Origin of the sequence: Campylobacter sp. CNRCH_2013_0855, from assembly GCF_025773025.1 — a bacterium.
GTDB classification, from domain to species: Bacteria; Campylobacterota; Campylobacteria; order Campylobacterales; family Campylobacteraceae; genus Campylobacter_D; species Campylobacter_D jejuni_C.
Genome location: NZ_JAKMTE010000001.1, coordinates 115,344 through 173,014, shown reverse-complemented (window position 1 = coordinate 173,014; position 57,671 = coordinate 115,344). Strand labels below are relative to the sequence as shown.

Sequence of the window (57,671 nt, the reverse complement as noted above, 5' to 3'; positions counted from 1 at the left end):
AATGGGCTTTGCTTTTGACGGAGATGGGGATCGTTTAGTAGTAGCAAGTAAAGACTATGTATTTAAGGGCGATGAGCTTTGCTATTTATTTGCTAAAAATATAAAAAATCCTAGAGTTTTAGGTGAGGTAAAATGCTCTAAAAACCTTTTTGATGAGGTAGCTAAATTCGGTTTTATCATGATGGGTAAGACTGGACATTCTAATATTAAAAAAATGATGAAAGAGCAAAATATCGACATAGCAGCAGAGCTTAGTGGGCATATTTTCTTTAAAGATAGATATTTTGGTTATGATGATGGAATTTATGCATTTTTAAGAACTTTAGAGCTTTTAGTAAATGGTTTTGATATAGAAAAATTAGTTAAAGAATTACCAAAACTTTATGCAAGCGAAGAGATTAAGCTTAAGGTTAGTGAAGAAAATAAATTTCAAATCATAGAAAAATTTAAAGAAAAAGTAAAAGCAAATGCTTTTGAAAATGTGCTTGATTGTAATGAAATTGACGGAGTTAGAATTACCTTTAAAGAAGGCTGGGCGCTTTTGCGTGCTTCTAATACAAGTCCATATCTTATCATGCGTGCTGAAGCTACAAGTGCTGAATTTAAAGACTTTTTAGAAACAAGAGTAAAAGAACTTTTTGAAGAAATCATAAAAGAGCTTGCATAAGCTCTTTTACATCAATATTTTTTGTGTATAAATATGCTCTTAAGAGTTTAGGGATTTTTGCTTTTCTATAAATTTCTTTAAATTCTTTTGACATTTTCTCACAACTTACAAAAGGAAAAATCAAAACTTTTTCTTGTATGTAAACAATGCCTATTTTATGCGAAATTACTCCATCGCCTTTTAAAGCTTCTTGTCTTTGTTTAGCACTTAAAAGTACTCCAAGTTTTTTAAAACATTTTGCGATTAAACTTTCATCTTTATGAGTAATGTAAATATTTTTAAATTCATAAATATTTTCTTCTTTTAAGTCTTTTTCTAGGTATTTAAAGCTCTTTCTTACTCCATTTGGATAAAGCTTTAAAAACTCATTGGCAAAATTTTTGCGTATGAAATTTCTAAAATATTTTTCATCATCATTACTCTCATCATGAAAATAAGTGATATTGTTTTCTTTTAAGTAATTTGAAATTTCTTCTTTAGGAATTTCAAGCAAGGGTCTTATGATAGTAAAATATTTTCTTTTTTCAATATCTTTAAAACCAAGTAATTCTCTAAGCCCTGCACCTTTAGAAAATTGCATTAAAAACCATTCTAATTTATCGTTTAAATGATGAGCTAGTAAAAGATTATCATAAGAGTGATTTTTGCAAAGTTCTTCAAAAAACTCATAACGTAAAGCTCTTGCGCAAGCTTCGAAATTTTTTGTTATTTTGGGTGCGGTTTTGATGTAAATTTTTTTATGAAAATGCTTGGCTAATTCTTTGGCGCTTTGTTCCTCTTTATCACTATTTTTGCGAGTTTTATAGTTTATAAAAGCAAGATCAAAATCTATATTTTTTTCTAAAAGCATGAAAAATAAAGCACTAGAATCATTCCCATGAGAAAATGCTAAAAGATTTTTCCCTTGCTTTAAATGATTTAAATATTTGCTATCAATCATCAAGCTTTCTTAAGGCTTTTGCAATGAGTTTTTTATCTAAGCTCTGTGTGATTTCACACTCATAAAGCTCGCCCATTTCTAAATTTCCACAATCACTTTCATTGATGAGAATTTCTCCATCTATATTTCTATCCCAACGCAAATCTTTTGCACCGATGAAAAATTCTCCTTCAGAGCTTTGTCCTTCACAAAATGCTAAGGTTTTTTTACCAACTTGTTGATTAAAGCTTTTTTCTATGCAATCATCAACGATTTTTTCTATTACTTTTAATCTTGCATTGATGATTTTACTAGGAATTTGTTCCATTTCAAAAGCTGCGGTATCTTCTTCTTTAGAATAAGCAAAAACACTAATTCTATCAAAATCAAATTCTTTTATAAAAGCGCATAATTCTTCAAAATCCTCATCACTCTCTCCAGGGTGTCCTACTATAAAACCTGTGCGTAAAAATGAATTTGGCGCTTGTTTCATTAAATTTAAAAGTTCGATTAATTTAGCTTTATTAGCTCCGCGTTTCATGATTTTAAGCATATTATCACTGATGTGTTGTAAAGGCATATCAAAATAATTTACAAAAACTTTTGATTGAATGATCTTTTCTATTACTTCTTTACTAATGCTTGTTGGGTATAGATATAAAATTCTAGCAGCCTTTACACCTTGGATATTTTCTATAGCTTCAATAAGCTTTAAAAGTCCATCTTTTTGACCTTGATCAAATAAATACGAACTTGTATCTTGAGCGATAAAAGAAAAGTCTTTATAGCCTTTTTTAATAAGCTCTTTTACTTCATTTACAATGCTTTCTAAACTTCTTGATTTGAGTTTTCCTTTAAAGCTTGGTATGGCGCAAAATGAACATTTTTGATTGCACCCTTCAGCTATTTTGATAAAAGCATGATAGTTAGAGCCTGTGATCACACGATTGGTGTTTTTATCTTGTAAGTAAGTAGAATTTGAAAATAGATTAGTTTTTTTAAGTATTATCTCATCAATTTTTTCATAATCTCCCACACCGGTAAAAAGATCAACTTCAGGTAGTTCTTTCATCAATTCCTCACGGTAGCGTTGCATTAAACAGCCTGTTACAACTAACAATGAATCTTTTTTTCTTTGCTCGTGTAAGTCTAAAATCGCATTAATGCTTTCTTTTTTAGCACTATCTATAAAGCCACAGGTATTTACAATCAAAACATCAGCTATGCTTGGCTCATCACAAATTTCATAATCACTCAATCTTCCAAGCATGATTTCACTATCAACTAAATTTTTATTACAACCTAAAGACATTAAAAAAAGTTTTGGCATATTTCTCACTTTAAATGTTTTATTTTTTGCTAAAATTATAAGATTAAATTATATCAAAATTAGAAAGAAAATTTTTATGGATAATTACGAATACAGCGAACTTTTAAAAAAATTAAAAAACAAAGTTGGAAATATCGCTTCTATCATTAAGCCTGAAGAGATAAAAGCAAGATTAAAAGAAATAGAAAATTTAGAAAATTCCCCTTCTTTTTGGAGTGATGTAAAACAAGCAGGAGTGATAGGTAAAGAAAAAACTAAAATTTCAAATTTACTTAAAAATTATGAAAATGCAAATAATGCTTTAAATGATGCTAGCGAGCTTTTTGATCTAGCTAATAGTGAAAATGACTTAGATACTATAGAAGCTTTATTTGAAGATGCAAACAAGCTAGAAGATCTTATTGTAAATCTTGAAATTTCTATGCTTTTAAGTGGGGAAAATGATGGTAAAAACGCCATAGTTTCTATTCACCCAGGAGCGGGTGGAACGGAGAGTAATGACTGGGCTAGTATGCTTTATAGGATGTATTTGAGATTTTGTGAAAGAGAAGGTTTTAAAGTAGAAACACTTGACTTTCAAGAAGGCGAAGAAGCAGGACTTAAAGATGTTAGTTTTTTAGTAAAAGGTGAAAATGCTTATGGGTATTTAAAAGCTGAAAATGGTATTCATCGTTTAGTAAGAACTTCTCCATTTGATAGTGCAGGGCGTCGCCATACGAGTTTTTCTAGTGTGATGGTTTCACCTGAACTTGATGATGATATAGAAATAGAAATTGAAGAAAAAGATATAAGGATTGATTATTATAGAGCAAGCGGAGCAGGTGGGCAGCATGTTAATAAAACTGAATCAGCAGTGCGCATAACTCATATGCCAAGTGGTATAGTAGTGCAATGTCAAAACGATAGAAGCCAACACAAAAACAAAGCAACTGCTTTTAAAATGCTAAAATCACGCCTTTATGAGCTTGAGCTTATGAAACAACAAGATGAAGCAAATTCAAGCGAAAAAAGTGAGATAGGCTGGGGTCATCAAATCCGCTCTTATGTGCTTTTTCCTTATCAACAAGTTAAAGATACACGCTCAAACGAAGCTTTTTCGCAGGTTGATAATATTTTAGATGGGGATATTAAAAAAATCATAGAAGGTGTTTTAATAGCGCAAAAAGCACAAGATTAATACTACAAAAGGATATTAAATGGAAAAAATTCTAGTTTGTGTAGATGTTTTAGAGCCTTGTAGAGAAAGTTTGTATTATGGGGTGTATTTAGCTAAAAAGCTAGATTTACCTTTAATGTTTTTATATACCATAGAACCAAATTTTACTAATGCTGAATTAGCTTGTAGTTTTGGCATAGGTGCTAGTGGGTGTGTGATTGAAGATTTAGTAGAAGAGCAAAGTCAAAAAAATGAAAATCTTTGTAAAAAAGGGCAAAGAATTTTAGAAGAATTTTGTGCTTATGCAAAAGAACAAGGCGTAAAAGAATGCTTTAGTGTGCAAAAAGATGGAGATTTAGAAGAAGTTTTAAAAGAATATAATGATCAAATAAGATTAGCCATAGCAGGTTTAAAAGGCGGAGGTAAGAAAAATAAAATAGGCATTCATACAGAAGAATTAGTAAGAGCTTTAAATGTACCTATTTTGCTTGTAAATTCTGCCTTTAAAGAGATTAAAAGTGTGATGATGGCTTATGATGGGAGTAATTTAGCTAAAAAGGCTATAGAGCAAGCCATTAAAAGACCTATTTTTAAAGAAGCAAAGCGTTATGTGGTAAATGTTTCTAAAGATGAAAAAGCTTCTTGTGAGTTATTAGCTCAAGTAAGTCAAATTTTTAAAGAAGCAAATTTAAATGTACAAACTCAGCATTTAAGTGGAGAGATTACTCAGGCTTTATTTGATTTTGGTGAACAAAATGATATAGATTTATTGATCATGGGAGCTTATTCGCATCACTGGTTAAAAAGTATTTTATTTGGTAGTTTGACAAATGATATTTTAACTAAGGCTAAAAAACCTTTATTACTGATTCGCTAATGCTATATCATAGACTTTTAAATCATTATATTGGCATTTATCATAAAAGCACCAAACGATTTCTTTTTGTTTGGACTTTGCTTGCTGTGGTGCCTTTATTTTGTAGTTTTTTATTTGATGAGCTTGCTATTTATGCAACGGGTAAAATTACTTCTGAAATTTTATTTTTAATTTTAAATATTATTCCTATTATGGTAGCTATGGCATTGATGATGTTTTTGCTTATTAGTATTTGGGCTGCTTTTAGTAGTAAGATTAATATTAAAGAAAAATTTTTTATTATTTTATATGCTTATGTTTTGATATGGTTTGCGTATGGGAATTTGTATTATTTTTCTTGTGATGTAGATAATTATAATAGAATGTTAATTGCTACTCAAAAAAATGAAAATTTAGATATTGTAGATTTACAAGAAAAAGTTATAGAGGTGCAGTTTCAAACCCCCATAAGAGGAATTCATAATTTTTGGTCTTTAGATGATGACTTAAAACCTCAAATTCAAAATAGAATAAAAGGTTTGGTTGATTGTTATTATTTTAGTGGAGTTACTATGCTAACGATAGGTTTTGGCGATGTAACGCCCGTTAGTTCTTTGTTAAGATTATTTAGTGTATTTCAAGGATTTTTAGGGCAGGTTATTGTTGTCATTGCTATGGGGCTTTGGATTAATCAAGCAGGTAAGCAATAGCTTACCTTGCGATCAATGTTTTATAGCATATTTATTTTGTATTTCTTCGTGCCCTAGTATCTTTTGAATATTACAATTTTTATCAATGTCTAATTTTTTAACATCATAGTGAAAATTAGTACAATTATGCAATAAAAATGCCATTGTTTTAGCATTGTGTACATCCCATCTTGATAAATCTTGATCAAATTGTTTGCAGTTTTCAAACATATGTGCCATTGTAATGGCATTATGCACATCCCAATTTTCTACTTTATGATTAAATTTAAGACAATTACAAAACATATACTTAGTATCTTTAACATTTGACATATTCCAAGAAGATAAGTCTTGATCAAAAGATTCACAATCAAAAAACATTCCTTCCATGTTTTCAACATTTCTAACATTCCATTTAGAAATATCATGATTAAAGCTTTTGCAGCAATAAAACATATAAGACATATCTTTAACATTTGATACATCCCATTTTTCTATACCATTAAAATTAGTCCTAGTAGAATAGTAGAATAAATAAGACATATCCGTGATTAAGCTTACATCGATTTCATCTAAGGCAATAAGCTCTTCTCTAACAAGAGCAACTAATTCGCTTTTTGTTTTAGGCGTGAACATGTTAGCTCCTTTTTTGGTATTTATTTCATCTCAATTATAATACTATTTAAATATAAAGTAGTAAAAAATAAATATTAAATTAATAAAAAAATATAAAATACTATAATATGTTTCATAATGAAACATATTATAAATTTAATAGGAAAATTAAGTTAATTGATATAAAGATTAACCAAATAAAAAGCAACAATGCCATCAAAAATGGTTTAAAACCTGCATTTTTTAAAACATTTTTATGGATATTCACTCCCAAAGCTACCATAGCCATAGAAAGTAAAAGTGTGTCTATGGTTTGTATGCTTGGTTTTATATAGTTAAGCGCAAAATCGGTATTTAATATTTCAAGTGAGCTAATACCACAAGCAAATAAAAACCACAAAGCAAAATAAGGAATATTTGCTTTAATGGAAATTTTTTCATTATTTTTGCTTAGAAATTTTAATGAAAAAAGACTTAAGAAAATCAAAAAAGGTACTAGCATTAAAACACGCATCATTTTTTCTATGACAGCACCATCTCCTGCTTGCACAGCTTCACCTGCTGCAACAGCATGTGCAACTTCATGCAAGCTTGCTCCCATGAAATAGCCCATTTGCTTTAAATTAAAAAAATCAAACCAACCCAAATTCCAAGCCAAAGGATATAAAAACATCCCTAAAGTTCCAAAAACCACCACAGTGCAAACTGCCACGCCAACTTTAGCAGAGCCACCTTTAACAATGCTTTCACTAGCCATCACAGCAGCTGCTCCACAAATGCTTGAGCCACTACTTATAAGTATACTTTCTTTAAGATCAAGTTTGAATAATTTTCCTAGCAAAAGCCCTATAAAAAAGGTAGAAAATACCACTAAAAATGCTAATAAAATCCCATTTAATCCAACTTTTTCTAAATCATTAAAAGTAATTCTAAAGCCATAAAGTATAATCCCAAGTCTTAAAATTTCTTTTGTTGCTATGTTTAAAACTCCTGATTTTTTGAGTAAATTTGCATTTTGATGTGCTAAATTTCCTATTAAAGCTCCCAAAATTACAGCTATGATTAAAGCTGAAATTCCAAGATTTTTGAAAAAACTAAGCTCAGAAATAGCAAAAGCACAAAAAGCAAGAGTAAAAAGCAGTAAAAAAGCTTCAAATTTTCTATGTTTATATATATTTTTATGCATGAAATTTTCCTTTTTTATTTTTTGTAATCTTAATGATTTTTTTATGATAAGTAAAATTAATTTTATTTGATATAATGATTAAAAATATTTATCAAAAGAGTGCTTATGACTTTTAAACAAATAAAATATTTTCAAGCCTTGTGTAGAAATTTAAATTTAAGAGCTTGTGCTAAAGAATTAAATATAACTCAATCTGCTTTGTCTTTAGCTATATTTGAACTTGAAAAAAGTTTAAACACCAAGCTTTTTGATAGAAATGCTAAATTTTTAAGCTTAAATGAAAAAGGAAAGGTTTTTTTAAAACAAATTACACCTTTGATTTTAGAATTTGAACGCATAGAAAAAGCAATGCAAGATGATCAAAGCTATGAAATAAGTATGAAAGTGAGTCAAAATGTAGGTACTTATTTACTAGGATCTTTTTTAGATCAAAAGGAAGAAAATATCAAGTTAAATTTGTTTTTAGATAATAGTCAAAATATTATCAAAGATATTTTAGATAAAGAAATAGATATAGGTTTGATTGAAGGAATTTGCAAAGACAAGGATGTAAAAAAGATTAAAATTTGTGATGATGAGCTTATTGTGGTGAGTAAAAATGACTTCAAAAAAGAATTTTTCATAGATGAGTTAAAGGATTTTAAATGGCTAAGTCGTGAGCAAGGTTCTGGCGCAAAAGAAGTATTTTTAAATGCTTTGCCTAAAGATATAAAGCTTAATTTAGCTTATGAGTTAAACTCAACTGCTATGATAAAAGAGTTAGTTAAAAAAGGTAATTTTTTAGCGGTTTTACCTAAATTTAGCGTTAAAGAAGAGCTTGAAGCTAAAAGCTTATTTGAAGTAAGATTAAAAAATTTTAAAATTTCAAGAGAGCTTTGCTTGATTTATCATAAAAATAAAGAACCAAGCAAGAAATTTATAAATTTATGTGAGTTTTTAAAGCTTTGCATTCAAAAAGATTTAGTTTAATTCTTGAATACATTTTTTAAAAAGCTCTCCCCTTTCTTCGTAAGATTTAAATTGATCTAAGCTCGCACAAGCAGGGCTTAGTAGAGCTACTCCATCATTAGTTAGGTTTTGATTGATTTTTTCTACTGCTTTAGGTAAAAACTCGCAAAAATGTGCTTTTAAATTAGCATTTTTAGCATATTCAAGCATTTTATTAGCGCTTTTTCCTATGGTATAAAGTTCTATATTAAGCTCTTTCATAAAAGCAAATAAAGCACTTAAATCCACTCCTTTGTCATCCCCACCTATGATAAGATGAATTTTTTTATCCTTATAGCGTTTAAGAGCAGCTAAACTAGCATCAAGATTAGTTGCTTTAGTATCATTTACCCAAAGTCTATTTTTATGATCAAATATTTCTTCAAGCTTGTTTTTTTCTATCTTAAACTCATTTAAAAGTTCATAAGAGCAACGATCTAGTATGATTTTTTCTATACTTAAAGCAATAAGTGCATCAAGTAAAAATGGGGTTTTAAAATGAATTTTTTCTAAATCAATTTGCATTTTTTTAGCTAAATCTTGCTCATCTTCATAGCTTATAACATAAGCATGAGTTGGATAAGCCTCATATTTTTTAGGTAAAATTACCACATCATTTTCATTCATTCTTTCAAGCACGCTAAGTTTTGCTTGCTCATAATTTTCAAAGCTTTTATGCCAAGAAAGATGATCAGGTGTGATAGGTAAAAGTGCATAAATTTCAGGTTTAGCTACTTTGGTGTAAAAAAGTGAAAAAGACGAGCTTTCTAAAATCCATAATTTAGTATTAGCGTCCATTTGTGCTAAAGGAGTTCCAATATTTGCTCCCATTTGTGCATTGATGTGTTTTAAAAGATGATGTGTCATTTGAGTGGTAGTGGTTTTGCCATTTGTTCCGCTTATCCAAACACTTTTTGGCATACCATCATAAAAAAAATCATACTCACTGCTTAAATTTCTTGCTTGCTGTATGAGAGAATGATTATTTGGAAAGCCAGGACTTGGAATTTCTAAGTCACTTTTTAAAGGATCAAATTCACAAGGTGGTAAAAGTGTATTGTTAAATTCATCTTTACTTATACTTGTAAAATGATCATCATAAATATCGCAATTTCCAAAACGCTGTGCAAAAGCTTTAGTTGTTTTTCCGTATCCAAAAAGTGAAATTTTCATTATCTTAACTTTATACTAATTAATGCAATGATATTTGCAAGTAAGGCTATCATCCAAAAACGCACGATGATTTTGTTTTCCACCCAACCTATTTTTTCAAAATGATGATGAATAGGTGCCATTTTAAATACTCTTTTGTTGAAGATTTTAAAACTTCCTACTTGTAAAATCACTGAAACAGTTTCTAAAACAAATACAAAACCTATCAGTAAAAGTAAAATTTCATTTTTACTTACTATGCCAAGATAGCCTAAAAACGCCCCTATGCTTAAACTCCCACTATCTCCCATAAAAACTTGTGCAGGATAGCAGTTATACCACAAAAATCCCATAAGCGCACCAACTAAAGCTGAGCTTAGCACCACAAGTTCTCCTAGACCTTGAATTTTAGGTAAAAATAAATAAGAACTATAAATAGCATTTCCACTTAAATATAAAAAAGCACCAAGGCTTAAAAGAGAAAATATAGAAGGCACGGTTGCAAGCCCATCAAGCCCATCAGTTAAATTCACAGCATTAGAGCTTGATACAATAACTAAAATCCATAAAAACAGCATAAACATACCACCATCAAAAATAGCGTGTTTATAAAAAGGTAAATAAAATTCAGTATTTATATCAAATAAATATAATAATCCAACACAGATAAAAGCAGCACTAAATTGTCCTAGAAGTTTCATTTTTGGGCTTAGTCCTGCGTGATTGTCTTTTTTTAAAATCTTACCCAAATCATCGACTAAGCCTATAGTACAAAATAACATCAAACACAATAATCCAACGATTACAAAACTATTATTTAAATCAGCGCTTAAAACACTTGCTATGATAGTAGCAAAGATAAAAACAAGCCCGCCCATAGTAGGGGTATGAGATTTGGCTTGGTGTGATTGTGGAGCGTATTCATAAATAGGTTGATTTGCTTTTTTATTTTGAGCCCATTTGATAAATTTTGGCATTAAATATAAACTCAAAAATAAAGCGATAAAAAATGCAAAACCAGCACGCACGCTAATATAAGAAAAAAACATATAATTTGTATATTCTGTAAGATAAAGCAAAATTTTAACCTTGTATTTGTTTTTTAAAAGCATAATTTTAGTAAAATCACATAAATAAATTATAAAAAAGAGTAAAAAATGAGTCAAAAATGTATTTTGATAATCACAGATGGTATAGGACATAATACAAATTCAAACTATAATGCTTTTTTTCATGCTAAAAAGCCAACTTATGATAAGCTTTTTGAAAATACCCCTAATGTTTTGATAAAAACAAGTGGCTTGGCAGTTGGCCTACCTGAAGGTCAAATGGGTAATAGCGAAGTAGGGCATATGTGTATAGGTAGTGGACGCATAATCTATCAAAATTTAGTCAAGATAAATAAAGCCATAGAAAATGACACTTTAAAAGATAATAAGGCTTTAAAAGATTTATTGCAAAAATGTAAAAGAGTGCATATTATAGGGCTTTATAGTGATGGTGGGGTGCATTCTATGCATACACATTTTAATGCACTTTTAAAAATTTGTAAGCAAGAAAATAAAGAAGTTTTTGCGCATGCAATTAGCGATGGTAGGGATTGTCCCCCAAATTCAGGTTTGGAATTTATAAAATCTTTACAGGAATTTTGTGAAAAAGAAAGGATTAATTTTGCTTCTTTATCGGGAAGATTTTATGCTATGGATAGAGATAAGCGCTATGATAGGGTTAAATCTTATTATGATGCTTTATTTACTAAGGCACCAAAGTGTGATGATTTTGCACAATTTATACAAAAAAGCTATGATGAAAATATCACAGATGAGTTTTTAAGCCCAGTTATTAGTCAAAACTTTGATGGAATTAAGGCTGAAGATGGTGTGATTTTTATCAATTTTAGAAATGATAGAATGCGTCAATTAGTTGCTTCTTTAACCCAAGAAAGCTTTAATGAATTTCCAAAAGAGGTGCTTGTAAAAAATGCCATTACTATGAGTTTGTATGATGAAAGTTTTAAACTGCCTGTGATGTTTGAAAAAGAAGAATTAAATAATACTTTAGCTTCTGTGATAGCTAATGCAAATTTAAGCCAACTTCACACAGCTGAGACAGAAAAATACGCTCATGTAACTTTTTTCTTTAATGGGGGAAAAGAAGAATTAGAATGCAATGAAACAAGAGTTTTAATCCCAAGTCCTAAGGTAAAAACATACGATGAAAAACCTCAAATGAGTGCTAAAGAAGTCGCAGATGAGGTGATTAAGGGTATAGAAAATGGCATGGATTTTATCGTAGTAAATTTTGCAAATGGTGATATGGTAGGACATACGGGTGATTTTAATGCTGCAATTAGTGCGGTTGAATGTGTGGATGAGTGTTTAGGTAGGGTTATTGCCAAAGCAAGGGAACATGATTATGCTTTTATTATTACTTCAGATCATGGAAACTGTGAAGCGATGAGGGATGAAAATGAAAATATGCTCACTAATCACACAACCTTTGATGTTTTTGCTTTTGTAGAAGCTAAAGGAGTGGATAAACTCAAAGAGGGTATGGGGCTTAGTAATATAGCACCAAGCGTGCTTAAAATTTTAAACTTGCCTATTCCAAAAGAAATGGATGAGGCTTTATTTTAATTTAAAGGAGAACAATGAAATTTAGTGGAAAAAATGTTTTGATAACAGGTGCAAGTAAAGGTATAGGTGCAGCAATAGCTAAAGAATTAGCAAGTTATGGTTTAAAAGTTTGGATTAATTATAGAAGCAAGCCTGAGCTTGCTGATGCGTTAAAAGAAGAGATAGAAAAAAGTGGTGGCACTGCAGCTGTGATTAAATTTGATGCAAGTGTTGAAGAAGAATTTACAAGCGCTATTGCAACCATAATAGAAAGTGATGGTGAACTTAGTTACTTAGTTAATAATGCAGGTATTACTAATGATAAATTAGCACTTAGAATGAGTATGGATGATTTTTCTTCAGTGATTAATGCTAATTTAAATTCAAGCTTTTTAGGTTGTAGAGAGGCATTAAAAACTATGAGTAAAAAGCGTTTTGGTGCGGTTGTAAATATCGCTTCTATAGTTGGAGAAATGGGAAATGCAGGCCAAACTAATTATAGTGCCAGCAAAGGTGGTATGATAGCATTAACAAAATCTTTTGCTAAAGAAGGCGCAGCAAGAAATATAAGATACAACTGCATTACCCCAGGTTTTATAAAAAGTGATATGACCGAAGTTTTAAGTGATGAAATAAAACAAAATTATATTAATAATATCCCTTTAAAGCGTTTTGCGGATGCAAGTGAAGTAGCTCAAGCTGTGGCATTTTTATTAAGCGATCATTCTTCTTATATCACAGGAGAAATTTTAAAAGTCAATGGTGGGCTTTATATGTAAAGCAAGGTTTTAACCTTGCTTAGTTTCTATAGCCACTACTGCTATAGCAAAACCCCCATCATGCGCTACGCTTACACTTGCTGATTTTATATTAAATTCTTGCATAACTTTTTGAGAAAAACTAATATGTGGAGCATTTTTATTATCTTTAGAGATGATGATATCAAAAAAAGAACATTCTTTGGAAATTCCAACTCCCAAAGCTTTAGAGGCAGCTTCTTTAATAGCCCAAAATCCTGCTAGAGTGTTGGTATTTTTTATATAACTTTGCTCTTGCTTGGATAAAAATTTATCCAAGAAAAGCGTTTTATGTCTTTCATAAATTTTTTCTATGCGAGAGCATACGACTATGTCACAGCCTATCATTAAGATACTACAAAGTCAGTAAAATAAATATTTTTGATAAAACCATCAGTTAAAACCTCATTAATTTTACCAGTTAATTCATCTTTTAATCTTTCTTTGCCTTTTGTGGTGCTTACTTCTTCAAAGGTTTTTGAAGTTAAAGTTCTAATGATAATATCTCTAATAATAGCAACTTTTTTATCAAGCTCAGGAGTTAGAGTTTCAACATTTTGTTCAAGTTGAATGGTGCATTTTACATATCTTGATCCACCATCACTTAATAAATTTAGTGTAAAAGGTGCTAAAGGATACATCACGCCAATATTTGCATAATCACTCCCTCTAGCTGCTACTGCATTTGTTTTTTTAGGAGTTTGCGCAACTTGTGCACTTTCTTCAGCTTGTGGAGCAGGATTTTCTTCAGAACCACCGCTAAACATTAAATAAGCAATTGCTCCTACAATTACAAGCAAAAATACAAATAAAAATACAACGATAATGATTACTAAAGTATTACCACCTTTTTTCTTTGATTCGCCTTGTTCATCCATCATATCATCAGCCATATTTTTCCTTTTATAAAATTTTAAAGTGTTATTGTATCAAAAATTATATTTTTTTAAAATGATGATTATTTAATCTTTTGTAAATGTCTATAAACACTAGGTTCTGAAATACTCAAAAGCTCAGCAACCTTAGGAATAACACCCTTTACATTAAACACGCCTTTTTCGTATAAACTAGCTATCATTTTTTGCTTTTCTTTTGGTTTTAAACTTTTATTTTTAAAACTTTCTATATCCATACCCGTAATATCTTCAACGATTTCTTCTAAATCAAGTTTTATATATTCTTTGTTTTCTTGCTCAGGACTTTCATAAGAATTATCATAAATATTTCCAAGATTTAAAATTTCATCAGAGATTTTTTTAAATGCTGAAGTATCATGATTAATGCAAAGCAAACCTTCAAGTTTTTCATCTTTTTTAATAAAAAATGTAGATCCAGACATTACCTGTGAGCTTTTAGCTGAGGTTTTATAATGTGTTATATAATCACGTTCTAAATAGATTTTGTTTTTAATCATTTCAATCGCAAAACCAGTTAGAGGCGAATTTATAGTTCTTTTACTAATATGATTATTAGCAATTTCTGCTATATTAGCTCCATCTTCGCTTACATCATGTAAGACTATTTCATAATTTCTTCCTAAGGCTTCTGCAAGAAATTTAACTAATTTAATATAATAAGTTCTTGTTTCCTTATCCATAAGCTCTCCTTTTTTTATTAATTTTGTAGTAAAAATATTTAAAATAAGAATATTTATTCTTATTTTTTAACAATTTTAATACAAAATAAAAATAATTATGCTTAAAAAAAGATTATTTTTTTGAAAATAACAATATTTTATACCTGGATCTTCAAATAATGATAATTTTTATCGTTTAATTTTATTTTAATAATATAGGGATATAATTTATCAAATAATAAAAATTATTATTTAAAAAGGAGATACAATGAAAAAACTAACAAATGATTTTGGAAATATCATAGCCGATAATCAAAATTCACTAAGTGCAGGTGCTAAAGGTCCGCTTTTAATGCAAGATTATATTTTGCTTGAAAAACTTGCTCATCAAAATAGAGAAAGAATTCCAGAAAGAACAGTGCATGCAAAAGGAAGTGGTGCTTATGGGGAGCTTAAAATCACAAAAGATATTTCTCAATACACTAAAGCAAAAGTTTTACAGCTTGGAGAAAATACACCTTTATTTATAAGATTTTCAACCGTTGCAGGTGAAGCAGGTGCAGCTGATGCAGAAAGAGATGTGAGAGGTTTTGCTATTAAATTTTATACTAAAGAAGGAAATTGGGATTTAGTAGGTAATAATACTCCGACATTTTTTATAAGAGATGCATATAAATTTCCTGATTTTATCCATACTCAAAAAAGAGATCCAAGAACTCATTTAAGAAGTAATAATGCTGCATGGGATTTTTGGAGCCTTTGTCCTGAAAGCTTACACCAAGTTACTATTTTAATGAGTGATAGAGGAATTCCTGCAAGCTATCGTCATATGCATGGTTTTGGAAGCCATACTTATAGTTTGATTAATGATAAAAATGAAAGATTTTGGGTGAAATTTCATTTTAAAACCAAGCAAGGTATTAAAAATTTAACTAATGAAGAAGCGGCAAATTTAATAGCAAATGATAGAGAAAGTCATCAAAGAGATTTATACGAAGCTATTGAAAAAGGAGATTTTCCAAAATGGACTTTCCAAATTCAAGTTTTAAAAGAAGATGAGGTAGAAAAACTAGGTTTTAATCCTTTTGATTTAACTAAAGTTTGGCCACATAGTATTGTGCCTTTAATTGAAGTAGGTGAATTAGTACTTAATAAAAATGTGCAAAACTATTTTAATGAAGTAGAACAAGCTGCATTTAGTCCAAGCAATATCGTTCCTGGTATTGGTTTTAGTCCTGATAAAATGCTGCAAGCTAGAATTTTTTCTTATCCTGACGCACATAGATACCGCATAGGAACAAATTATCATTTATTGCCGGTTAATCGTGCAAAAAGCGAAGTAAATACTTATAATGTAGCAGGAGCTATGAATTTTGATACCTATAAAAATGGCCTTGCTTATTATGAGCCAAATAGTTATGATGATAGTCCAAAAGAAGATAAAAGCTATCTTGAGCCTGACTTAGCTCTTGAAGGTAGTGTGCAAAGATATGCTCCACTTGATGATGATTTTTACACCCAACCAAGAGCTTTATTTAATATAATGAATCAAGATCAAAAAGAGCAGTTATTTAAAAACATAGCAGCTTCTATGAATGGGGTTGAAGAAAAAATCATTGCTAGAGCATTAAGTCATTTTGAAAAAATTTCAAGTGAATATGCAAATGGTGTTAAAAAAGCTTTAAAAATGTAATTTTTACTTGCCACTTTTAAAGTGGCAAACTAAAGATTATAAAGGAAAAATATGTTTAGCAATGAAGAAGAAAAAAGAATTCAAGAGCTTTGCACTATGGCTTTTGACTTTGCAAGAAAAAATGATTTACAAAATTTGAAGATTATGATAGAAGCAGGTTTGAGTGTGAATTTAAAAAATCATAAAGGTGATAGTCTCTTAATGCTTGCAAGTTATCATAATGCTTATGAATGTGCTAAGTTTTTGCTAGAAAATAATGCTAGAGTAGATGAGAAAAATGATAGAGGACAAACCCCATTAGCAGGGGTTTGTTTTAAAGGATATTTGCCTATGTGTAAGCTTTTGGTAGAACATGGAGCAAATATTGATGAAAACAACGGTCTGGGTATGACACCTTTTACTTTTGCACTAATGTTTGGGCATAGAGATATAGTAGAGTTTTTAACAAAGCATTCTAAAAAAAGTTTTCTTAAAAAAATGTGTTTTACAATACTGAAAATTTTTAAAAAATAGTTAAAATTTACAATACATTTAAACTTCTCATAATTATTTAAAAAATTATTAAAAGAAAATAATTTTTTTTGATTAAATCTAAGTTTTTAGAATTTTTTATTATAAAGATAAAAAAATTAAGCTAGATTAAAACAAAACTAAATAAAATTATCCCATATTTTTTTAATGAAAGGATAACAAATGTCTAACAAAACAGAAAAATTATGGGGTGGGCGTTTTGATTTGCCTACAAACAAATTAGTTGAAGAATATACAGCATCATTGCCAGTTGAGCCAAGACTTGCTCCTTTTGATATACAAGGAAGTATAATTCACTGTACCATGCTTGCAAAACAAGGCATTATAAAAGAGGATGAGGCAAAAACTATCATCAAGGGCTTAGAACAAGTTAGAGAAGAAATTCAAAATGGTACTTTTGTGTTTAATATAGCTGATGAGGATATTCATATGGCTGTAGAAAAAAGAATGACACAAATCGTAGGCCCAGTGGGTGGAAAGCTTCACACTGCAAGAAGTAGAAATGACCAAACTACTCTTGATTCAAAAATTCATATGAGAGCCGTTATTAAAGAAGTATTAACTCAAATTACTACTTTGCAAGAAGAAATCATCCATCAAGCTCAAAAAAATATCAAAGCTATTATGCCAGGTTATACACATTTACAAACTGGTCAACCGGTGCTTTTTTCACATTGGATTATGGCGTATTTTTGGATGTTAAGTAGGGATTATTCTCGTTTTGAAGATTTATATAAAAGAATGAATGAGTGTCCTTTAGGAGCGGCTGCACTTGGTGGAACCACATTTAATATAGACAGACATTTTTGCGCCAAAGAACTAGGCTTTACTAAACCAACAGAAAATAGCATTGATAGTGTAAGTGATAGAGATCATATGGTTGAATTTACTGCTATTGCTGCAATGTGCTTTATGCACCTTAGTCGTTTTTGTGAAGAGCTTATACTTTTCTCAAGCCAAGATTTTAAATTTATAGAATTAAGTGATGATTTTTGTACTGGTTCAAGCATAATGCCTCAAAAGAAAAATCCTGATGTAGCTGAAAAAATGCGTGGTAAGACAGGTAGAATGTATGGTAATGTTATGGCAATGCTAACTATTATGAAAGGTATTCCATTAGCTTATAATACTGATATGAGTGAAGATAAGGCTCAAGTTTATGATTCTATGGATACTTTAATGGCAAGTTTAAAAATCATAACTCCTATGATAGAAAAAATGCAAGTAAATGCTAATAATACAAGAGCAGCAGCCGCAAAAGGATTTTCAAATGCCACAGATATGGCTGATTATTTAGTAAGAAAAAATATACCATTTAGAGAAGCTCATAGTATAGTTGGTGGTGCTGTAAATTATTGTATTAAACATGGAAAAATGCTTGAAGAGCTTAGCATGGAAGAATTCCATCAATTTAATGAAAATATCCAAGAAGATATTTATGAAGCAATTGCTTTGGAAACTTGTATAGATGCAAGACTTTCTTATGGTGGTACAGGAACAAAAGTTGTATTAGAACAAATTGAACATGCAAAAGAATTGTTAGATAAATGTAAAAAATAAACAATAAGGGCGAAGATTAGATGGATATTATTTTTATACTTCAACTTTTTATTATTTTTTCTATGATAGCCATAGGTGGTAGATATGGCGGTATAGGACTTGGGGTTGCAGGTGGACTTGGTATGTGTATTTTGGTTTTAGTCTTTGGTATGCAACCAGCTTCACTTCCTGTAAGTGTTGTGTTTATTATACTTGCTGTGATTACTTGTGTGAGTGTTTTACAAAGTGCAGGTGGGCTTGATTTACTAGTAAAAATAGCTGAAAAAGCATTAAAGAAAAAACCTCAAGCTATTGTTTTTATGGGTCCATTAATCACATCCACTTTTACAATATTTTGTGGTACTACTTATGTAGCTTTTTCTGTTTATCCAGTGATTGCTGAAGTAGCTGCTCAAGCTAAAATTCGCCCTGAAAGACCACTTTCGGTTTCAGTTATAGCAGCAGGTATTGCAGTAGTGGCTTCTCCTATGAGTGCAGCCACTGCAGGTATGGTGGCTATTTTAGCTGTTAGTGGCGTAGGGCTTGTTCAAATATTAGCTGTGGTAATGCCAGCATTTTTAATTGGTGTTGTATGTGCTTGTTTGAGTGTTTTTAAAAGAGGAAAAGAGCTTGAGCAAGATGAGGAATTTCAAAGAAGAGTAAGAGCAGGGGAATATCAGTTTTTAACTCAAGATAAACAAGAAGATAAACAAGAAGCAGATCCTAAAGTTAAAAGAGCTTTATTGATATTTGCTTTGGGGATTTTAACCATTATTTTCTTTGGAACTTTTACGAATTTATTGCCTCATTATGAGCTTGCAAATGGTAAAATAGAAAGACTTTCTACTCCAAATTTAATCCAAATGATCATGCTTGCAACAGCTTGTTTGATTATGCTTTTTGCTAAAGTTCCTGCTAATAAACTTGGTGAAGCTTCTGTATTTAAATCAGGACTTATAGGAGTTGTAGGGGTTTTTGGTATAGCTTGGATGACAGGAACATTTTTTGAAGCTTATAAACCTTTATTTAGCGATTCTTTATCACATATTGTAGAGGATTATCCGTATTTATTTGGAGTGGCTTTATTTGCCTTTTCTATGGTGATTTTTTCTCCAGCTGCAACAGTAGCAGCTTTGATGCCTTTGGGCGTGAGTTTGGGAATTCCTCCTCAAATTCTTATCGTGCTTTATCCTTGTGTGAGTGGAGATTTTATAGTCCCAGGAGCTAATCAAATAGCATGTGTGGCTTTTGATAGAACAGGCACAACAAAAATAGGTAAATTTGTGATCAATCACTCTTACTTAAGACCAGGTTTTGCTCTAATTATCGGCGCTGTTGTAAGTGCTTATTTTATATCACAAATAGTTTTTTAGTTATTAAAGGCTATTTTTAAGTTTTTGTAAATACCTATAGACGCTAGGTTCTGATATATTAAGCGACTTAGCAACTATAGGTATACTTCCTTTGATGTTAAAAATTCCTTTTGAGTGAAGCTTTTTAATAATTTCATCTTTTTGCTCAGTGCTTAAGCTATATCCTGAATTTAAATATTTTAAGTCTATGTTTTCGGCTAAAATATCTTCTATAGAATGACTAAGTGTTTCTATATTACTCACATTGTGTAAATTTACATTGTTTTGATTATGAATATCTAATAAATCACTAAAATCATTGATTTTTTCAAGTTCTATGATTTTACTAATAGCATTTCTAAGCTCTGTGGTATCGTGATTTATACATAAAATTCCCACAATTTTATTTTGATTTTTTATAAAAAAAGTTGATCCAGTAACAATCTTAGATTTTCCAACCTTTGCTTTATAATCACATAAAAAGTCTTTATTTAAATACTCTTTTTCTTGTACAAGCTTACTTGCAAAAGAGGTTAGTGGAGAATTAATTGTTCTTCCGCTAATGTGGTTATTTGCAATAGCTGCTATATATGAACCCTCATCTGAAATCACATGAAAAACGATTTCGTATTGATCTCCAAGCACCTGTCCTAAAAACTGAGTAAGTTTGATAAATAATTCTTTTTGTTGTTCATCCATGATCTAGACCTTTTTGTTGTTTTTTGTTATTTTACAAAATATTTTCATCAAAGTTGTTAATATTTACAACAATAAAAAAAATTATTATTATGATAAAAAAATATTGACAATTTATTATTATGATGATAATATTATATTATGATTTCATTTAAACACAAGGAGTATACATGGCAAATTATCCAAAGGCTATAGGACCATATTCAGCTTATAGAGAAGCTAATGGTTTGTTGTTTATTTCAGGACAACTTCCTATTAATCCACAAAGCGGAAATATAGAAAGTGAAGATGTGAAAGAGCAAACAAGACAATCATTGTTAAATATTAAGGCTATATTGGAAGAAAATAATCTTTATTTTAACAATGTAGTTAAAACGACTTGCTTTTTAGCAAATATTGATGATTTTGTGGCTTTCAATGAGGTTTATTCTGAATTTTTCGCAGCTCCATATCCTGCAAGAAGTGCTTTTGCGGTAAAAGATCTTCCTAAGGGAGCAAAAGTGGAGATAGAGGTTATTGCTCATAAAGGATAGAGCATGTTGGGTTTAGTTTTTGCAGGATGTTCTGTATTTTTACTTGTTTTTATGCTTTATAAAAAAATCAACGCCCATATGGCGTTGCTTTTAAGTGGTTTATTCTTGCTATCTCTAGCAGGAATTTTTGGACTTTCTCCTATCATTAGTGAAAAGCAATCTTTGCATTTAGGACTTTTTGATATTTTCCAAGTTGTTAATACAAATATGTCAAGCACTCTAGCAGGGCTTGGACTTACTTTAATGTGTATAGCAGGATTTTCTGCTTATATGGATCATGTGGGTGCAAGTTATGCTTTATTTAAGGTATTTGAAAGACCTTTAAAGGCAGTAAAATCACCTTATGTTTTATTGCTAGTTTCATATTTTGTAATCCAGTTTTTGGTACTTTTTATACCTTCACATGCAGGTTTAGCACTTTTGCTTATGGTTACAATGTATCCTATTTTAGTGCGCTCAGGTGTTTCTAAGCTTTCTGCACTTTCAATTATCGCTATTTGTCAATACATTGACCATGGCCCAGGCAGTGGTAATGTGATTTTAGCTGCAAAAACAGCTGAAATTGATCCTGCGGTGTATTTTGTGCATTATCAGCTTCCTACAACTGTGCCTATTATCATAGCAGTGGGGATTGCGATTTATTTTTGCTCAAAATATTTTGATAAAAAAGAAAATTTTGTTTTTAATCGTGATGAGATAGAAAAAGAGTTGTCAGAAAATGATAATAAAAAAGAAGAGGTAAAAAAACCACCTAGAATTTATGCGATTTTACCTATTATACCTTTGGTGTTAATTTTGGGTTTTAGTAGTGTTTTAGATAGCATTATGGTATTAATGGGATTTACCACTATGGAAGAAGTTAAAGCCGCTTCATCTACTGCAATTAGAATGAATGTGCCAGTTGCAATGATGATTTCAACCTTTATTGCAATTATTTTTGAAATCATTCGTTATAGAAGTTTGATTGATACTTTAAATTCTATCATGGTATTTTTCAAAGGTATGGGACATTTGTTTGTAATTACAGTTTCTTTGATCGTTTGTGGTCAAGTTTTTGCAAATGGACTTTTATCAGTTGGTTTTGTAGATACTTTAATAGGCTTTGCAAAAGATGCAGGTTTTGGAGTGCTTGCTATTATTATAGCAGTTTCTATTTTACTTGCTGTGTGTGCATTTTTAATGGGTTCAGGAAATGCAGCATTTTTTTCTTTTGCACCACTTATCCCAAATATAGCAAAATCTTTTGGGGTTGAAACCATAGCTATGATAGCACCTATTCAAATCATGACAGGTTTTGGCAGATGTGTTTCACCTATTGCACCTGCTATTTTGGCAATTTCGGCTATAGCTAAAGTAAATCCATTACAAGTTGTAAAAAGAACAGCTATTCCTATGCTTGTGGCTGCTATTGTTAATGTGATTATGACTTATATTTATCTATAAAAAGGAGTACAAAATGAACAACAAAACTAAATTAATCCACCTAGGAAGAGGCGATCAAAATGCCGAAGTAAGATCAGTTAATCCAACCTTAATGCGTGCATCAACTATACTTTTTAAAGATCATGCTACTTGGCAAAAATACCGCGAGCTAAGAAAAAATGAGCGTGTTTTAAGTTATGGTGCTAGAGGAACAGCAACTAATTTTGAGCTTGAAAAACTAATTTGTGAGCTTGAAGGTGGCTATAGAGCGCAACTTTTCCCAACAGGACTTGCAGCATTAGCTATGGTGCTTTTAAATTATGCTAGTAAAGATGCTCATTTTTTAATCACTGATGCTATTTATGGACCTGTTAGAACAATTTGTGATTTATTTTTAACTAAAATGGGTGTAGAAATTGACTTTTTAAAAGCTGATGCCTCTGATGTAGAAGAAAAGATCAAACCAAACACAAAATTAATCCTTTGTGAAAGCCCAGGTTCTATACTTTATGAAATCATAGATTTGCCAAAACTTTGCGAAATTGCGCACAAACATAACATACCAGTAGCGATTGATAATACTTATTCAAGCGGGTATTTTTTAAATCCGCTTGAGCTTGGAGTAGATATTTCAGTAATTGCCGCAACTAAGTACTTAAGTGGGCATTCAGATGTAACCATGGGTATAGTAGTGATTAATGAAAAAGAATGGAAAAATTTTGACAAATTGCCAGAAGCTTTAGGATTTACTACAAGTCCTGATGATGCTTATTTAGTGCTTCGTGGTATGAGAACTTTAGATGTAAGAATGAAAGCACATGAAAAAAGTGCAGATGAGGTAGTAGAGTTTTTACAAAGTAGAAAAGAAGTTAAAACAATTTTTTATCCAAAATTAAAAACTCATCCAAACCATGAAGTTTTTATGCGCGATCATAAAGGTGCTAATGGTATGGTAACGATTGAATTTGCAGATGGCATTTCTAAAGAACAAGCCATTGAGTTTGTAGATAATTTAGAGTATTTTTCAATCGGTGCAAGCTGGGGTGGATATGAGAGTTTAGCTACTGTTACTACTCCGCCAAGAACAGCAACAGATTGGAGTGCTAGAGGACCTTTTGTGAGATTTCATATAGGTCTTGAAGATAGTAAGGATTTGATTGCTGATTTAAAACAAGCATTTGAAAAAATAAATTTTAAAGGATAAAACATGGGTGTGAGTGTATTTGATATGAGGTTGCTTCAAGATTCTTGGAGCACCCCTGCAATGAGAGCTATTTTTAGTGAAGAAAATAGAATTCAAAAATGGCTTGATGTAGAAGCTGCCCTGGCAAAAGCTCAAGCAAAACTTGGCATTATCCCTAATGAAGCAGCTATAGAAATAGCTAAAAAAGCGCATTATAAATTTATGGATATGGATTTTATTTTTGCTGAGTTTAAAAAGACTAAACACCCTTTAGTACCTACTGTGCGTGGTTTAGAAAAAGCTTGCGAAAATGGTCTTGGTGAATATGTGCATTTTGGTGTAACAACGCAAGATATCATTGATACAGGCATAGTTTTACAATTTAAAGAAGCTATGGCTTTAATCAAACAAGATTTAAAAGATATAGCTAAAAATTTAGCAAAAATCGCAAAAGAGCATAAAAATACAGCGATGATGGGAAGAACCTTAGCTTTACAAGCTTTACCTATAACTTTTGGACACAAAGTTGCCATTTGGCTTAGCGAGCTTAATCGCCACTATGAAAGAATTATTGAACTTGAAAAAAGATTATATGTAGGATTAATCGTAGGTGCAGTGGGAACTAAAGCAAGCTTAAGTGACAAGGCTAATGAAGTAGAAAAACTTACTTTAGAAAGCTTAGGTTTAGAAGTTCCTGATATCTCATGGCAACCAGCAAGAGATCGTTTTATCGAGCTTGGTTATGTTTTAGGCAATATCAATGCAACCTTTAACAAAATCGCACATCAGCTTTTAATCTTAGCTCATAATGAAATTGATGAAATTGCTGAACCTTTTGGAAAAGGTCAAGTAGGAAGCTCTACTATGCCTCATAAAAGAAATCCTGCAGTAAGTGAAAACGCAGTGACTGTAAGTAATGCCCTAAGAGCTAATATTGCAATTTTAAGCGATATAGAAAGACATGAGCATGAAAGAGATGGCCAAGTTTGGAAAATGGAATGGAAGCTTTTACCAGAAGCATTTTTAATGCTTTCAGTGGTATTAGCAAATATGAAATTTGTTTTTGATGATTTAGAAGTTAAAAAAGATAAAATGTTAAAAAATCTTGATACGCTTAATGGCTTTGTGTTAGCAGAGCGCGTGATGTTTGCTTTGAGTGATCATTATGGTAAACAACATGCACATGAAATTGTTTATGAAAATGCTATGAGAGGTATAGAAAATCATAAAACTTTCAAAGAAGTTTTACTTGAAGATGAGCGTGTAAGTAAGGTTTTAAGTGAAAAAGATATTGATGTTTTAATGGATGCTACAACTTATGTAGGTTATGCACCAAAATTAGTTGATGAGTTCTTAGAAAAAATCGCTAATGCACAAATTCTAAAGTAGGAAAAAATGTATTTAAGTGAAAAACTAGCCGAATTTATCATAAATTTAGATTATGAAGCTATTCCTAGTGAAGTAAAGCAAAGAGCAAAAGAGCTTATGCTTGATGCACTAGGAACAGCCCTAGCTGCTAAAAATGAAGCTTGTGTTTTAAATGCAACTAAGGTCTTTGAAGCTTTAAGCGTAAATCCTAGTGAAAAAATTTGGAGCGAAGATAAAAAGCTTGATGTAATTTATGCTGCGATGGTAAATGCTATCGCAGCACATGCCCTTGATTTTGATGATACTCATACTGAAGCTATTCTGCACGCTAGTGCTATTTTAACTCCACTTTGTTTAACTTATGGATTTAGTGTAAGTAAGGATGGAAAAAAAGTTTTAAAAGCCTTTATTGTTGGTTGGGAAATTGCTGCTAGAGTGGGTATAGCAAGCAAAGGAAGTTTCCATAAACGCGGCTTTCATACTACAGCTATAGCAGGAATTTTTGGCAGTGTGGCTGCAAGCTGTGTTTTGCTTGATTTAAACAAAGAACAAATCATCAATGCACTAGGTTTAGCAGGAAGTTTTGCAAGTGGGGTGAATGAGTTTTTATCTAATGGGTCTAATTCTAAAGTTTTACACATAGCTAATGCTTTGAAAAATGGAATTTTAGTAGCAAATTGCGCAAAAGCTAATATGAGCGGTCCTTTGAGTATATTTGAAGGAAGGGATAATATCTTTAGAACTTTTGGCTTAGAAGATGAGTGTGATAAAAATGAACTTTGCAAGGGCTTGAATGAAATTTGGCAAGTAATGCAAGTTTCGTTAAAACCTTATCCAAGCTGTCATTTTGCACATGGGCTTATTGATTGTGCTATGAGTTTAAGAAATGATGGCTTAAAAGCACAAGATATCAAAAGTATACATTGCTTTGTAGATGAGGTGCCAATTTCATTTATCTGTGATCCAATAGAAGCAAAATACACTCCACAAAGTGCTTATGCGGCCAAATTTTCTATGCCTTTTTTAATGGCTTTGGCATTTTTTGATGGCAAGATCACTTTAAAATCTTATGAAGATTTAAGCAGGAGTGAAGTAATAGAATTTGCTAAAAAAATTAGCTATGAAAAGAAAAAATCTAGTGGTTTCCCTAAATACTTTCCAGGGCATTTAGAAGCTGTTTTAAATGATGGAAGAGTAATTAAAAAAGATGTGTTTATAAATAAAGGAAATTTTGATAATCCTTTAAGTTTTGATGAATTAAAAGATAAATTTCTTTCTAATGCTAGCATAGCACTTTCTTTAGAAAAGGCTGAGGAATTAGTCAAAAAGCTCCAAAATTTAGAAAATCTAAATGGTTTTGATTTCTAGCAATCTCATTTTTTTGAGATTGCTTATTATTTTAAAAAAGAAATAATTTAATTTTTTATATAATGTTTTATCTTAGTTTTTGTAAGGAAAAACATGACTTTAGATACATTAAAAGATAATGAAGAAGCTCTTATAGTAGGTTTTGAAGCAGATAAACAACTCCAAGCAAGACTTTTTAGTTTTGGTTTTGCAAAAAACAAAAAAGTTAAAAAAATTCGCTCTTCCATAGCAAATTCTACTATTATGGTAGAACTTGATACAACTTGCGTGATTTTACGCTCAAGTGAAGCAAAAATAATACAAATTTCAAAAGAGTTTTAATGAAAGAAATCATCGTTGCTTTAGTAGGTCAGCCAAATGTTGGTAAAAGTTTATTAATTAACGCGCTTTGTAAAGCTAATATGAAAGTTGGAAATTTTAGCGGTGTTACAGTTGAAAAGGCTGAGGCTAGATTAATTTATAAAAATTATGAGTTTAAATTTATAGATTTACCAGGAACTTATGCATTAGATGGTTATAGCGAAGAAGAAAAAATCACAAAAGAGTTTTTAAAAAAAGGTGAATTTGATCTTGTAGTAAATGTGCTTGATTCTACAAATTTGGAGCGTAATTTGATTTTAAGCGCGTCTTTAATAGAGGCTAAAATCAAAATGATTATGGCTTTAAATATGCAAGATGAAGCTAAAAATGAGGGTTTTAGTATAGATTTTAAAATTTTATCCCAACTTCTAAATACGCCTTGTCTTGGCGTGTGCGCTAAAACCAAAGAAAATCTAAATACACTTTTGGATTTAATCATTTCAACCCATGAAGCTAAATTCGAAGCTAAAGAGCGTGTTTATAGTGATATCATAGAAGAAGAACTCGCAAAAATAAGTGAATTTTTAAATCAAAATGAAATTACTTATTTAGATTTTTCTACAAAAGATTTAGCGCTTGCTTTGCTTAAAAATGAAGCTAATATAGTCATTTCGCACGCTTTGAGAAAAATACTTAATGAAGCTTTAGAAAAAATTTATATGGCATATCATAGCAAAGATATGGAAAGTATTTTTAAAGAAGAGCTGATTGCTTTTGCAAATGGTATATGTGCTAAGGTTTTAAGTAAGGGTGTTAAGTATAAAAATCATACCAAAGAAATAGATTCTATTTTAATCAATAAATTTTTAGGAATTCCTATATTTTTGTTTTTTATGTGGGTTTTATTTCAACTAACCTTTACTTTAGGTCAAATCCCTATGGATTATATAGAAATGTTTTTTGCTAATTTAGGCGATATGGTAAAAAATAATATTAGCAATGAATTCATCGCTTCAGCCTTAGCTGATGGTGTTTTAGGTGGGGTTGGTGCGGTTATAACTTTTTTACCAAATATTATGATTTTATTTTTTGGTATAGCCTTACTTGAAACAACCGGATATATGGCTAGGGTTGCATTTTTATTAGATGGAATTTTATATAAATTTGGCTTACATGGTAAAAGTTTTATCCCTTTAATCACGGGTTTTGGCTGTTCAGTGCCTGCATTTATGGCTACAAGAACTTTAAAAAATAAAAAAGATAGATTATTAACTCTTTTTATTATTAATTTTATGAGTTGTGGCGCAAGACTTCCTGTATATGTGCTTTTTGTTGGAGTGTTTTTTCCTGCTGATGTGGCGGGAAATTATCTTTTTGGGATTTATCTTTTGGGTGCGTTTTTGGGCTTAATTGCAGCTAAGATTTTAAGAATGAGTGCTTTTAGAGGACAAGATGAACCTTTTGTAATGGAAATGCCAAAATATAGAATGCCAAATTGGAGCTTAGTATGGTTTATGGTGTTTAACAAAGCAAAAATGTATTTAAAAAAAGCAGGAACATTTATTTTGATAGCTTCTTTGCTTATTTGGTTTGCGAGCAATTTTCCTGCACAAGAAAATAATGCTCAAGATACTTTAACTCAAGAGCTTCAGATAGAAAATAGTTATCTTGGACAATTTGGTAAAGCAATAGAGCCTATTTTTGCACCACTTGGCTTTGACTGGAAACTTAGTGTATCTTTGGTGAGTGGTTTAGCGGCTAAAGAAGTGATGATTTCTACTATGGGTGTGCTTTATTCTTTAGGTGATGAAGTTGATGAGACAAGTTTAAATTTACAAGAAGCTATAAGAGAAAACATCCCTCTTAGTACAGCAGTAGCTTTTATACTTTTTGTTATGATTTATAATCCTTGCTTTGCAGCAACTATAGTTTTTGCTAAAGAAGCAGGAAATAAAAAATATGCATGGTATCTTTTTATATTTACATCTTTATGTGCGTATTTGGTTGCATTTATAGGGATCAATATTGCTAAATTGATAATTTAATCATCTTTATGATGATTAAATTTCCATTTTTTGCTCTAAGGAGTGTTGCCAAAAAGCTATTTCAAGTCTTATGGTAGTGTAAAAAATTTCACTTAATTTTTTAAATTTTTCTTCACTAATGCTATCGGTATAAGAATTAAAAAAGTCTTTAAATTCTTTGATTTCATCTTGAAATTCTTTTCCCGCATAGGTTAAAATCCACTCTTTGTAAGGATGATTTTCTAAGCTTTTTTCACTAAGTCCTTTATAAATTTCTTCTCCTATATATGCATAACCTATAGCACAAGCACTCAAAGCACATAGCATATCTAAATAATCTCCATTTTGTCCCACACTTAGTAAGTACCTTGTATAAGCAATATTGGTTAAACTTTCATCTTTATAGTCTAGTTTTTCTACATCAATACCTAGCTTTAAAATACTTCTATGAAGTTCTAATTCTCCTTCTAAAGTGTAGTTTTGATTTTTAATGGCAAAATGAATTTCTTTAGTATTGTTCGCATTTAAAGCAAGTAGGGCATAACACTTTGCATAATTATTTAAAAAGATGTAATCTTGTTTAAGATAAAATAAAAATATATCTTTTTCTAAAGTGCCATTTTGAAGTTTTTTTACAAATTCATGATGGATATATTGATCCCAAGTTTTTTTATTTTCATTTATAAGTTTATCCAAAAGCATCAATTTCCTTTGTTAAAAATTAAGCTTTTATTTAAACACAGATAATTAAATTTTTCGTAATAATCTTTAATTTTTAACTTTTTAAACAAGAAATTTATTTTTTTATTGTAAAATGCGTTTTAATTTTTTAAACTAGGAGATAAAAATGGCAATTTTTGATGATGTAAAAAAAGTAGTTGTTGAGCAACTTAGTGTTGATGAAGATGCAGTTAAAATGGAATCTAAAATCATTGAAGATTTAGGTGCAGATTCTTTAGATGTTGTTGAATTAGTTATGGCTTTAGAAGAAAAATTTGATGTAGAAATTCCAGACAGTGATGCTGAAAAACTAGTAAAAATCGAAGATGTTGTTAATTATATAGAAAATCTTCAAAAATAATTTTAATAAGGAGTGCGGTTTGAAACGCGTTGTAGTAACAGGTATAGGAATGATCAATGCTCTTGGCTTAGACAAAGATAGCTCATTTAAAGCAATTTGTGATGGCAAAAGTGGCGTTGATAAAATCACTCTTTTTGATACCACTGATTTTCCAGTGCAAATTGCTGCTGAAGTGAAAAATTTTGATCCTTTAAGTGTTTGTGATGCTAAAGAGGTTAAAAAAATAGATCGTTTTATACAACTTGGTATTAAAGCAGCAAGAGAAGCTATGGAAGATGCTAAATTTGATGAAACTTTAAACAAAGAAGAATTTGGTGTAGTTTCAGCAGCTGGTATAGGTGGTTTACCAAATATAGAAAAAAATTCTGTTACTTGCGCACAGCGTGGGCCACGCAAAATCACTCCTTTTTTCATACCATCAGCTTTAGTTAATATGCTTGGTGGGATTATTTCAATTGAACATGGATTACAAGGACCAAATATCTCATGCGTAACTGCTTGTGCAGCAGGAACCCATGCTATAGGCGAAGCTTATAAAAGCATAGCTTTAGGCAATGCAGATAAAATGCTTGTAGTAGGCGCTGAAGCAGCTATTTGTGCTGTGGGTATAGGTGGCTTTGCTGCTATGAAAGCTCTTTCTACTAGAAATGATGATCCAGCTAAGGCTTCAAGACCATTTGACAAAGAAAGAGATGGTTTTGTAATGGGTGAGGGTGCTGGTGCTTTAGTGTTTGAAGAGTATGAGGCTGCTAAAAAGCGTGGAGCTAAAATTTATGCTGAGTTAGTAGGTTTTGGCGAAAGTGCGGACGCACATCATATCACTTCGCCTACTTTAGAAGGGCCATTGCGTGCTATGAAAAAAGCTTTAAAAATGGCAGGAAACCCAAAAGTAGATTATATTAATGCGCACGGAACTTCTACCCCGGTAAATGATAAAAATGAAACGGCAGCTATTAAAGAACTTTTCAAGGATCAAATTCCTTTAGTTAGTTCTACAAAAGGTCAAACAGGCCATTGCTTAGGTGCTGCTGGAGCTATTGAAGCTGTTATTTCTTTAATGGCACTTGATCAAGGTATATTACCGCCAACTATCAATCAAATCGTAGCAGATGAAAATTGCGATCTTGATTATATACCAAATACTGCAAGAAAAAGCGAAGTTAATGTTGTAATGAGCAATTCTTTTGGTTTTGGTGGAACAAATGGTTGTGTGATTTTCAAAAAAGTAGATTAATATGGCTTCTTATTTAGATTTTGAAAAAAATATTCAGCAAATTGATGAAGATTTGGCAAATGCTAAAATCAAAGGCGATGATGAAGCAGTAAAAATTTTAGAAAAAAACCTTGAAAAAGAAACTCAAAAAGTTTATAAAAATTTAAGCGACTACCAACGCTTACAGCTTGCAAGACATCCTGATCGTCCTTATGCACTTGATTATATTCAAGCTATATTAAGTGATGCTTATGAAATTCATGGTGATCGTGCTTTTAGAGATGATCCTGCTATTGTGTGTTATGCGGGCTATATAGGTGGTAAAAAAATTATTGTTATAGGTGAGCAAAAAGGTAGAGGTACTAAAGATAAACTTCATAGAAATTTTGGTATGCCTCATCCTGAAGGTTATAGAAAAGCTCTAAGAGTAGCAAAAATGGCTGAAAAATTTGACATACCAGTATTATTTTTAGTGGATACTCCAGGTGCTTATCCGGGAGTGGGTGCTGAAGAGCGTGGTCAAAGTGAGGCTATAGCTAGAAATTTATATGAATTAAGCGCTCTTAAAACAATCACTATAGCAGTAGTTATAGGCGAAGGTGGAAGTGGTGGTGCTTTGGCTATAGGAGTAGCTGATAAACTTGCTATGATGAAAAATTCAGTTTTTTCTGTGATTTCACCTGAGGGTTGTGCTGCTATTTTATGGAATGATCCATCAAAAAGTGAAGCTGCTACTAAAGCCATGAAAGTAACTGCTGATGATTTAAAAACCCAAGGTTTGATCGATGATGTCATCGAAGAGCCAATGAGTGGAGCTCATAGAGATAAAGAAAATGCGATTAAAAATTTAAGTGATTATGTCTTAAAAGCTATAGAAGAATTAGAACAATACGATAAACGTGAATTAGCAGCATTAAGAATGCAAAAAATCTTTAAATTTGGAGCTTTTTCTGAATAATTTGCATTTTTATGCAAATTTCAACTTTTTTTAAAAAAACTATTGTATAATTACAACTTCAATTCAGTGGTTGGATAGCTCAGTCGGTAGAGCAGCAGACTGAAAATCTGCGTGTCGGCAGTTCGATTCTGCCTCTAACCACCATTCATTTTCTATTATAAAAATCATCTAATTCTTGAAGTTCATTTTCGTTAAATCCTGCTTGAATTCTAGCTGTTTTATTATATACTTTTCCTAAAAGATTAAATTCTTTATATTTAGCACAAAGATCAAGGTAGTTATCATTTTCATTTTTTGCATAATTCCACCAAAAATCTCCTTTATTTACATGTTTAATCTCATCATTTAATATAATGGTAAAAATTTCACCAAATAAACTTTTTATAGGATGATTGGTTGTATTTAATTTTTCTAAAACAAAAGGATTAGCATCAAGTCCTTTTGCTTCAAGTCCTCTATGCACTATGCCCATTCTATGAGCAAGATTATCTTTGGTTAAGAATAAGGCTTTTTCAAGATTATCATGAGCATGGAAATCTCCATATTTAAAACCAAGTTCATTTAAAGTTTTTTCTAAAAGTAAAAAATGCTTAATTTCCTCATCAGCTACCTCAAGCCAATCTTGGTAAAATTTAAATGGTAGGTTTTTAAATCTATAACTAGCATCCAAGGCTAAGTTTATAGCACTATATTCTATATGTGCAACTGAATGTAAGATTTTAGCTAAAGACAAAGTGCTATTTGCTTCTTTTGGACGCCTTATTTTCATAGGATGAAGGATTTTAACTTGTGAGTTTTCACAAATGATCGCCTCATGGGAATGATTAAAATCATACAAATTAGCTTTAAAATTTTCATAAAATTCATTAAATAATTCAATCTTTTTAAAAATATCTTTATGATATAAAATTTTTTCTAATTCTTCAAAGAAATTTCTTTTCATTTTTAAACCTTGTTAAATATTATATAAGATAAAAAAGTATAATATAAAAATTTTGAAAATTTAAAAAGGTTTGCTAAAAATATGTTTAATGTCATACATGCTCTATTTTTTAGAGAGCTAAAGACAAGATTTGGTATTAATAAATATTTGGGCTATTTTTGGGTAATCGGTGAGCCTATGATGGTTGTTTTGGCAATTACTTCTATTGTGTCAGCTATTAGAGAATTTCATCATGAAATCATGCCTGAGGGTGTTTCTATCTTTTTATTTTTAGCAGTAGGGATTATACCTTTTTTTATGTTTAGAAGCATTATTACACAACTTTTAAATGGTATAGGTGCAAATTTGGCGCTATATGCTTATAAGCCAGTAAGACCTATACATGTTTTTATTGCAAGAGCATTGCTCGAGTTTTGTATCTATTTTACTATTTTTATTTGTGTGTTGTTTTTAGCAGGTTGGTTTTTGCATATGCAAGTTATACCTAAACATTTTTTAGAAGTGATGTTTTCGCTTTTTTTACTTGTGGTATTTGGTTTTGCTATGGGGATGTGTTTTGCTATAGCAGGACATTTTGCAGAGCCTTTAAAAATGGCTTTAAATTATTTAAATATAGTTTTATACTGGACAGCTTTAGTAGTATTTCCAGTATGGATAGTTCCAAAACCTATTTTAGATATTTTATATTATAATCCACTTTTACATATTATGGAGCTTTTAAAATATAATTTTTTTCAAAATTATCCATTACTTGATGATTATAATTACTACTATCCTATTATATGTTTGAGTGTGATTTTGTTTTTTGGTTTGTTTTTTTATTATTTTACTAGAGAAAAGTTGATAGCGGTACGATGATAAAATTAGTTAATTTAACAAAATCTTTTCCTTTACGCAATGGTGAAAGACATTATGTTTTTAAAAATTTAAGTTTTGAGTTTCCTGAAAATTGTAGCATAGGTTTAATGGGGCGTAACGGTGCTGGAAAGTCTACCTTAATGAAACTTTTAAGCGGGTCATTGCTTCCTGATAGGGGTAAGATTATAACCAATAAAAAACTCTCTTGGCCTCTAGGCTTGGCAGGTGCATTTCAACACAGACTCTCAGCAAGGGACAATGCGCGCTTTGTAGCTAGAGTATACGGTTACAAAGGAAAGGCTTTAGAAGAAAAGATTAAATTTGTTGAAGATTTTGCTGAGCTTGGTAAGTTTTTTGATGAGCCTATGAATACTTACTCAGCAGGTATGAGTGCTAGAATATCTTTTGGCTTAAGTATGGCTTTTGATTTTGATTATTATTTAATTGATGAGGCAGGTGCTGTGGGAGATCCTAAATTTAGAGAAAAAAGTTCTAAAATCTATAAAGAAAAGTTAAGCCAGTCAAAAGTCATCATGGTTTCACACAATGTAGCTGAAATTAAACAATGGTGTGATAAAATTATATTCATGCAAGATGGACAAGCTACTATATATGATGATGTAGATGAGGGTATAGCGGTGTATCAAGGAAAAATAAATGCAAAATGATTTATTAAAAAAGTTTAAAAATTTAAAGATACTTAACTCTTTTAAAATAGTGTTAATTTTGACAGCATTTGTTGTATTTTATTATGTTTTTATAGCAGCAAATCGTTATGTGAGTGAAAGTATTTTAAGTGTGAAATCAACCACAGGAGATAGCGGAGCTATCACCGGAATTGCTGCATTTTTGACTAATAATTCTTTTTCAAGCGAGGATATAACTTTCTTAAAATCTTACATTCATTCTTTAGATATGTTAAATATTTTAGAAGAAAAAATTCAAATTCGTGAGTTATATCAAAAACAAAAACTTGATTTTTTTTATAGTATTTCTTCATCGGCTGACCAAGAGGATTTTTTAAAGTATTATCAAAATCGTGTTAAGATTATTCAAGAAAACTCAGCCAATGGGCTTTTGCGTGTAGAAGTTGAAGGTTTTGACCCGCAAAGTGCACATTTAATAGCTTCAACTATAGTTAAAGAAAGTGAAAAATTTATCAATGAAATTTCACATAAAGCCGCAAGAGATCAAATGCAATTTGCTGAAGAAGAACTTTTACAATTTAAAAAAAGATATCAAAAGGCTAAAGATGAGCTTTTGGCTTTTCAAAACAAATACGGAGTATTTGATCCACTCAAACAAGCAGAAGGCACTCTAAAACTCATAGCCGAACTTGAATCAAAAATAGCAGCCAAAGAAGCTGAGCTTTTGATGATGCAAAGCTATATAAACGATAATGCACCACAAATTGTCACTATAAAAAGTGAAATCACAGCTTTAAAAAAACAACTTCAAAAGGAAAAATCCAAAGTTTCATCGCCAAAATCTTCTCAAAAACTTAATGATCTTGCGGCTAAATTTCAAGATCTGACTATAGAAGCAGGTTTTGCAGAAAGTGCTTACACAGCTGCATTAAAAGCTTATGAAAGTGCTAGGATAGAAGCTTTAAGAAAGATAAAACAAGTGGTTATAGTGCAAAGTCCAAGTTTACCTCAAAGTGCTAAATACCCAGAAGCTTTGTATAATATACTCACAGCTTTTATGATTTTATCTTTGATTTATGGAATTGTTAAATTTATTAAAATGATTATAGAGGAGCATAGATACTAATGAAAAAGATATTTTTATTTTTACTTTTACCTTTGTTTTTATTTTCTGCGGTAGATGTTTCTCAAATTGCAAAAATTCAAAATCAACCATTAGCTCCATCTTTAGAGCCACAAATTATAAATTATGATAATAACCAAAGTGATTTTAATCAAACTCAAGCTTCGATAACTAAAGTTTTTGGTGCACATTTATTTAATGGTAATTTTACTAAATTTACTCAACATGTTTATAACCCTGATTATAAACTAGCAGTAGGCGATAGGATTAATGTAAAAATCTGGGGTGCGGTAGAGTTTATACAGACCTTAACAGTAGATTCTCAAGGAAATATTTTTATACCAAAAGTAGGAGCAATTAATCTTTTGGGTGTGAAAAATAGTGCTTTGGTGCAAGTTATTACAAAAGCTATTAATAAAATCTATAAAAGCAATGTCTATGTATATGCGGATATGGATATTTATCAAAATGTATCGGTATTTGTTACAGGAAATGTGAATCAACCTGGTCTTTATCAAGGATTAAGTTCAGATTCTATCATACAGTATTTAGATAAAGCAAATGGTATTAATCTAGAATATGGTAGTTTTAGAGATATTCAAATTTTAAGAGATAATAAAGTCATTAAAAAGGTAGATTTGTATGACTTTTTACTTAAAGGTCAGCTTGATCTTTTTCCTTTTAGAATGGGCGATGTGATTTTAGTAGGTAGTGTGCAAAAGTATGTTTTTGTAGAAGGAGATGTGCAAAAACCTTTTAGATTTGAGCTCAGTAATGATATTTTAAATTTAGAAGATATAGCAAAAGTTGCAGGAGCTAAGCCTATAGTAACTAATGCTGTGGTAAAAAGCTATAGAGATGATCATAAATTACATGTAGATGCTTACAGCAAAAAGCAGTTTTTAGGTGTGAAATTATATAATGGTGATGAGATAGAGTTTAGACCTGATTATACTGCGCAAAATATTAGCATTAGCATAGAAGGTGAGCATAGTGGTTTACATTCGGTGGTGATAAAAAAAGGCACAACCTTAGCTGAACTTGCTAAAATGATTACAGTTAATGATCAATCAAACATTAATGCCTTGCAAGTTTTTAGAAAAAGTGTAGCAGCTACCCAAAAACAACTTATTGAAGCCCAGCTTAAAGAGCTTGAAACACTAGCTCTAACAAGCTCTTCGGTTAATGCTGAGCAAGCTAGCATTAGAGCTACTCAAGCTAAAACGATTTTAGAATTTATTGCGCGTGCAAAGCAAGCTCAGCCAAAAGGGCAAATCGTTATAGATAATGTCAAAGCGTATAATTCTATAGTATTAGAAGAAGGCGATGTGGTGAATGTACCTAGTAAAAATAATCTTGTTTTAGTTCAAGGTGAAGTTTCTATACCAGGTGCATTTGTGTATATGGATAAAGAAAAATTAAGATATTATATCAACCTAGCAGGTGGTTTTAGCGATAGAGCAGATATATCAAGGGTTTTAGTAATTAATGCTAATGGTAAAGCAACTAAATACAGCGGTAGAAGCTCAGCAGATATCAAAGCGGGAGATTCTATTTTAGTTTTACCAAAAGTAGATAGTCAAAATTTACAAATCTTTAGCATGTTAACACAAATTTTATATCAAATAGCTATTGCAACTAATGTAGTGTTAAATATATAGGAATTTAGATGAGTCAAATCGATGCGATTAAAATAGCCAAAGAAGTTTTTGAGATAGAATCAAAAACGATTTTAGATTTATGCGATAATTTAGATGAAGATTTTAGTAAAGCCATTGAGCTGATTTTATCTATTAAAGGCAGGTGTGTTGTAAGTGGCATGGGCAAATCAGGCCATATAGGGGCTAAGATAGCTGCAACCTTAGCCAGCACAGGTACTCCAAGCTTTTTTATGCATCCGGGTGAAGCATTGCATGGAGATCTTGGTATGCTCACAAGTGAGGATGTGCTTTTGGTTATTTCAAATTCAGGAGAAACTGAAGAGGTTTTAAAACTCATACCAGTAATCAAAAAAAGAAAAATTCCTTTAATTGTTATGGCAGGAAATCAAAACTCTACTTTGGCCAAACAAGCAGATATTTTTATAAACATAGCAGTAAAAAAAGAAGCTTGCCCACTTCAACTTGCTCCAACTTCTTCTACAACTGCTACTTTGGCTATGGGTGATGCTATAGCAGTGGCTTTAATGAGAGCAAGGAAATTTAGACCTGATGATTTTGCTTTATTTCACCCAGGAGGAAGTTTAGGTAGAAAGCTTTTAACTAGGGTGGGAGATTTGATGGTGTCAAATAATCTACCTATAGTAAATCCTGAGAGTGAATTTAATGAGTTAGTTGATGTGATGACTAGTGGTAAGTTAGGACTTTGCATAGTACTTGAAAATGAAAAGCTAGTTGGGATTATCACAGATGGAGACTTAAGAAGAGCATTAAGAGCAAATGATAAGCCAAGATTTGATTTTAAAGCTAAAGAAATCATGAGCGAGAGTCCAAAAACCATAGAAGCAAGTGCTATGGCAAGTGAGGCAGAAGAGCTTATGCTAAAACATAAAATCAAAGAAATAGTCGTTACTCAAGATGAAAAAATAATAGGCATTATACAACTTTATGCGATAGGTAATGTGTGATATTTATGCTTTTAAAATGCTATATTATTGTGAAGCAAGTATTGTTTCAAATTGTTTATTATCTTTATTATTTTTTATTTTCTAGTAAAAAAACATTATTAATTATTTATTCCAATTCTAGCATACTTTATTCAAATTTAAAAGAATTAGAAAAATGTCTTAAAAAACATAGTATTAAATATAAGGTTATTTTTAACACCAAATCTATAAATAATATTAAACATATAGCTAATTCATCTATTATCATAATAGACCAATCAAATTATTTTTTATCATATATAAAACTTTTTCCGTCGACAAAAGTACTTCAATTGTGGCATGGAGGAGGGTTGTATAAAAAAGTTGCCTTTGATAAAATACTTTCTTTAGAGGGTAATAAAAATATTACACGAATTTATCGCAATATATCTTTTTTGAATATTTCAGACAAAAAATTAGTGAATGAATATTCTCGTATGTTTAATATTCATAAAGAAAATATTATAAATTATGGTTTACCAAGAACAGATCGTTTGTTTTCTAGAGATACCTTGAAAGACAAGAAAGAATTTCTTCTAATGTATCCTGAAATTGGAAATAAAAAAATATGTTTATATGCACCAACATTTCGAGAGGATGCTAAGCGACAACGCAAATTGCTGAATGTTGATATGGAAGACATGGTTAAACAATTGCAAGATTATGTAATTATATATAGAGCACATCCTACTTTAAAAATATCTGATAATATAAAGGGTATAATTGATGTCAGTAATCTAGAATTAGATTTTGTTTTGTCTATTACGGATATACTTATTAGTGATTATTCATCAATCATTTTTGATTATTCTTTTTTTAAAAGACCTATAGTTTTATATGTTCCAGATCTAAAAGAATATTTTATAAAAAAGAAGCAATTGTATTTTCACCCATCAGAGCTTGTAGGTTGTTCCAATGTATGTTATAACAGTACTGAATTAGCCAATGTAGTAAAAAGAGCCACATATAAGATTGACTTATGGGATTCTTTTATGAGTAATTGTAAGGGTAATTCTTGTCAACAATTAGTAGGTTTTATAAAGAATTTGCAAATTAAAGGAGATATATGAAAACCATAGCACTGATTTTTGCTGGTGGCACTGGTCAAAGGATGAATATTTCTTCTGGTTTACCAAAGCAGTTTTTGTTAATAGAAGATAAGCCTGTTATAATCCATACTCTAGAGATTTTTTCTAATCACAAGGATATAGATGGGATTGTTGTTGTGTGTTTAAAAGATTATATGGATGAATTATATCACAATATTAAAAAGTACTCGATAAAGAAAATTATTGAAATTACAAATGGTGGCTTGTCTGGCCAACAGTCTATTTTTAATGGTTTGACATTAATCAAAAAGATAGTAAAAACTAACCCCTATGTATTAATTCATGATGGTGTTCGACCTTTAGTTACGGGCAAGGAAATATCTCAAAGTTTATCATGTGCATATGCGAATGGAAATTCAATTAGTTATTCTAAAATGACTGAAACAGTTTTATACAAAGCTGAAAACACAGAAATCTTAAACCGAGATAAGTGTTTTCATGTTAAAGCTCCTCAAATTTTTAAACTCAATGATATATATGATTTACATATTAAGTCTCAAAAAGAAGATTTGGAGTTTATTGATTCGGCTTCTATGGCATTTCATTATGGATTGGAATTATATTTTACCGAGTGTTCAAATAATAATATAAAACTAACAACACCTAAGGATTTTTATATGATCCAAGCACTAATGCAAGCAAAAAAAGTTGAAAGTATTTTTGGGGTATAGGTTATGAATGAAATTTTAGAAAGAAGATTAAAGCTATTAGAAGATAACTTCAAATTTAATATTAATAAAATGACAAATAAAAAAATCCTTATCACCGGAGCAAATGGATATATAGGTTCAATTTTGACTTTGATTTTACATTATAACGCAAAATTATATTGTCTTGTTAGAGACAAAGATAAGATGATTAAACGTTTTCAAGAAATTTGTGGCGATATAGATAAGATTAGTATCTATGAAGATTTGCATAAAATAAAAGATAAGATTGATATTGTTATTCATTGTGCAGCGCCCACACAAAGTGATTTTTTTATTGAAAATCCTATAGATACTGTAGATATTATATATACTAATACTAAAAATATTCTAGATTTCTCAAAAAAAAATAACGTTGAAAAAGTTATATTTTTATCAACAATGGAAATTTATGGAGATGTAATAGGCGATAATATTGTTGAAGATGATATAGGAAAATTTAGTGTTACTAATACTAGAAATTCATATCCTTTAGCCAAACAAATTAGTGAATTTATGGTTCATTCATACTCAAAAAAATACTCATTTAGTGCTTCTATAGTGAGATTAACACAGACTATTGGTCCTACAGCACAAATTAACGATAATAGGGTTTATATGGATTTTATTCGTTCGGCATTAAAAAAATCCAAAATCACATTGTTTACTAAAGGTGAAACAAAAAGAGAGTATATAGATGTATTTGATGTTGCTATGGCTATTATTTTTATAGCGTGTGAGAAAAAATTATTTGAGATATACAATATATCAAATCCGAATATTTTTATTAGCATTTATGATCTAGCAAAAACTATTTCAAACAAATTAAAAGCAGAACTTGTTTTTGATTTGCAAAGAGATACATCTCGGTATCTTCCACCTTTTATAAGAAAATTAAACTCTGATAAAATATATCAATTAGGTTGGAAGCCTTTATTTAGCTTAAATCAATCTCTAGATGATATGATTAATTATATTAAGGATATAAATGAATAAAATAAAAAAATACTTGTTTAAAATTTTTAGATTTTTGCCATTAAGCAAAAATAAAATAGTTTTTATCGCACATTCTGCAAGTAGATTTGATTGCAATCCTAAGGCTATTTTCGAGGATTTGTTGAAAAATAAGGTAAAAGCTAAATATGTTTGGATTTTGAATAAAAAATTTCATAAAGAATATAAAGATAAATATCCAATGGTGTCTTTTGTTTCTCCTAGTTCTTTTAAAGCTTTTTTTCATTTAAGCACCTGTAGAGTTTTTATTAACAATCAAATCCATGTTTATTATAAAAAAATGGGATTTAATAAAAGATCAGAGCAATTATATTTGCAAACTTGGCATGGTTCTTTTGGAATGAAGTGTATAAATATAGTTGATGAGACGGAAAAGGTTTTTCAGGCTTCTCAAGATATGGATTATTGGATTACTAATAGTTTTTTTGAAAGTGAAGTATACAAAAAATCTTTATGGGCCAATAGGGTTGTTGAAATAGGGCATGCAAGAAGTGATGTTTTGTTTAACTCAGATTACAAAGGATGTGTTAAAGAAAAATACAATCTATCAAAAAACTGCAGATTGGTTTTATATGCCCCTACAAAAAAAGAACAATATTCACAGCTTAATTGTATTGAAGTTGTAGCTAAATTTTCAGATAAAGTTTTAAAAATTTTTAAACAAAAATATCCTGAACACACTTGGTATATATTGATAAGAAGACATGCATATGACAAAGGTATTGTAAAATATCAGAATCAAAATATTATCGATGTTTTTGATTATCCTGATGTGATGGAGCTTGTTAAAGAATGTGATGTTTTGATTTCGGATTATTCTTCTATTATTTGTGATTTTGCATTAACTTACAAGCCTATATTTATCTACGCAAATGACTATGATAGTTTTATACTTACATCTAAACTTTATCATGATTACTCAAAATTACCTTTTGGTTTGGCTAAAAATTTTGATGAATTAGAAAAAAGCATTATAAATTTTGATCATGATGTTTATAAACATGAGTTAAAGGTATGGCTAGAAAGTGTTGGATGCATAGAAGATGGTAAGGCTGGTAAAAAAATATCAAGCTTGATTACACAGTTTATTGAAAAAGATAGAGATTTGAATCTTTATACTACTAACCAAGTTACTCCTTATATAGCAAAAATTATGGGTTTTAAGAATATTTATTTTACTTTTAGAAATATTGGTGATCAAATCATTATGATGAGGTCTTTGGAATTATTACATCAAAAAACTAAACAATTTTTTTTAATAGGAACCACTCTGCCAGACTTATGGAAAGAAGTAAAATTTGTAAAGGTTGTTAATCTTAAAGAAATTAAACTTCATATATATCAAAAAGAACAATTTGATCTAATGGCAAGTTATGGTATAAAACCTATTTTTTTAACACAAGAGTCGTTTAATAAAGAAAAAGGTAAATACATAAGAACCTATGGGCCTAGTCATATAGTTGCAAATGTATGCTCTAAGCTTGGGTTGGAAGGTGATATTGTAGTTGATTTAAATTTTCCTTTGAGTGAAAAAGAAAAAGCTTTTGGGCGATTTGTGCCTGAAAATAGAAAACAAATAGCTATTATTTCAGGGGGTTTGCAAAGATATAAAACATATCCATTTGAAAAATTACAAGAGGTTGTAAATTCGTTACAAGAAAAATATGATTTTATCCAAATTGGCACCAAGGAAGATTTGCCTTTAAGAGGTGCTTTAGATTTAAGAGAAAAACTAACATTGCGAGAAGTTGCTAGCACGCTATATAACTCAGATTTATTTGTAGGTGGCATAGGAGGACTAATGCATATGGCTAATGCTGTAGGCTGTCCTAGTGTAGTGTTGTATAGTGAAGCTGAACCAGAATATATGGTTAATTATAATAACAACACAAATGTTTTTCCTATTGATAATACATGTGTTAAATGCACCGAAGGTAAACATTGTCCTTGGTCTTCTCCTTGCAAAGCAGAAGATCAAAAGTACTCATGCATTGATAATATTCAAATAGAAGATATTATACAAGCTATTAATAAACGTATTGGGTTACCTAGAAATTTAAATAAACCTACAATTTATCATATTAAGCAAAAAAAAGTTTATGGTCTTGAGGAATATAAAAAAATTGGATTTAGTTTTGTTAAAGAAAACCAATATTTTGGAATTAGAAATGTAAAAAATAAAACAAAAAAGGCATTACAGGTATTATTTTTTGGCTATTCGCCTATATCTTTTGTTTATAGTAGGATGTATTTTAAGATAAGAATATTAAACCTCCATGTAAATTTGAGTAAATTTGTGATAAAAAAAAATAATAAAAAACAAGTACTCCAAAATCAGTACTCTGGGAATGATTTAAATGATAATTTTATGAATAGAATTATCAAAATAAAAAATCATCTAAAAACTAAAGATTGGTTTTTGATAAATGAGTTAGTTCAAAATACCGATATAAAAAATCAAGGTAAATTTATAGAACTGTTAAATAAGGAAAAATATATTAATTATATTACAAAGCCAATTGGAAAAAAAGAAATAAATCATAAGGTATATGAATTATTTTTATATGATAGTTTTATAATCCCTTTTAATATAGCACATAAATTTTATGTTTTAGAAAAAAAATGTTATATAAACACAAAAAGAAAAAAAGAATATATCCGACAAGGGGATATTATAGATGTTGGCGGTGGCTTAGGTTTGACCACATGTTTTCTATCTCGATACACTAATAATACGGTTTACTCTTTAGAGCCATCTTTTAGATTGTATATGTTATTGGAAGAGATATGTTTGCTAAATCAGATTAGTAATGTTAAAATTTTTAATTTAGCTTGTAGTGATTCAAATAAATCTCTATACACTACTAACAAATTAGATAATTCTAACAAGGTTGGATGTGAAAAACATGCTAATGTTATAGGTATTAAAGCAACTACATTAGATTCTTTTGTTTTAAAATACAATGTTCAACCAAAATTTATTAATATATGGAATAATGGACATGAATTTGAAAGTCTTATTGGTATGGTAAAAACCATTCGACAATTTCGTCCTATAATCCATATTAATATCTCTGATTCTTCTGATAAATTATTCGATATTTTTGATTTTTTGATCTTTTATGATTATAGTATTAATATAAAACGAGCAGCTATAAGTAGTAATAAGGAGTTTTTTGTTTTATGCGAACCGAGATAAAATTTGTTTCAAGTAGAAGAGATGGATTAGGTGCAAGATTATCTGCTTTATTTAATGCTTTGGCATGCAGTCGCTATTACAAAGGCGATTTTTTATTTTGGTGGCCACAAAGTAGTGAACAAATGCAAAGATATGATCAGATTCGAGAAAATACAGAATTAAATAGTAAAAAATTAACAGTAATGAATAAGGAGGATTTGTTTTCGCCTTTGTTTTTGCAAAAATACTGTAAAAATTTCCCAGTAAAAGATGGTTTGCCATTTTGTTATAAAAACAACAAAGTCAACGATGTTCTAAAATTTAAGATAACTAAAGATAAGCTAGAAGATTGTAATTTTATTAGTCATACTCCGTGTGTTAACTATATAGAAGATATGGAATCTGATAAGTATTATTTAATTTTAGTAGAGTTGTGGAAAAGTTATAGAAATATTTTTAGCGATAGAATTTGCAAAATAATTGATAGTGCAAGAGATACAGCAAAAGCACTAGGTTATTATGAAAGTATAAGTTTAAGAATGGCAGATGTTGTATGGAACCCAGAATATAAAAATTTAGGAACTTATGTTTTTAAATATTCACCATTGGAAATTATGTCTGATGTGATAGCAAAGAGACCAAAAGTTAAATTTATAATTTTTTCAGATGATTATAGTTCCGCAACAAAATTGAAGTATTTTTTTAAAAATAGAGATGATGTGTTGCTCGCTGATGATTTTCTTAATAAAGATTATTCAGAAGATGAAAAGACAATATTTGAAATTGCACTTATGAGTTATTCTGGTAATGTTTATATGGGAGATTCTAATTTTGCAAAATTTCCTTGTAGGGTAGGGCTTGGCAAAGAGCCTATTTCTATTACAGATCTTTATACAAATAAAGATAGATATAACTTGATTAAAAAAAATATTAATTCTTTTGCTTTATCAAAATATCAAAAAGCTTATAGTTATTTATATTTGTATACTAGAGCTAAGTTGTTAAATAAATCTTTAAAAGAATTAAGAAGTATTATGGTAAATGCTTTAATACTGGATCGTGATAATGATCTTTATAGAATAGGAATTTTATATAGTTTATTAAAAGAAAAAAAATATTTTAGAGCGGAAAATTATTTAAAGTATATAATGACTGTTCGTTATAGAGTATTTTTGAAGGTTTTAGTTGATGATAGAATGCTTTTTAAAAAAGATATTTTAGATGGTTTACAGGGAGTTGATTTAAGAGATTATCCATATATATTAAAGTTATTTAATGATATTTATTTTAATAAGAAAGAAAAAATTTTACTAGGAGCACCATCTCGTATTAAAAACCATCTTGCTTATAGACTAGGACAAATTGCGGTAACAAATTCTAAAACAATAGGTGGTTATTTTAGATTACCTTTTAATTTAATAAAAGAATACAAACAGTATAATCAAGAACAAAAAAATTATCAAATGATGATTAAGATAAATCCTGCCTTAGCTTTACCAAAATTGCAAGATTATGATGATTATCAAGAAGCAGTAAAAATTAAAAAATATTTTAGCTACAGATTAGGTGAAGCTATTATACAAGCTAATAATACTTGGTATGGGGGGGGGTATATCAAGCTGTGGTTTGAGATTAAGAGGTTGAATAAAGAGTTTAAAAAGAGGTAAAACAGTGATGTCAAATAATATATCTTGTTTTAAGATGATTGATTTACGACGAATATTATTAAAAAAAAATGCTTTGGGTGTTTTTGAGCTAGATCAGCAAGAATATATTGAGTATATTGAAATTGATAACTTTTGTTCGACCGTGAAATGTTTTATTTCAAATGATAGTAAAATATGGAAAGAAATCGAAGTTTTTAATAAAGGCAGTAGGTATCAAATAAAATATACAAAATTTAAATTTTTAAAAGCAAATACAGATAATATAGAGCTTTATGCCTATGTACGACAATATCCAGGATTGATTATTGTTTCAAGACCAGATGGATTTGGATGTAGAATAGGTGCATTGTTGAATGCGATGTATATATCAAGAGAAACTGGCTTTAAATTCGGTTTTCTTGGCGGAAAAAACTATGACTTTTCTAGATTTCAACCAATTATTGATGATTTTGAAAATATCTTTTCTGAAGAATTTCTTGAAGAGCATTATTACCACAGAGAAATTACTTTGGATTCGGATCATGATCATTTTGTAACTAATATTTTAAATCCGAAAGATATCCTAGAGCTTCCTTATGAGAAGGAATGGGGATTTTTTTATAATTTTCATCCTTTAACATCATCTCTAATAAAAGACAATAATTATCGTTCAAATATGAAAAAATCATTCAATGCTATTGGTTTTTCTAAAAAATATTGTGATTTAATAGAACTTTCAAAACAAATAAAACAGCAAATAAAAACAAAATTTGTTGCTATACATATGAGAAATGGAGATGTAATGGTACCTGACAAAATGAACAAGGGTACAGCTGAGATGTTTTGGAGATTGTTTCCTGTTGAATTTTTAATAGAAATTATTAAACGAGAGAATTCTATAGGAAATGCTGTTGTTTTATTTAGTCCAGATTTTGATATTTTGCAACAGGTTAAAATCTTTTTTAAGTCAAATAATATGGTTTACACATCAGGAGAATTAATTGAAGGATATTATAGTAATATATATGAAAGAGATTTTTTAGAATTAATGCTAATGTCTCAATCTTTTAAAATATATAAATCTCCTGCAAGCTTGTATTCTGAATTGGCATTTTATATTGGTGATGTTGAAGAAAAGATAGAAATTCATAAGCATTTTACCCTTGAAGAACAATATCACATTATGATTAAAAACCACAATGTGATTAATATTTCAAATCCTTACTATAGTACTTGTTATTATATTTATTTGTATTTTATGGTAGCATTACCTTTGAAAAAAGAAATACAAATTTTAATTGATATTTTAAATGAAATTATTAGAAACAATCAAAAGTATGTTCTAGGACACTATGAATTAGTTCGTTTACTACTAGACAACAAAAAACTAAAAGAGGCTGATGTGGTTATTAAGGACTATTGGCTTCCTTGTTTTGACGAGGTGATTTCTTGGATTTTGTTGGATAATTTACATCATTGTGTATATAAGCAAAAACAATTTTTAAAACAGTCTGTTCAAAACTATCCATATATATCCTATGTTAAAGCTTTTATAATGGAAAATAAAGGTGATGTTTGTGGCGCAATGAAGGCTATAATGGTAAGCATAAATAATGAGAGTGACAATATAATATTTCTTAAAATGTTTTATAGGTTATATTTGAAATATTTTTATAAAAATGAAAAGCAAATCGAGGATATTTTTTTAAATCTAGATACAACAAATAAACAAATATTAAAATTAGATAGTGAGTGTCAAAAAATCAGCCGTGGTATTAAAAAAATACAGGAAAAACCGCTTTTACTAGGAGCACCATCTCGTATTAAAAACCATCTTGCTTATAGACTAGGACAAATTGCGGTAACAAATTCTAAAACAATAGGTGGTTATTTTAGATTACCTTTTAATTTAATAAAAGAATACAAACAGTATAATCAAGAACAAAAAAATTATCAAATGATGATTAAGATAAATCCTGCCTTAGCTTTACCAAAATTGCAAGATTATGATGATTATCAAGAAGCAGTAAAAATTAAAAAATATTTTAGCTACAGATTAGGTGAAGCTATTATACAAGCTAATAATACTTGGTATGGGGGGGGGTATATCAAGCTGTGGTTTGAGATTAAGAGGTTGAAGAGATTAAAAAGGGGTAAAGATGGCTATAGAATTTGACATACAAGGATCAAAAATTTTAAAAGGTGTATATATAATAACTCCTAATAAATTTAGAGATTTGAGAGGAGAAATTTGGTCGGCATTTTCTGAAGATTGTTTAAAGCATTTGCTTCCTGATAACCTAAATTTTGTTTTGGATAAATTTACTTTATCAAAACCAAATGTTTTAAGAGGAATTCATGGAGATCACAAGTCGTGGAAATTGGTAACTTGTGTCTATGGGGAAGTACATCAAGTGGTGGTTGATTGTAGAAAAGACTCTCCTACTTATTTAAAATGGGAAAAATTTATTATCAATCAAAATAATCAGAAATTAATTTTAATTCCACCTTATTTTGGAAATGCGCAGTATGTTAGCTCAAAAAGTGATGCTTTATATTATTACAAGTGGGCTTATGAGGGCGAGTATGTTGATGCTAAAGATCAATTTACTTACGCATGGAATGATAGTAGAATTGCTATAGATTGGCCAACAAGCAACCCTATATTATCAGATAGGGATATTGATGCAACAATTAATGATCATACTAAAGGATTTTAATGAATAAAGATTCTAGAATTTATATAGCAGGACATAAAGGTACAGCTGGTACTGCTTTAGTAGAAAATTTAAAAAAAAGAGGATATGAAAATTTAATTCTTAAAACACGACAAGAGCTTGATTTGCTAAATCAACAAGCTGTGGTTGAATTTTTTAAAAACGAGCAACCAGAATATGTTTTTTTAGCAGCAGTTTTACCATGTGGAGCTGCTAATGTATCTCAAAGAGCAGATTTTATATACGAAAATACAACCATCCAAAATAATATCATCCATCAATCTTTCAAATTCGGAGTAAAAAAATTAATTTTTTTTGGTTCAGGTTATATGTATCCTGAAAAAACTCTTAATCCTATTAAAGAAGAAAGCATGTTGACTGATATATTAGAGTATAATGCGACTTCATTTGGTATTGCAAAAATATCAGGTGCGTTGATGTGTGAATCATATAACATTCAATATGGAACTAATTTTATAACTTTAGCTTTGAATAATTTATATGGCACAAGGGCAAATTTTGACTTTGGAAAGTCTAGAGTTTTGCCGGCGTTACTTAGAAAATTTCATCTAGCTAAACTACTAGAAGAGGAAAGAGAGGATGAAATTTTAAAAGATTTAAAAATGAAATCATTTGTTGAAGCGAAGAAGTATTTAGCTGATTTTGGTATTTCAAAAGACTGTGTGGAAATTTGGGGTACAGGGAAAGTTAGAAGAGAATTTATACATAGTGATGATTTGGCTGATGCTGCTATTTATGTTATGGAAAATGTAAATTTTTCTGATTTATATAAAAAAGATGAAAAAATAAAAAATACGCATATTAACATTGGAACAGGTGTTGATTATAGTATAGCAGAAGTTGCTCAAATGATTAAACAAATTGTTGGATTTAAAGGAAAATTGACTTTTAATCCTAATAGACCAGATAGTACAATGGATCGTTTGATGGATTGTTCTAAAATTCATTCTTTAGGTTGGAAGCACAAAATTGAACTTGAAGATGGTATTAAAATGATGTATGATTGGTATTTAAATAAAGGAGAATAAATGAAATATACACTAGCTTCATCAACTTGGGATGAAAAGGAATTACAAGCAATACAAGATGTTATTAAAAGCGATATGTTTACTATGGGTAAAAAGGTGGCTGAATTCGAAAAAGATTTTGCTAAATTTACAGGTTCTAAGTATGCGGTTATGACAAGTTCAGGTTCAACTGCAAATTTGATAGCAACAGCAGCCTTGTTTTATACAAAAAATCCTAAATTAAAAAGAGGAGATGAGGTTATAGTTCCTGCGGTATCATGGAGTACTACTTATTATCCGCTTTACCAGTATGGTTTAAAGCTAAAATTCGTAGATATAGATCTAGAGACTTTAAATTATGATCTAGATGCTTTAAGTAGTGCTATTAGTGATAAAACAAAAATGATCATGATTGTAAATTTATTGGGAAACCCTAATGATTTTGATGCAATCAATGATCTTATCAAGGGAAAAGATATTATTTTGCTAGAAGATAACTGCGAATCAATGGGAGCAGAGTATAAAGGTAAACAAGCTGGAACTTTTGGTATTATGGGGACTTTTTCAACATTCTTTTCTCACCATATGGCTACAATGGAAGGTGGTTTTGTGGTTACAGATGATGAAGAGTTGTATCATATTTTGCTATGTTTAAGAGCACATGGTTGGACTAGAAATCTTCCAAAAGAAAATTTAGTAGCCAATAAAAGCGATGATTGGTTTAGCGAGTCATTTCGTTTTGTATTGCCAGGGTATAATGTACGTCCGGTAGAAATGAGCGGGGCTATTGGTATAGAACAGCTTAAAAAATTACCTATGTTTTTAAAACACCGTAGAGAAAATGCTAAACTGTTTTATGAATATTTTAAAAACCATCCTGAATTTATTATACAAAAAGAAATTGGAAGTAGTTCGTGGTTTGGATTTTCTTTGGTGATTAGACCAAATTCGAAATTGCAAAGAAAAGATATCATTAAAAAATTAGAAGAAAATGATATAGAATACCGTCCTATAGCTACTGGAGATTTTACACAAAATGAAGTGATTAAATATTTTGACTATGAAATTCATCAGGAATTAAAAAATGCAAAATATATTCACGAAAAAGGATTTTTTGTGGGTAATCACCAGTTTAGCATTAGCGAACAAATAGAGTTATTAAATAAAGTTATAGGGGGGGGGTGTAGGTAATTTATATAAATTAATAGCCTCGTTTGCAACTTTTAAGTATGACTTGGAGGTTGCGTGATGGCTATAGAATTTGACATGCAAGAATCAAAAATTTTAAAAGGAGTGTATATCATCACACCAAATAAATTTAGTGATTTAAGGGGTGATATTTGGACAGCATTTACGGAAGAATTTTTAGGAAATCTAGTTCCCAATGGAATTAAATTCAAACATGATAAGTTTATAAATTCGCATTTTAATGTTTTGCGTGGAATTCATGGGGATATAAAAACTTACAAATTAGTTACTTGTGTTTATGGAGAAGTCCATCAAGTCGTGGTTGATTGCAGAAAAGATTCTCCAACTTATCTTAAATGGGAAAGATTTATCATAGGTCCAAGTAATCAACAACTTGTTTTAATCCCGCCAAATATGGGAAATTCTCATTATGTGAGCTCTAAAGAAGCAGTGTATTATTATAAACTTGCTTATGAAGGCGAATATTTAGATGCTCCAGATCAATTTACCTATGCATGGAATGATGAAAGAATAGGAATTGATTGGCCTACTAAAAATCCTATTCTTTCGGAGAGAGATATTTTAATAACAAATAAGGAGTAAGAATGAGTACTGAAAATAAAATAGACTTAGTTGTTGCAAGGCTGAAAAGTTACGGATTAAATATAATCAATAAAGGTATTGTTGGTCTATCTTCTCAATATAGTATTACTGGAACTTTAAATAATAAAGAAATTAAAGCTATTGTTAATCATTTTACGAATGGAACTATCAATGTTCAAGGTGTTGATCAGCAATTAGTATATGAATTAATTAAGGATATTATATCATGAAAAAAACAGTATTAATCACTGGTTTTACTGGACAAGTTGGCTCACAAATGGCGGACTTTTTACTAGAAAATACTGACTATGATGTTATAGGTATGATGCGTTGGCAAGAACCTATGGATAATATCTATCATTTAAATGATAGGATCAATAAAAAAGACAGAATCAGCATTTTTTATGCGGATTTAAATGATTATTCTAGCATTCAAAAGCTTTTTGAAACCAAGCGTCCTGATGTGATTTTTCATTTAGCGGCGCAATCTTACCCAAAAACTTCTTTTGATATACCAATTGAGACTTTACAAACTAATATCATAGGCACAGCAAATATCTTAGAAAACATTAGATTACTAAAAGCCAAAGATGGCTATGATCCAGTAGTGCATGTATGCTCATCTAGTGAAGTTTATGGGCGTGCAAAAGTAGGTATAAAGCTAAATGAAGAAACACCTTTTCATGGTGCAAGTCCTTATAGTATAAGTAAAATTGGAACTGATTATTTAGGAAGATTTTATGGTGAGGCTTATGGTATAAGAACTTATGTCACTAGAATGGGAACACATAGCGGTCCAAGGCGTTCTGATGTATTTTTTGAAAGTACGGTTGCTAAGCAAATCGCACTCATTGAAGCTGAACTTCAAGATCCTATTATAAAAGTGGGAAATTTATCAAGCGTGAGAACTTTTCAAGATGCCAGAGATGCAATAAGAGCTTATTATTTACTTTCACTTGAAAGCGCGAAAGGCAAAGTACCTTGTGGAGAAGCTTTTAACATAGCAGGGGAGGAAGCTTTTAAACTTCCTGAAGTCATAGATATACTTTTAGGATTTTCCACAAGAAAGGATATTAAAGTAAAGCAAGATGAAGAAAGATTGCGTCCTATTGATGCAGACTATCAAATGTTTGATAATACTAAAATCAAAAGTTATATCAATTGGAAGCCTGAAATTCCAGCTAGAAAGATGTTTAAAGATTTATTAAATCATTGGAGGGATGAGATCAAAAAAGGCAACATCCCACTAAATAGGTGAAATCATGAAAATAATTCGTTCTCAAACTCCCTTGCGCTTAGGTTTAGCCGGTGGGGGTACTGATATAAATTTATATTGCGATCAGTATATAGGTTATGTTTTAAATGCGACGATATCTTTATATGTGCATTGTACTTTAATAGAAAGAGATGATGAAAAAATCATCTTTGATTCGTCAGATACAAATGTAAAAGTAGAGTATAAAAGCAAAGATTTTTTAGAAAATGATGGCAAGCTAGATCTTTATAAAGCAATTTATAATCGTTTAGTAAAAGATTATATTAAAAAACCTTTGAGTTTTTCTTTACATACTTATTCAGATGTGCCAAGTGGTAGTGGACTTGGTGGTAGTTCTACTTTGGTGGTGGGTATCATCAAGGCATTTGCTGAGTGGCTAAATTTACCTTTAGGTGAGTATGAGATTGCACGTTTGGCGTATGAGATTGAACGAGAGGATATGGCTATAGTAGGCGGTGCACAAGATCAATACGCTGCAACTTTTGGTGGATTTAACTTTATGGAATTTTATGATCAAAAAAGAGTGATCGTTAATCCTTTACGCATTAAAAATTGGATAGCAAGTGAGCTTGAGGCTAGAGTTTTGCTTTATTTTACAAATATTACTAGAGAGGCTAAAGACATAGAGGAGCATAAAAAAGGAAAACTAGGAGATGAAAACTCTCTTAATGCTATGCATGCGATAAAACAAGATGCACTAGATATGAAAGAAGCGTTGTTTAGAGCTGATTTTGAAAAAATAGCTCAAATCCTAGGTAAGTCATGGCAGTCAAAAAAGATCATTTCTGATATAGTAAGTAATGATGAACTTGAAAGAATTTATCACTTAGCCATGGGAAATGGTGCCTATAGTGGCAAAACAAGTGGAGCTGGTGCCGGGGGATTTATGTTTTTTATGGTTGATCCTATAAAAAAATATAAACTTAAAAAAATTCTAAATGAGCAACAAGGATATGTGCAAGAATTCTACTTTACTAAAGAAGGAGCAAAATCATGGAAAATTTAAATTTATATATAAAATCTCATTTTAGTGATTCAATTGATATTAAAACTAAGATTTTAAATGATAGCGATGCGATCAGCTTAATCAAAGAGGTGTCTTTAAAAGTAATCAATGCTTATAAAAATGGTAATAAAACTTTACTAGCAGGCAATGGAGGAAGTGCGGCTGATGCACAGCACATAGCTGGGGAGTTTGTGAGTAGATTTTACTTTGATAGACCTGGTATTGCAAGCATTGCTTTAAGTACTGATACGAGCATTTTAACAGCTATTGGTAATGACTATGGCTATGAAAATTTATTTGCAAGACAAGTGCAAGCACAAGGTGTGAGTGGAGATGTATTTATAGGAATTTCTACAAGTGGAAATAGTAAAAATATCTTAAAAGCTTTAGAAATTTGTAAAGAAAAAGGAATTTTAAGTATAGGTTTAACCGGGGCTAGTGGCGGTGCTATGAATGAACTTTGTGATTATTGTATTAAAGTACCATCATCTTGTACACCAAGGATTCAAGAAGCGCATATTTTGATAGGTCATATTATCTGTGCTATAGTAGAAGAAGAGCTTTTTGGTAAAGGGTTTTGATTGCAAGCTATAGTTTTAGCAGGAGGGCTTGGCACAAGGTTAAAAAGTGTGGTGCAAGATCTTCCAAAACCTATGGCGCCCATTAATGGAAAGCCATTTTTAACCTTTGTCTTAGAGTATTTAAAAAAACAAGGAATTACTGAAGTTATCTTAAGTGTTTCGTATAAATACGAACTCATTCAAGAGTTCTTTAAAGATGAATTTAATGGTATAAAAATACGCTATAACATTGAAAAAGAACTTTTAGGTACAGGTGGAGCTATAAAAGATGCTTTGAAGTTTATACAAAATCAAGCTTATGTTTTAAACGGGGATACTATATTTGATATTGATCTAAAAAAACTTGCTTTAAATGATAGTAAAATTTGTATTGCACTCAAACAAATGCAAAATTTTGACCGATATGGCACTGTAAATGTTGATGATCAAGGTATTGTAACATCTTTTGAAGAAAAGGTGTTTAAAAAACAAGGCTTAATCAACGGTGGTATATACTTACTGAAAAAAGATATTTTTGATGAATTTGATTTGGATAAAAAATTTTCTTTTGAAGAATTTTTGCAGTCAAACTATAACGCATTGAAAATACAAGCCAAAATTTTTGATGATTATTTTATTGATATAGGGATACCGCAAGATTATAAGAGTTTTAACGAAATGCTAATCTAGTTAATATTATTTATGATTTTCATGCAATTAGTGTAAATTTCTTTATTATCTATTATTAATATAAATAATTTTTTTCTTACTCTACTCATGGCTTGGAATAAAGTTTCTATTGGATTATAATATGTACTTATTCTATAATCTAACTTATTGTCATTGTAATAAAAGTATTTATCTATAACAACAAGTATATTGTTATATTCTTGTCCTATAGATTTATGAGCACTCATATCGGAATTGAAAACTATATCGTCTAGTGTTTCTCTTCGACGTACACTATTTGTTAGGTAAATATGATTATAATTTTTTGTATTTTTCAAATATTGTATATATTTATTAGCACTATCTATATTTTCTTCATAATGAATTGTAATATTATTATAATTATAATTTTTATTCTTATATTTATTGATTTTGTTCAAATCAAATATTTGATATATAAAAGAAGCTATTTCTTCATTATGTCTTATTTTTTTACTTAATTTATATTTTATATTCGAAATATTTTTGATTTTATCTACGGTTTTTTTAGCATCGTTGAAACTATTTAGCTTTTGATTTTCATCATGTGAAAATATAATTATTTTTTCTGTAGATATAAAATTATCAACTTGATTTAAACTTATTCTTTGAGATTCATCAATAATAATAATATCATAACTTTTTATACATTCTTTGTTAAACTCTTTAATTGATATGATATTCCAACCGTTTTCTTTTAATTTTTGTATTCCCTCGTTTGATTGAGCACAATGTACAATACAATTATTTTGTAAGTTTTTTGCTATGTCGTATATAAGAAGTGTTTTTCCTGTCCCAGCTACCCCTTCTATTGAGAAAATTTTATTATTTCTAATTTTTTTTAATAAGTCGGTTTTGATTTCTTCTTGCTGTTGAGTTAGGTAATATTTATCATTTAAAAAACTAGTGGTATTATTGAATGGGGAGATTAAAAAATTAAGCGGAGAAAACAAAGCGTCCAAATGTTCAGCGTAATCTTTAATTTCACCAAGATTTAATATTAATAAATCTATTGTATAAACTTTCAAACGGCTATTTTCTAATATATATATTAAATCCTTATGTTTTATATATACGCAACAAATAATTTTTTTATTAAGCATTGTTAAATAATAATAGTTTCTTTTCAATTGAAGTAGAATTTTATTTTCATCTGTAAATTCAGATTTTAGTTCAATGTTGATAATTGTATTTTCTCCAACTCTTAACAAATCAAATTCTTTTTCTATATGAGGTAGCTTATAGCCAATATAATAGTTTTCAAATATATTTTGCTCTTTTATATTTTGGTTCTTTAAAAGCTCACAAAAGCTTAATAAAGTTTCCAACTCATATTGTTTTAATGTTAGCTTTAAAAGTTTTATGATAAAATTGTAGTCATTATTGCTTTTACAAAAGTTATATATAGTTAATATATTAAACATTTATCCTCCTTGTAAAGATGATATATTATAAATTTTAAAGAATTTTCATGAAGAATTATACCACATCTAAAAAATTAAAAGAAAATGTTAAAAACTTTTATAAGATATCTTTATATCATACCTACAAAAACATCACAAAAGAAGATGTTTTTGTAGGTTGGGGTAGAAAAAAGTCGGGTTTAAAAGCTATAGAGTTAGCAAAAAAACATAATGTAAAATTTTTGCTTTTAGAGGATGGTTTTTTACGCTCATTAAATTTAGGTGTAGAAAATAGTCCAAGTTTTTCTATCGTCAAAGACGATATAGGAATTTATTACGATGCGACTGCACCATCTAAACTTGAAAATATTTTAAATACTTATAAATTTAGCTCTAAAGAACTAGAGGAAGCAAAAAAAGCCATAGAGCTTATAAAAAAAGAAAAACTTAGTAAGTATAATAATAATCTTTGCGTGTCAAAAGAGCTTTTTAGCGCTAATGAAGAACGCGTATTAATCATCACTCAAGTAGCAAACGATGCTTCTCTTAAATTTGGCCTAGCTGATAGTTTTTCAACTCAAGATATCATAAATGATGCTATCAAAGAAAATCCAAATGCTAAAATATACATTAAAATTCATCCTGATGTATTAAGTGGTAAAAAACAAAGTGATTTTGATGTACAAGATTTACCAAGTAAATGTGTAATTATAAAAGAAAATTATAATCCCATAGAATTATTAAGTCATTTTAAGAAAGTCTATACTAAAACTTCTGGTATGGGTTTTGAAGCTTTGATGGTGGGGTTAGAGTGTGTTTGTTATGGTATGCCTTTTTATGCTGGCTGGGGTTTAACCCAAGATAAGTTAGAGTGTAAAAGAAGGTTTAAAAAAAGAAAACTAGAAGAAGTTTTTTATGCTGCTTATATTTTATATAGTGAGTATTTTAATCCTTATTTAGACAAAAAAAGCGATATTTTTGATACTATTCATACTTTAGCAAAGTATAAAAAGATAGAACAAGCTAATTCTAATACTTTGTATTTTTTAGGTTTTACTTTATGGAAGCGTTGGTTTATGAAGCCATTTTTTAAAACCAAAAATAATAAAATCATTTTTTTAAATTCGCTTGATGAACTTTACAAAGCAAATTTAAATCCTGAAGATAAAATTTTCATTTGGGGTAAAAAATATGATAAAGCTTTGCTAGCTAAAGATTTTAAAAATGCAATTTTCTTAGTAGAAGATGGCTTTTTGCGCTCTGTTTTTTTAGGTTCAGATCTTACACGTCCTTTTTCTTTGATAGTAGATAGTAAAGGCTTGTATGTTGATCCAAGCAAGCCAAGCGATTTAGAAGATATTTTGCAAAATCACATTTTTGATGAGAGTTTAAAACAAAGAGCTAAAAAGCTCATCACTATTATTACACAAAATAAATTTTCAAAGTATAATGGTTTAAAACATGAAAAATTAAATTTTAATACCAACAAAAAAATCATCTTAATCCCAGCTCAAGTAGAAGATGATGC

General features: G+C 29.9%; 55 protein-coding genes and 1 tRNA gene (2 of these 56 cut by a window edge). 43 read left to right on the top strand and 13 right to left on the bottom strand.

Annotation, left to right across the window (positions count from 1 at the left end; all coding sequences use genetic code 11):
* A protein-coding gene (locus L8X40_RS00850) for a phosphomannomutase/phosphoglucomutase (RefSeq protein ID WP_263667100.1) crosses the window boundary here: on the top strand, nucleotides 1-667 show its 3' portion. It extends 701 nt beyond the left edge of the window; only the last 667 of its 1,368 coding nucleotides appear in the window; its start codon lies beyond the left edge, outside the window; the stop codon is at nucleotides 665-667.
* On the opposite strand, the gene tilS is transcribed toward L8X40_RS00850, so the two are convergent.
* On the bottom strand, nucleotides 648-1,610 hold the full coding sequence (gene tilS, locus L8X40_RS00845; RefSeq protein WP_181891863.1) for a tRNA lysidine(34) synthetase TilS: 963 nt from the start codon (nucleotides 1,608-1,610) through the stop codon (nucleotides 648-650). The two genes, L8X40_RS00850 and tilS, sit on opposite strands and share 20 nt — an antisense overlap.
* The gene (rimO, locus tag L8X40_RS00840; RefSeq protein WP_261529600.1) at nucleotides 1,600-2,916 is read right to left on the bottom strand and encodes a 30S ribosomal protein S12 methylthiotransferase RimO; all 1,317 of its coding nucleotides are present in this window, start codon (nucleotides 2,914-2,916) and stop codon (nucleotides 1,600-1,602) included. Before rimO ends, tilS begins: the two co-directional genes overlap by 11 nt.
* A 76-nt stretch (nucleotides 2,917-2,992) precedes the next feature.
* On the opposite strand from rimO, the gene prfB reads away from it, so the two are divergent.
* From prfB to L8X40_RS00825, 3 genes are read left to right on the top strand one after another with little or no spacing between them, the layout of a single operon-like run.
* Nucleotides 2,993-4,093 carry a peptide chain release factor 2 gene (prfB, locus tag L8X40_RS00835; protein WP_039617474.1) on the top strand — a complete coding sequence of 367 codons (1,101 nt, stop codon included), beginning with the start codon at nucleotides 2,993-2,995 and terminating at the stop codon, nucleotides 4,091-4,093.
* A gap of 19 nt (nucleotides 4,094-4,112) precedes the next feature.
* A complete protein-coding gene (locus L8X40_RS00830; protein WP_087700687.1) occupies nucleotides 4,113-4,949 on the top strand; it encodes a universal stress protein in 837 nt (278 codons plus the stop codon).
* The gene (locus L8X40_RS00825) at nucleotides 4,949-5,638 is read left to right on the top strand and encodes a potassium channel family protein (protein ID WP_261529599.1); all 690 of its coding nucleotides are present in this window, start codon (nucleotides 4,949-4,951) and stop codon (nucleotides 5,636-5,638) included. Before L8X40_RS00830 ends, L8X40_RS00825 begins: the two co-directional genes overlap by 1 nt.
* 12 nt (nucleotides 5,639-5,650) lie before the next feature.
* Here L8X40_RS00825 and L8X40_RS00820 read toward each other — a convergent pair whose 3' ends face one another.
* Entirely contained in the window at nucleotides 5,651-6,253 is a 603-nt protein-coding gene (locus L8X40_RS00820; protein WP_214126007.1) for a BspA family leucine-rich repeat surface protein, read from the bottom strand.
* 127 nt (nucleotides 6,254-6,380) lie between these two features.
* On the bottom strand, nucleotides 6,381-7,418 hold the full coding sequence (locus tag L8X40_RS00815) for a YeiH family protein (protein ID WP_261529598.1): 1,038 nt from the start codon (nucleotides 7,416-7,418) through the stop codon (nucleotides 6,381-6,383).
* 105 nt (nucleotides 7,419-7,523) lie between these two features.
* Between L8X40_RS00815 and L8X40_RS00810 the strand changes: the two genes are divergently transcribed.
* Nucleotides 7,524-8,387: a LysR family transcriptional regulator gene (locus L8X40_RS00810; RefSeq protein WP_261529597.1), complete on the top strand. Its 864-nt coding sequence runs from the start codon at nucleotides 7,524-7,526 to the stop codon at nucleotides 8,385-8,387.
* Here L8X40_RS00810 and murD read toward each other — a convergent pair.
* Nucleotides 8,379-9,578, bottom strand: a complete 1,200-nt coding sequence (gene murD / locus L8X40_RS00805) for a UDP-N-acetylmuramoyl-L-alanine--D-glutamate ligase (protein WP_263667099.1) — start codon at nucleotides 9,576-9,578, stop codon at nucleotides 8,379-8,381. The two genes, L8X40_RS00810 and murD, sit on opposite strands and share 9 nt — an antisense overlap.
* Nucleotides 9,578-10,636 carry a phospho-N-acetylmuramoyl-pentapeptide-transferase gene (mraY, locus tag L8X40_RS00800; RefSeq protein ID WP_087700693.1) on the bottom strand — a complete coding sequence of 353 codons (1,059 nt, stop codon included), beginning with the start codon at nucleotides 10,634-10,636 and terminating at the stop codon, nucleotides 9,578-9,580. The genes murD and mraY overlap by 1 nt, the downstream gene beginning before the upstream one ends.
* A 78-nt stretch (nucleotides 10,637-10,714) precedes the next feature.
* Between mraY and gpmI the strand changes: the two genes are divergently transcribed.
* Together gpmI and fabG are read left to right on the top strand one after the other, a co-directional pair.
* Nucleotides 10,715-12,193, top strand: a complete 1,479-nt coding sequence (gpmI, locus tag L8X40_RS00795; RefSeq protein WP_263667098.1) for a 2,3-bisphosphoglycerate-independent phosphoglycerate mutase — start codon at nucleotides 10,715-10,717, stop codon at nucleotides 12,191-12,193.
* Nucleotides 12,194-12,207: 14 nt separating this feature from the next.
* A complete protein-coding gene (gene fabG / locus L8X40_RS00790; RefSeq protein WP_214099857.1) occupies nucleotides 12,208-12,951 on the top strand; it encodes a 3-oxoacyl-ACP reductase FabG in 744 nt (247 codons plus the stop codon).
* A 9-nt stretch (nucleotides 12,952-12,960) separates the two neighbouring features.
* Here fabG and acpS read toward each other — a convergent pair whose 3' ends face one another.
* From acpS to L8X40_RS00775, 3 genes are all read right to left on the bottom strand, one after another.
* Entirely contained in the window at nucleotides 12,961-13,317 is a 357-nt protein-coding gene (acpS, locus tag L8X40_RS00785; protein ID WP_214099858.1) for a holo-ACP synthase, read from the bottom strand.
* Nucleotides 13,317-13,862 (bottom strand): flagellar basal body-associated protein FliL, encoded by a 546-nt coding sequence (fliL, locus tag L8X40_RS00780; protein WP_087700697.1) that lies wholly within the window; start codon nucleotides 13,860-13,862, stop codon nucleotides 13,317-13,319. Before fliL ends, acpS begins: the two co-directional genes overlap by 1 nt.
* A gap of 65 nt (nucleotides 13,863-13,927) precedes the next feature.
* Nucleotides 13,928-14,566 (bottom strand): transcriptional regulator, encoded by a 639-nt coding sequence (locus L8X40_RS00775; RefSeq protein WP_214099859.1) that lies wholly within the window; start codon nucleotides 14,564-14,566, stop codon nucleotides 13,928-13,930.
* A gap of 247 nt (nucleotides 14,567-14,813) precedes the next feature.
* Between L8X40_RS00775 and L8X40_RS00770 the strand changes: the two genes are divergently transcribed.
* The 4 genes from L8X40_RS00770 to L8X40_RS00755 all read left to right on the top strand — a co-directional run bounded on the left by L8X40_RS00770 (nucleotide 14,814) and on the right by L8X40_RS00755 (nucleotide 19,681).
* Nucleotides 14,814-16,238 (top strand): catalase, encoded by a 1,425-nt coding sequence (locus L8X40_RS00770; protein ID WP_263667097.1) that lies wholly within the window; start codon nucleotides 14,814-14,816, stop codon nucleotides 16,236-16,238.
* Nucleotides 16,239-16,289: 51 nt separating this feature from the next.
* Entirely contained in the window at nucleotides 16,290-16,751 is a 462-nt protein-coding gene (locus L8X40_RS00765) for an ankyrin repeat domain-containing protein (RefSeq protein ID WP_263667096.1), read from the top strand.
* A gap of 180 nt (nucleotides 16,752-16,931) precedes the next feature.
* Nucleotides 16,932-18,329 (top strand): argininosuccinate lyase, encoded by a 1,398-nt coding sequence (gene argH / locus L8X40_RS00760; protein ID WP_087700701.1) that lies wholly within the window; start codon nucleotides 16,932-16,934, stop codon nucleotides 18,327-18,329.
* Nucleotides 18,330-18,349: 20 nt separating this feature from the next.
* Nucleotides 18,350-19,681 (top strand): anaerobic C4-dicarboxylate transporter family protein, encoded by a 1,332-nt coding sequence (locus L8X40_RS00755; RefSeq protein WP_261529591.1) that lies wholly within the window; start codon nucleotides 18,350-18,352, stop codon nucleotides 19,679-19,681.
* Between the two features lie 3 nt (nucleotides 19,682-19,684).
* On the opposite strand, the gene L8X40_RS00750 is transcribed toward L8X40_RS00755, so the two are convergent.
* Nucleotides 19,685-20,359: a transcriptional regulator gene (locus L8X40_RS00750; protein WP_263667095.1), complete on the bottom strand. Its 675-nt coding sequence runs from the start codon at nucleotides 20,357-20,359 to the stop codon at nucleotides 19,685-19,687.
* Between the two features lie 167 nt (nucleotides 20,360-20,526).
* Here L8X40_RS00750 and L8X40_RS00745 point away from each other — a divergent pair, with 167 nt between their 5' ends.
* The 7 genes from L8X40_RS00745 to feoB all read left to right on the top strand — a co-directional run bounded on the left by L8X40_RS00745 (nucleotide 20,527) and on the right by feoB (nucleotide 28,575).
* Nucleotides 20,527-20,889, top strand: coding sequence for a Rid family detoxifying hydrolase (locus L8X40_RS00745; protein ID WP_214099866.1), 363 nt, complete (start codon nucleotides 20,527-20,529; stop codon nucleotides 20,887-20,889).
* Nucleotides 20,890-20,892: 3 nt separating this feature from the next.
* Nucleotides 20,893-22,332, top strand: coding sequence for a C4-dicarboxylate transporter DcuC (dcuC, locus tag L8X40_RS00740; protein WP_263667094.1), 1,440 nt, complete (start codon nucleotides 20,893-20,895; stop codon nucleotides 22,330-22,332).
* 13 nt (nucleotides 22,333-22,345) lie between these two features.
* Nucleotides 22,346-23,515, top strand: a complete 1,170-nt coding sequence (metC, locus tag L8X40_RS00735; RefSeq protein ID WP_263667093.1) for a cystathionine beta-lyase — start codon at nucleotides 22,346-22,348, stop codon at nucleotides 23,513-23,515.
* A gap of 3 nt (nucleotides 23,516-23,518) precedes the next feature.
* Entirely contained in the window at nucleotides 23,519-24,883 is a 1,365-nt protein-coding gene (gene purB / locus L8X40_RS00730) for an adenylosuccinate lyase (RefSeq protein ID WP_214099869.1), read from the top strand.
* Nucleotides 24,884-24,889: 6 nt separating this feature from the next.
* Nucleotides 24,890-26,230, top strand: coding sequence for an MmgE/PrpD family protein (locus L8X40_RS00725; protein WP_263667092.1), 1,341 nt, complete (start codon nucleotides 24,890-24,892; stop codon nucleotides 26,228-26,230).
* Nucleotides 26,231-26,323: 93 nt separating this feature from the next.
* The gene (locus tag L8X40_RS00720; protein ID WP_039617512.1) at nucleotides 26,324-26,551 is read left to right on the top strand and encodes a FeoA family protein; all 228 of its coding nucleotides are present in this window, start codon (nucleotides 26,324-26,326) and stop codon (nucleotides 26,549-26,551) included.
* Nucleotides 26,551-28,575, top strand: coding sequence for a ferrous iron transport protein B (gene feoB / locus L8X40_RS00715; RefSeq protein ID WP_263667091.1), 2,025 nt, complete (start codon nucleotides 26,551-26,553; stop codon nucleotides 28,573-28,575). The genes L8X40_RS00720 and feoB overlap by 1 nt, the downstream gene beginning before the upstream one ends.
* A 15-nt stretch (nucleotides 28,576-28,590) precedes the next feature.
* On the opposite strand, the gene tenA is transcribed toward feoB, so the two are convergent.
* Nucleotides 28,591-29,256 carry a thiaminase II gene (gene tenA, locus L8X40_RS00710; protein ID WP_263667090.1) on the bottom strand — a complete coding sequence of 222 codons (666 nt, stop codon included), beginning with the start codon at nucleotides 29,254-29,256 and terminating at the stop codon, nucleotides 28,591-28,593.
* A gap of 145 nt (nucleotides 29,257-29,401) precedes the next feature.
* On the opposite strand from tenA, the gene acpP reads away from it, so the two are divergent.
* The 4 genes from acpP (at nucleotide 29,402) to L8X40_RS00690 (ending at nucleotide 31,950) form a co-directional block, all read left to right on the top strand.
* Nucleotides 29,402-29,635 (top strand): acyl carrier protein, encoded by a 234-nt coding sequence (acpP, locus tag L8X40_RS00705; RefSeq protein WP_039617517.1) that lies wholly within the window; start codon nucleotides 29,402-29,404, stop codon nucleotides 29,633-29,635.
* Nucleotides 29,636-29,654: 19 nt separating this feature from the next.
* Nucleotides 29,655-30,869 (top strand): beta-ketoacyl-ACP synthase II, encoded by a 1,215-nt coding sequence (locus tag L8X40_RS00700; protein WP_039627924.1) that lies wholly within the window; start codon nucleotides 29,655-29,657, stop codon nucleotides 30,867-30,869.
* 1 nt (nucleotide 30,870) lies between these two features.
* Entirely contained in the window at nucleotides 30,871-31,806 is a 936-nt protein-coding gene (locus L8X40_RS00695; protein ID WP_087700711.1) for an acetyl-CoA carboxylase carboxyltransferase subunit alpha, read from the top strand.
* Between the two features lie 68 nt (nucleotides 31,807-31,874).
* Nucleotides 31,875-31,950 (top strand) — tRNA-Phe (locus L8X40_RS00690).
* Nucleotide 31,951: 1 nt separating this feature from the next.
* Here L8X40_RS00690 and L8X40_RS00685 read toward each other — a convergent pair.
* Entirely contained in the window at nucleotides 31,952-32,749 is a 798-nt protein-coding gene (locus tag L8X40_RS00685; RefSeq protein WP_214099874.1) for a ferritin-like domain-containing protein, read from the bottom strand.
* A gap of 81 nt (nucleotides 32,750-32,830) precedes the next feature.
* Here L8X40_RS00685 and L8X40_RS00680 point away from each other — a divergent pair, with 81 nt between their 5' ends.
* Genes L8X40_RS00680 through L8X40_RS00585 form a run of 20 tightly spaced genes read left to right on the top strand, consistent with a single transcriptional unit; the run spans nucleotide 32,831 to nucleotide 54,722 of the window.
* Nucleotides 32,831-33,607 (top strand): ABC transporter permease, encoded by a 777-nt coding sequence (locus tag L8X40_RS00680; RefSeq protein ID WP_263667089.1) that lies wholly within the window; start codon nucleotides 32,831-32,833, stop codon nucleotides 33,605-33,607.
* Complete coding sequence (locus L8X40_RS00675) at nucleotides 33,604-34,275, top strand: ABC transporter ATP-binding protein (protein ID WP_087685146.1); 672 nt, start codon at nucleotides 33,604-33,606, stop codon at nucleotides 34,273-34,275. Before L8X40_RS00680 ends, L8X40_RS00675 begins: the two co-directional genes overlap by 4 nt.
* Nucleotides 34,265-35,380 (top strand): capsule biosynthesis protein, encoded by a 1,116-nt coding sequence (locus tag L8X40_RS00670; protein ID WP_214135666.1) that lies wholly within the window; start codon nucleotides 34,265-34,267, stop codon nucleotides 35,378-35,380. The genes L8X40_RS00675 and L8X40_RS00670 overlap by 11 nt, the downstream gene beginning before the upstream one ends.
* Entirely contained in the window at nucleotides 35,380-37,038 is a 1,659-nt protein-coding gene (locus L8X40_RS00665) for a polysaccharide biosynthesis/export family protein (protein ID WP_087700715.1), read from the top strand. The genes L8X40_RS00670 and L8X40_RS00665 overlap by 1 nt, the downstream gene beginning before the upstream one ends.
* Before the next feature lie 8 nt (nucleotides 37,039-37,046).
* A complete protein-coding gene (locus L8X40_RS00660) occupies nucleotides 37,047-38,003 on the top strand; it encodes a KpsF/GutQ family sugar-phosphate isomerase (protein WP_412175579.1) in 957 nt (318 codons plus the stop codon).
* A 5-nt stretch (nucleotides 38,004-38,008) separates the two neighbouring features.
* The gene (locus tag L8X40_RS00655; protein ID WP_263667088.1) at nucleotides 38,009-39,091 is read left to right on the top strand and encodes a CDP-glycerol glycerophosphotransferase family protein; all 1,083 of its coding nucleotides are present in this window, start codon (nucleotides 38,009-38,011) and stop codon (nucleotides 39,089-39,091) included.
* Entirely contained in the window at nucleotides 39,088-39,801 is a 714-nt protein-coding gene (locus tag L8X40_RS00650) for an IspD/TarI family cytidylyltransferase (protein WP_087700716.1), read from the top strand. Before L8X40_RS00655 ends, L8X40_RS00650 begins: the two co-directional genes overlap by 4 nt.
* 3 nt (nucleotides 39,802-39,804) lie before the next feature.
* On the top strand, nucleotides 39,805-40,812 hold the full coding sequence (locus tag L8X40_RS00645; protein ID WP_214099877.1) for an NAD-dependent epimerase/dehydratase family protein: 1,008 nt from the start codon (nucleotides 39,805-39,807) through the stop codon (nucleotides 40,810-40,812).
* The gene (locus L8X40_RS00640) at nucleotides 40,805-44,029 is read left to right on the top strand and encodes an FkbM family methyltransferase (RefSeq protein WP_263667087.1); all 3,225 of its coding nucleotides are present in this window, start codon (nucleotides 40,805-40,807) and stop codon (nucleotides 44,027-44,029) included. Before L8X40_RS00645 ends, L8X40_RS00640 begins: the two co-directional genes overlap by 8 nt.
* The gene (locus tag L8X40_RS00635; RefSeq protein WP_263667086.1) at nucleotides 44,014-45,675 is read left to right on the top strand and encodes a sugar transferase; all 1,662 of its coding nucleotides are present in this window, start codon (nucleotides 44,014-44,016) and stop codon (nucleotides 45,673-45,675) included. The genes L8X40_RS00640 and L8X40_RS00635 overlap by 16 nt, the downstream gene beginning before the upstream one ends.
* Nucleotides 45,676-45,682: 7 nt before the next feature.
* Nucleotides 45,683-47,830 carry a hypothetical protein gene (locus L8X40_RS00630; RefSeq protein WP_263667085.1) on the top strand — a complete coding sequence of 716 codons (2,148 nt, stop codon included), beginning with the start codon at nucleotides 45,683-45,685 and terminating at the stop codon, nucleotides 47,828-47,830.
* The gene (locus tag L8X40_RS00625) at nucleotides 47,814-48,374 is read left to right on the top strand and encodes a dTDP-4-dehydrorhamnose 3,5-epimerase family protein (protein WP_263667084.1); all 561 of its coding nucleotides are present in this window, start codon (nucleotides 47,814-47,816) and stop codon (nucleotides 48,372-48,374) included. Before L8X40_RS00630 ends, L8X40_RS00625 begins: the two co-directional genes overlap by 17 nt.
* Nucleotides 48,374-49,420 carry a GDP-L-fucose synthase family protein gene (locus L8X40_RS00620; protein ID WP_087700312.1) on the top strand — a complete coding sequence of 349 codons (1,047 nt, stop codon included), beginning with the start codon at nucleotides 48,374-48,376 and terminating at the stop codon, nucleotides 49,418-49,420. Before L8X40_RS00625 ends, L8X40_RS00620 begins: the two co-directional genes overlap by 1 nt.
* A complete protein-coding gene (locus L8X40_RS00615; protein ID WP_214135669.1) occupies nucleotides 49,421-50,590 on the top strand; it encodes a DegT/DnrJ/EryC1/StrS family aminotransferase in 1,170 nt (389 codons plus the stop codon).
* A gap of 57 nt (nucleotides 50,591-50,647) precedes the next feature.
* Entirely contained in the window at nucleotides 50,648-51,190 is a 543-nt protein-coding gene (locus tag L8X40_RS00610) for a dTDP-4-dehydrorhamnose 3,5-epimerase family protein (RefSeq protein WP_087700316.1), read from the top strand.
* Between the two features lie 2 nt (nucleotides 51,191-51,192).
* Nucleotides 51,193-51,420, top strand: a complete 228-nt coding sequence (locus tag L8X40_RS00605) for a hypothetical protein (RefSeq protein WP_087700318.1) — start codon at nucleotides 51,193-51,195, stop codon at nucleotides 51,418-51,420.
* A complete protein-coding gene (locus tag L8X40_RS00600) occupies nucleotides 51,417-52,448 on the top strand; it encodes a GDP-mannose 4,6-dehydratase (protein ID WP_087700320.1) in 1,032 nt (343 codons plus the stop codon). The genes L8X40_RS00605 and L8X40_RS00600 overlap by 4 nt, the downstream gene beginning before the upstream one ends.
* A gap of 4 nt (nucleotides 52,449-52,452) precedes the next feature.
* Entirely contained in the window at nucleotides 52,453-53,472 is a 1,020-nt protein-coding gene (locus L8X40_RS00595) for a dehydrogenase (RefSeq protein WP_087700322.1), read from the top strand.
* Nucleotides 53,460-54,053: a D-sedoheptulose 7-phosphate isomerase gene (locus L8X40_RS00590; protein WP_087700324.1), complete on the top strand. Its 594-nt coding sequence runs from the start codon at nucleotides 53,460-53,462 to the stop codon at nucleotides 54,051-54,053. The genes L8X40_RS00595 and L8X40_RS00590 overlap by 13 nt, the downstream gene beginning before the upstream one ends.
* On the top strand, nucleotides 54,054-54,722 hold the full coding sequence (locus L8X40_RS00585) for a nucleotidyltransferase family protein (protein WP_087700326.1): 669 nt from the start codon (nucleotides 54,054-54,056) through the stop codon (nucleotides 54,720-54,722).
* On the opposite strand, the gene L8X40_RS00580 is transcribed toward L8X40_RS00585, so the two are convergent.
* On the bottom strand, nucleotides 54,719-56,164 hold the full coding sequence (locus L8X40_RS00580; RefSeq protein WP_087700328.1) for a DNA/RNA helicase domain-containing protein: 1,446 nt from the start codon (nucleotides 56,162-56,164) through the stop codon (nucleotides 54,719-54,721). The genes L8X40_RS00585 and L8X40_RS00580 overlap by 4 nt on opposite strands.
* 47 nt (nucleotides 56,165-56,211) lie before the next feature.
* Between L8X40_RS00580 and L8X40_RS00575 the strand changes: the two genes are divergently transcribed.
* Nucleotides 56,212-57,671, top strand: partial view of a capsular polysaccharide biosynthesis protein gene (locus tag L8X40_RS00575; RefSeq protein ID WP_263667083.1) — the 5' portion only. The gene runs 568 nt beyond the window's last position; only the first 1,460 of its 2,028 coding nucleotides appear in the window; it begins with the start codon at nucleotides 56,212-56,214; the stop codon falls past the right edge of the window.

Bases quoted from the DNA above. Each gene is read 5' to 3' on its own strand.
- metC (WP_263667093.1), top strand. From the start codon at position 22,346: ATGAACAACAAAACTAAATTAATCCACCTAGGAAGAGGCGATCAAAAT.
- L8X40_RS00725 (WP_263667092.1), top strand. From the start codon at position 24,890: ATGTATTTAAGTGAAAAACTAGCCGAATTTATCATAAATTTAGATTAT.
- L8X40_RS00680 (WP_263667089.1), top strand. From the start codon at position 32,831: ATGTTTAATGTCATACATGCTCTATTTTTTAGAGAGCTAAAGACAAGA.
- L8X40_RS00610 (WP_087700316.1), top strand. From the start codon at position 50,648: ATGGCTATAGAATTTGACATGCAAGAATCAAAAATTTTAAAAGGAGTG.
- rimO (WP_261529600.1), bottom strand. From the start codon at position 2,916: ATGCCAAAACTTTTTTTAATGTCTTTAGGTTGTAATAAAAATTTAGTT.
- L8X40_RS00775 (WP_214099859.1), bottom strand. From the start codon at position 14,566: ATGGATAAGGAAACAAGAACTTATTATATTAAATTAGTTAAATTTCTT.
- L8X40_RS00755 (WP_261529591.1), top strand. From the start codon at position 18,350: ATGGATATTATTTTTATACTTCAACTTTTTATTATTTTTTCTATGATA.
- L8X40_RS00615 (WP_214135669.1), top strand. From the start codon at position 49,421: ATGAAATATACACTAGCTTCATCAACTTGGGATGAAAAGGAATTACAA.
- L8X40_RS00660 (WP_412175579.1), top strand. From the start codon at position 37,047: ATGAGTCAAATCGATGCGATTAAAATAGCCAAAGAAGTTTTTGAGATA.
- feoB (WP_263667091.1), top strand. From the start codon at position 26,551: ATGAAAGAAATCATCGTTGCTTTAGTAGGTCAGCCAAATGTTGGTAAA.
- L8X40_RS00825 (WP_261529599.1), top strand. From the start codon at position 4,949: ATGCTATATCATAGACTTTTAAATCATTATATTGGCATTTATCATAAA.
- L8X40_RS00580 (WP_087700328.1), bottom strand. From the start codon at position 56,164: ATGTTTAATATATTAACTATATATAACTTTTGTAAAAGCAATAATGAC.
- L8X40_RS00720 (WP_039617512.1), top strand. From the start codon at position 26,324: ATGACTTTAGATACATTAAAAGATAATGAAGAAGCTCTTATAGTAGGT.
- L8X40_RS00830 (WP_087700687.1), top strand. From the start codon at position 4,113: ATGGAAAAAATTCTAGTTTGTGTAGATGTTTTAGAGCCTTGTAGAGAA.
- L8X40_RS00655 (WP_263667088.1), top strand. From the start codon at position 38,009: ATGCTTTTAAAATGCTATATTATTGTGAAGCAAGTATTGTTTCAAATT.
- L8X40_RS00820 (WP_214126007.1), bottom strand. From the start codon at position 6,253: ATGTTCACGCCTAAAACAAAAAGCGAATTAGTTGCTCTTGTTAGAGAA.
- acpS (WP_214099858.1), bottom strand. From the start codon at position 13,317: ATGATAGGCTGTGACATAGTCGTATGCTCTCGCATAGAAAAAATTTAT.
- L8X40_RS00625 (WP_263667084.1), top strand. From the start codon at position 47,814: ATGGCTATAGAATTTGACATACAAGGATCAAAAATTTTAAAAGGTGTA.
- L8X40_RS00770 (WP_263667097.1), top strand. From the start codon at position 14,814: ATGAAAAAACTAACAAATGATTTTGGAAATATCATAGCCGATAATCAA.
- prfB (WP_039617474.1), top strand. From the start codon at position 2,993: ATGGATAATTACGAATACAGCGAACTTTTAAAAAAATTAAAAAACAAA.
- L8X40_RS00605 (WP_087700318.1), top strand. From the start codon at position 51,193: ATGAGTACTGAAAATAAAATAGACTTAGTTGTTGCAAGGCTGAAAAGT.
- L8X40_RS00600 (WP_087700320.1), top strand. From the start codon at position 51,417: ATGAAAAAAACAGTATTAATCACTGGTTTTACTGGACAAGTTGGCTCA.
- purB (WP_214099869.1), top strand. From the start codon at position 23,519: ATGGGTGTGAGTGTATTTGATATGAGGTTGCTTCAAGATTCTTGGAGC.
- fliL (WP_087700697.1), bottom strand. From the start codon at position 13,862: ATGGCTGATGATATGATGGATGAACAAGGCGAATCAAAGAAAAAAGGT.
- L8X40_RS00695 (WP_087700711.1), top strand. From the start codon at position 30,871: ATGGCTTCTTATTTAGATTTTGAAAAAAATATTCAGCAAATTGATGAA.
- fabG (WP_214099857.1), top strand. From the start codon at position 12,208: ATGAAATTTAGTGGAAAAAATGTTTTGATAACAGGTGCAAGTAAAGGT.
- acpP (WP_039617517.1), top strand. From the start codon at position 29,402: ATGGCAATTTTTGATGATGTAAAAAAAGTAGTTGTTGAGCAACTTAGT.
- gpmI (WP_263667098.1), top strand. From the start codon at position 10,715: ATGAGTCAAAAATGTATTTTGATAATCACAGATGGTATAGGACATAAT.
- L8X40_RS00815 (WP_261529598.1), bottom strand. From the start codon at position 7,418: ATGCATAAAAATATATATAAACATAGAAAATTTGAAGCTTTTTTACTG.
- L8X40_RS00635 (WP_263667086.1), top strand. From the start codon at position 44,014: ATGCGAACCGAGATAAAATTTGTTTCAAGTAGAAGAGATGGATTAGGT.
- argH (WP_087700701.1), top strand. From the start codon at position 16,932: ATGTCTAACAAAACAGAAAAATTATGGGGTGGGCGTTTTGATTTGCCT.
- tenA (WP_263667090.1), bottom strand. From the start codon at position 29,256: ATGCTTTTGGATAAACTTATAAATGAAAATAAAAAAACTTGGGATCAA.
- L8X40_RS00595 (WP_087700322.1), top strand. From the start codon at position 52,453: ATGAAAATAATTCGTTCTCAAACTCCCTTGCGCTTAGGTTTAGCCGGT.
- dcuC (WP_263667094.1), top strand. From the start codon at position 20,893: ATGTTGGGTTTAGTTTTTGCAGGATGTTCTGTATTTTTACTTGTTTTT.
- L8X40_RS00630 (WP_263667085.1), top strand. From the start codon at position 45,683: ATGTCAAATAATATATCTTGTTTTAAGATGATTGATTTACGACGAATA.
- L8X40_RS00675 (WP_087685146.1), top strand. From the start codon at position 33,604: ATGATAAAATTAGTTAATTTAACAAAATCTTTTCCTTTACGCAATGGT.
- L8X40_RS00765 (WP_263667096.1), top strand. From the start codon at position 16,290: ATGTTTAGCAATGAAGAAGAAAAAAGAATTCAAGAGCTTTGCACTATG.
- L8X40_RS00645 (WP_214099877.1), top strand. From the start codon at position 39,805: ATGAATGAAATTTTAGAAAGAAGATTAAAGCTATTAGAAGATAACTTC.
- L8X40_RS00810 (WP_261529597.1), top strand. From the start codon at position 7,524: ATGACTTTTAAACAAATAAAATATTTTCAAGCCTTGTGTAGAAATTTA.
- L8X40_RS00745 (WP_214099866.1), top strand. From the start codon at position 20,527: ATGGCAAATTATCCAAAGGCTATAGGACCATATTCAGCTTATAGAGAA.
- L8X40_RS00590 (WP_087700324.1), top strand. From the start codon at position 53,460: ATGGAAAATTTAAATTTATATATAAAATCTCATTTTAGTGATTCAATT.
- L8X40_RS00640 (WP_263667087.1), top strand. From the start codon at position 40,805: ATGAATAAAATAAAAAAATACTTGTTTAAAATTTTTAGATTTTTGCCA.
- L8X40_RS00685 (WP_214099874.1), bottom strand. From the start codon at position 32,749: ATGAAAAGAAATTTCTTTGAAGAATTAGAAAAAATTTTATATCATAAA.
- L8X40_RS00670 (WP_214135666.1), top strand. From the start codon at position 34,265: ATGCAAAATGATTTATTAAAAAAGTTTAAAAATTTAAAGATACTTAAC.
- L8X40_RS00620 (WP_087700312.1), top strand. From the start codon at position 48,374: ATGAATAAAGATTCTAGAATTTATATAGCAGGACATAAAGGTACAGCT.
- L8X40_RS00750 (WP_263667095.1), bottom strand. From the start codon at position 20,359: ATGGATGAACAACAAAAAGAATTATTTATCAAACTTACTCAGTTTTTA.
- L8X40_RS00665 (WP_087700715.1), top strand. From the start codon at position 35,380: ATGAAAAAGATATTTTTATTTTTACTTTTACCTTTGTTTTTATTTTCT.
- L8X40_RS00650 (WP_087700716.1), top strand. From the start codon at position 39,088: ATGAAAACCATAGCACTGATTTTTGCTGGTGGCACTGGTCAAAGGATG.
- murD (WP_263667099.1), bottom strand. From the start codon at position 9,578: ATGAAAATTTCACTTTTTGGATACGGAAAAACAACTAAAGCTTTTGCA.